Origin of the sequence: Sphaerisporangium corydalis, assembly GCF_025506355.1 — a bacterium.
GTDB lineage: Bacteria > Actinomycetota > Actinomycetes > Streptosporangiales > Streptosporangiaceae > Sphaerisporangium > Sphaerisporangium corydalis.
In genome coordinates, this window is sequence record NZ_JANZYP010000071.1 from 1 (window position 1) to 53302 (window position 53302).

The 53302-nt window shown below is 68.4% G+C and carries 43 protein-coding genes, 1 pseudogene and 2 CRISPR repeat arrays; of the genes and pseudogenes, 10 read left to right on the forward strand and 34 right to left on the reverse strand.

Annotated elements, in window-relative coordinates; translation table 11 throughout:
* Positions 1-21: 21 nt before the first annotated feature.
* Entirely contained in the window at positions 22-3018 is a 2997-nt protein-coding gene (locus NYZ98_RS34470) for a DUF11 domain-containing protein (RefSeq protein ID WP_262848151.1), read from the reverse strand.
* Between the two features lie 433 nt (positions 3019-3451).
* Between NYZ98_RS34470 and NYZ98_RS34475 the strand changes: the two genes are divergently transcribed.
* On the forward strand, positions 3452-3724 hold the full coding sequence (locus NYZ98_RS34475; RefSeq protein WP_262848153.1) for a hypothetical protein: 273 nt from the start codon (positions 3452-3454) through the stop codon (positions 3722-3724).
* A gap of 162 nt (positions 3725-3886) precedes the next feature.
* Here the strand turns inward: NYZ98_RS34475 and NYZ98_RS34480 are convergent, their stop codons facing one another.
* Positions 3887-4366 (reverse strand): hypothetical protein, encoded by a 480-nt coding sequence (locus tag NYZ98_RS34480; protein WP_262848155.1) that lies wholly within the window; start codon positions 4364-4366, stop codon positions 3887-3889.
* 414 nt (positions 4367-4780) lie between these two features.
* Here NYZ98_RS34480 and NYZ98_RS34485 point away from each other — a divergent pair, with 414 nt between their 5' ends.
* A complete protein-coding gene (locus NYZ98_RS34485; RefSeq protein ID WP_262848157.1) occupies positions 4781-5107 on the forward strand; it encodes a hypothetical protein in 327 nt (108 codons plus the stop codon).
* A gap of 485 nt (positions 5108-5592) precedes the next feature.
* On the opposite strand, the gene NYZ98_RS34490 is transcribed toward NYZ98_RS34485, so the two are convergent.
* Positions 5593-6123, reverse strand: coding sequence for a hypothetical protein (locus NYZ98_RS34490; RefSeq protein WP_262848159.1), 531 nt, complete (start codon positions 6121-6123; stop codon positions 5593-5595).
* Between the two features lie 505 nt (positions 6124-6628).
* Positions 6629-7309: a DUF2637 domain-containing protein gene (locus tag NYZ98_RS34495; protein WP_262848161.1), complete on the reverse strand. Its 681-nt coding sequence runs from the start codon at positions 7307-7309 to the stop codon at positions 6629-6631.
* Between the two features lie 1704 nt (positions 7310-9013).
* On the opposite strand from NYZ98_RS34495, the gene NYZ98_RS34500 reads away from it, so the two are divergent.
* Complete coding sequence (locus NYZ98_RS34500; RefSeq protein ID WP_262848163.1) at positions 9014-10801, forward strand: heavy metal translocating P-type ATPase; 1788 nt, start codon at positions 9014-9016, stop codon at positions 10799-10801.
* Between the two features lie 126 nt (positions 10802-10927).
* On the opposite strand, the gene NYZ98_RS34505 is transcribed toward NYZ98_RS34500, so the two are convergent.
* From NYZ98_RS34505 to NYZ98_RS34550, 10 genes are all read right to left on the reverse strand, one after another.
* Entirely contained in the window at positions 10928-11509 is a 582-nt protein-coding gene (locus NYZ98_RS34505) for a sigma-70 family RNA polymerase sigma factor (RefSeq protein WP_262848165.1), read from the reverse strand.
* A 94-nt stretch (positions 11510-11603) separates the two neighbouring features.
* Positions 11604-12083, reverse strand: a complete 480-nt coding sequence (locus tag NYZ98_RS34510; RefSeq protein ID WP_262848167.1) for an MFS transporter — start codon at positions 12081-12083, stop codon at positions 11604-11606.
* Positions 12084-12386: 303 nt separating this feature from the next.
* On the reverse strand, positions 12387-12899 hold the full coding sequence (locus tag NYZ98_RS34515) for a hypothetical protein (protein WP_262848169.1): 513 nt from the start codon (positions 12897-12899) through the stop codon (positions 12387-12389).
* Between the two features lie 410 nt (positions 12900-13309).
* Positions 13310-14386, reverse strand: coding sequence for a GNAT family N-acetyltransferase (locus NYZ98_RS34520; RefSeq protein ID WP_262848171.1), 1077 nt, complete (start codon positions 14384-14386; stop codon positions 13310-13312).
* Positions 14383-14796 carry a Fur family transcriptional regulator gene (locus NYZ98_RS34525; protein WP_262848173.1) on the reverse strand — a complete coding sequence of 138 codons (414 nt, stop codon included), beginning with the start codon at positions 14794-14796 and terminating at the stop codon, positions 14383-14385. Before NYZ98_RS34525 ends, NYZ98_RS34520 begins: the two co-directional genes overlap by 4 nt.
* Entirely contained in the window at positions 14793-15272 is a 480-nt protein-coding gene (locus NYZ98_RS34530) for an energy-coupling factor ABC transporter ATP-binding protein (RefSeq protein WP_262848175.1), read from the reverse strand. The genes NYZ98_RS34525 and NYZ98_RS34530 overlap by 4 nt, the downstream gene beginning before the upstream one ends.
* 25 nt (positions 15273-15297) lie before the next feature.
* The gene (locus tag NYZ98_RS34535; RefSeq protein WP_262848177.1) at positions 15298-16446 is read right to left on the reverse strand and encodes an acyl-CoA dehydrogenase family protein; all 1149 of its coding nucleotides are present in this window, start codon (positions 16444-16446) and stop codon (positions 15298-15300) included.
* Positions 16447-16451: 5 nt separating this feature from the next.
* Complete coding sequence (locus NYZ98_RS34540; RefSeq protein WP_262848179.1) at positions 16452-17672, reverse strand: MFS transporter; 1221 nt, start codon at positions 17670-17672, stop codon at positions 16452-16454.
* Positions 17669-18406, reverse strand: a complete 738-nt coding sequence (locus NYZ98_RS34545) for a class I SAM-dependent methyltransferase (RefSeq protein ID WP_262848181.1) — start codon at positions 18404-18406, stop codon at positions 17669-17671. Before NYZ98_RS34545 ends, NYZ98_RS34540 begins: the two co-directional genes overlap by 4 nt.
* Before the next feature lie 85 nt (positions 18407-18491).
* Entirely contained in the window at positions 18492-19526 is a 1035-nt protein-coding gene (locus tag NYZ98_RS34550) for an enolase C-terminal domain-like protein (protein WP_262848183.1), read from the reverse strand.
* Between the two features lie 96 nt (positions 19527-19622).
* Between NYZ98_RS34550 and NYZ98_RS34555 the strand changes: the two genes are divergently transcribed.
* Positions 19623-20372, forward strand: coding sequence for a class I SAM-dependent methyltransferase (locus NYZ98_RS34555; RefSeq protein WP_262848185.1), 750 nt, complete (start codon positions 19623-19625; stop codon positions 20370-20372).
* On the opposite strand, the gene NYZ98_RS34560 is transcribed toward NYZ98_RS34555, so the two are convergent.
* The 5 genes from NYZ98_RS34560 to NYZ98_RS34580 all read right to left on the reverse strand — a co-directional run bounded on the left by NYZ98_RS34560 (position 20369) and on the right by NYZ98_RS34580 (position 27011).
* Positions 20369-21592, reverse strand: coding sequence for an ATP-grasp domain-containing protein (locus tag NYZ98_RS34560; protein WP_262848187.1), 1224 nt, complete (start codon positions 21590-21592; stop codon positions 20369-20371). The genes NYZ98_RS34555 and NYZ98_RS34560 overlap by 4 nt on opposite strands.
* A gap of 85 nt (positions 21593-21677) precedes the next feature.
* Positions 21678-22469: an ATP-binding cassette domain-containing protein gene (locus tag NYZ98_RS34565; protein ID WP_262848189.1), complete on the reverse strand. Its 792-nt coding sequence runs from the start codon at positions 22467-22469 to the stop codon at positions 21678-21680.
* Positions 22463-24436 carry a dipeptide/oligopeptide/nickel ABC transporter permease/ATP-binding protein gene (locus NYZ98_RS34570; RefSeq protein ID WP_262848192.1) on the reverse strand — a complete coding sequence of 658 codons (1974 nt, stop codon included), beginning with the start codon at positions 24434-24436 and terminating at the stop codon, positions 22463-22465. The genes NYZ98_RS34565 and NYZ98_RS34570 overlap by 7 nt, the downstream gene beginning before the upstream one ends.
* Complete coding sequence (locus NYZ98_RS34575; protein WP_262848197.1) at positions 24433-25458, reverse strand: ABC transporter permease; 1026 nt, start codon at positions 25456-25458, stop codon at positions 24433-24435. The genes NYZ98_RS34570 and NYZ98_RS34575 overlap by 4 nt, the downstream gene beginning before the upstream one ends.
* Positions 25455-27011 carry an ABC transporter substrate-binding protein gene (locus tag NYZ98_RS34580; protein WP_262848202.1) on the reverse strand — a complete coding sequence of 519 codons (1557 nt, stop codon included), beginning with the start codon at positions 27009-27011 and terminating at the stop codon, positions 25455-25457. The genes NYZ98_RS34575 and NYZ98_RS34580 overlap by 4 nt, the downstream gene beginning before the upstream one ends.
* A 278-nt stretch (positions 27012-27289) precedes the next feature.
* Between NYZ98_RS34580 and NYZ98_RS34585 the strand changes: the two genes are divergently transcribed.
* Both NYZ98_RS34585 and NYZ98_RS34590 read left to right on the forward strand, forming a co-directional pair.
* A complete protein-coding gene (locus tag NYZ98_RS34585; RefSeq protein ID WP_262848206.1) occupies positions 27290-28351 on the forward strand; it encodes a pyridoxal-phosphate dependent enzyme in 1062 nt (353 codons plus the stop codon).
* Between the two features lie 167 nt (positions 28352-28518).
* The gene (locus NYZ98_RS34590) at positions 28519-29559 is read left to right on the forward strand and encodes a hypothetical protein (RefSeq protein WP_262848208.1); all 1041 of its coding nucleotides are present in this window, start codon (positions 28519-28521) and stop codon (positions 29557-29559) included.
* Between the two features lie 561 nt (positions 29560-30120).
* Here NYZ98_RS34590 and NYZ98_RS41615 read toward each other — a convergent pair.
* The 13 genes and pseudogenes from NYZ98_RS41615 to NYZ98_RS34645 form a co-directional block, all read right to left on the reverse strand.
* Positions 30121-30231: pseudogene (locus tag NYZ98_RS41615) on the reverse strand (hypothetical protein); the annotation flags it as partial.
* Positions 30219-30401: a hypothetical protein gene (locus NYZ98_RS34595; RefSeq protein WP_262848210.1), complete on the reverse strand. Its 183-nt coding sequence runs from the start codon at positions 30399-30401 to the stop codon at positions 30219-30221. The pseudogene NYZ98_RS41615 and the gene NYZ98_RS34595, both read right to left, overlap by 13 nt.
* 98 nt (positions 30402-30499) lie before the next feature.
* On the reverse strand, positions 30500-30805 hold the full coding sequence (locus tag NYZ98_RS41620; RefSeq protein ID WP_407696439.1) for a transposase family protein: 306 nt from the start codon (positions 30803-30805) through the stop codon (positions 30500-30502).
* 100 nt (positions 30806-30905) lie between these two features.
* A CRISPR array of direct repeats spans positions 30906-32131; the repeat unit is 30 nt; unit sequence GTTGTTATCCCTCCAGGGGTGATCAGCGGC.
* 100 nt (positions 32132-32231) lie between these two features.
* Positions 32232-32495 (reverse strand): CRISPR-associated endonuclease Cas2, encoded by a 264-nt coding sequence (gene cas2, locus NYZ98_RS34600; RefSeq protein WP_262848212.1) that lies wholly within the window; start codon positions 32493-32495, stop codon positions 32232-32234.
* A gap of 3 nt (positions 32496-32498) precedes the next feature.
* The gene (gene cas1b / locus NYZ98_RS34605) at positions 32499-33479 is read right to left on the reverse strand and encodes a type I-B CRISPR-associated endonuclease Cas1b (RefSeq protein ID WP_262848214.1); all 981 of its coding nucleotides are present in this window, start codon (positions 33477-33479) and stop codon (positions 32499-32501) included.
* Positions 33479-33991: a CRISPR-associated protein Cas4 gene (locus tag NYZ98_RS34610; protein ID WP_262848217.1), complete on the reverse strand. Its 513-nt coding sequence runs from the start codon at positions 33989-33991 to the stop codon at positions 33479-33481. The genes cas1b and NYZ98_RS34610 overlap by 1 nt, the downstream gene beginning before the upstream one ends.
* Positions 33988-37014 carry a CRISPR-associated helicase Cas3' gene (cas3, locus tag NYZ98_RS34615; RefSeq protein ID WP_262848219.1) on the reverse strand — a complete coding sequence of 1009 codons (3027 nt, stop codon included), beginning with the start codon at positions 37012-37014 and terminating at the stop codon, positions 33988-33990. The genes NYZ98_RS34610 and cas3 overlap by 4 nt, the downstream gene beginning before the upstream one ends.
* 6 nt (positions 37015-37020) lie before the next feature.
* Positions 37021-38085 carry a type I-B CRISPR-associated protein Cas7/Cst2/DevR gene (gene cas7i, locus NYZ98_RS34620; protein ID WP_262848221.1) on the reverse strand — a complete coding sequence of 355 codons (1065 nt, stop codon included), beginning with the start codon at positions 38083-38085 and terminating at the stop codon, positions 37021-37023.
* On the reverse strand, positions 38085-39434 hold the full coding sequence (locus NYZ98_RS34625) for a hypothetical protein (RefSeq protein WP_262848223.1): 1350 nt from the start codon (positions 39432-39434) through the stop codon (positions 38085-38087). The genes cas7i and NYZ98_RS34625 overlap by 1 nt, the downstream gene beginning before the upstream one ends.
* Positions 39435-39553: 119 nt before the next feature.
* The gene (gene cas6 / locus NYZ98_RS34630; protein WP_262848225.1) at positions 39554-40246 is read right to left on the reverse strand and encodes a CRISPR-associated endoribonuclease Cas6; all 693 of its coding nucleotides are present in this window, start codon (positions 40244-40246) and stop codon (positions 39554-39556) included.
* 1051 nt (positions 40247-41297) lie between these two features.
* Positions 41298-41989: direct repeats of the CRISPR family, unit length 31 nt; unit sequence GGTCGCTGATCATCCCTGGAGGGATAGCAAC.
* Positions 41990-42662: 673 nt separating this feature from the next.
* The gene (locus tag NYZ98_RS34635) at positions 42663-42980 is read right to left on the reverse strand and encodes a DUF2637 domain-containing protein (RefSeq protein ID WP_262848227.1); all 318 of its coding nucleotides are present in this window, start codon (positions 42978-42980) and stop codon (positions 42663-42665) included.
* A 331-nt stretch (positions 42981-43311) separates the two neighbouring features.
* A complete protein-coding gene (locus tag NYZ98_RS34640) occupies positions 43312-44538 on the reverse strand; it encodes an acyl-CoA dehydrogenase family protein (RefSeq protein WP_262848229.1) in 1227 nt (408 codons plus the stop codon).
* A 410-nt stretch (positions 44539-44948) separates the two neighbouring features.
* Positions 44949-46364, reverse strand: a complete 1416-nt coding sequence (locus tag NYZ98_RS34645; RefSeq protein WP_380707715.1) for an LVIVD repeat-containing protein — start codon at positions 46362-46364, stop codon at positions 44949-44951.
* Between the two features lie 181 nt (positions 46365-46545).
* Here NYZ98_RS34645 and NYZ98_RS34650 point away from each other — a divergent pair, with 181 nt between their 5' ends.
* Positions 46546-47184: a DUF305 domain-containing protein gene (locus tag NYZ98_RS34650; protein ID WP_262848231.1), complete on the forward strand. Its 639-nt coding sequence runs from the start codon at positions 46546-46548 to the stop codon at positions 47182-47184.
* Positions 47185-47239: 55 nt separating this feature from the next.
* Here the strand turns inward: NYZ98_RS34650 and NYZ98_RS34655 are convergent, their stop codons facing one another.
* Both NYZ98_RS34655 and NYZ98_RS34660 read right to left on the reverse strand, forming a co-directional pair.
* Positions 47240-49066: a vWA domain-containing protein gene (locus NYZ98_RS34655; protein WP_262848233.1), complete on the reverse strand. Its 1827-nt coding sequence runs from the start codon at positions 49064-49066 to the stop codon at positions 47240-47242.
* 96 nt (positions 49067-49162) lie between these two features.
* Positions 49163-50224 (reverse strand): ATP-binding protein, encoded by a 1062-nt coding sequence (locus NYZ98_RS34660; protein ID WP_262848235.1) that lies wholly within the window; start codon positions 50222-50224, stop codon positions 49163-49165.
* A 212-nt stretch (positions 50225-50436) separates the two neighbouring features.
* On the opposite strand from NYZ98_RS34660, the gene NYZ98_RS34665 reads away from it, so the two are divergent.
* From NYZ98_RS34665 to NYZ98_RS34675, 3 genes are all read left to right on the forward strand, one after another.
* Positions 50437-51483 carry an RNA polymerase subunit sigma-70 gene (locus tag NYZ98_RS34665; protein ID WP_262848237.1) on the forward strand — a complete coding sequence of 349 codons (1047 nt, stop codon included), beginning with the start codon at positions 50437-50439 and terminating at the stop codon, positions 51481-51483.
* Positions 51480-51794 carry a hypothetical protein gene (locus NYZ98_RS34670; protein WP_262848239.1) on the forward strand — a complete coding sequence of 105 codons (315 nt, stop codon included), beginning with the start codon at positions 51480-51482 and terminating at the stop codon, positions 51792-51794. The genes NYZ98_RS34665 and NYZ98_RS34670 overlap by 4 nt, the downstream gene beginning before the upstream one ends.
* A gap of 153 nt (positions 51795-51947) precedes the next feature.
* Positions 51948-53180, forward strand: coding sequence for a serine hydrolase domain-containing protein (locus tag NYZ98_RS34675; RefSeq protein ID WP_262848241.1), 1233 nt, complete (start codon positions 51948-51950; stop codon positions 53178-53180).
* Positions 53181-53302: the final 122 nt, after the last annotated feature.

The following is a 53302-nucleotide window of genomic DNA, read 5'->3' on the forward strand; positions in this document are numbered from 1 at the left end:
CCGCCCGCCACCTCCTCGTAATCAGTAGCGCTCCGCCAGACCGGAGTTGATCTCGACGAGTACCAGGGTGGCGTCGGTGTAGGCGACCACGTTGCTCAAAGGTGGCAACCCCAGCGTGGACTGGGCGTGCCGGGCGGCGTCGCCCACTGTACGAAGGCCGAGGCGCTCGATGGTGAGGGTGCGTACGGCCGTCGCCGCGTTGATGCGCCGGTCGGCCAGGTTGAGGTAGGTGGTCAGCAGCTCCGCCCTCAGCGTGCGTGGCTGCAGGAGCGGCAGGCTGAAGGTGCCGGAGGCCTCCTCCTGGGTGAGCCGTCCGTCGGATGGGTCGGTGTCGAAGCGGGTGTCGGTGGCCTGGACCCGGGCCAGTAGTTCGGCGGTGCGCATCCCGGAGAAGGTTCCCCAGATGGTGGAGATCTGCGGGTTGCGGCTCGGCGCGGTCTCGGTGACCGTGGAGGTCGTCGAGGCGGTCACCGGAGCGTAGGTGCAGCCGTTGGCGTTGGCGTACTGGATCTTCGCCTGCCCCGTCAGCTCGGTGCCCCCGACGGTGAGGAGGCTGGAGCGGGTGGTGAACCGCACGGCCTTGACGGCGCCCCCGTCCACCGAACCGAGGTTCCAGGTGAGGGTGCGGCCGGCGGCGTTCGTCGGCCGTGGCCCCTGGCCCTGGTCGAGGGCGGTGCTGTAGTAGACGCCTTCGGGAAGGGTGTATTCCAGGGTGACGTTGGTGGCGGTGGCGCTACCGGTGTTGGTGGCGGTCAGCGTCGTGGTCACCGCCTCGGCAGCGTTCGCGGCCGGGGTCGAGGTGGCCGCGAGCGTCATGCGGGGCGCCTTGACCTTGGTGGAGGCCGTGCCGGCGTTGTTGCCGGTGTTCGTCTCCGGCTCCTCGGCGAGGTTCTCGGCCGTGACGGTGGCGCGGTTGGTGAGTTCCGCGCCGTCGGCCGTGGCACAGGGCACCAGGTGGGTGAAGGTCTCGGTGTGCGAGCCCTTCGGAGCCAGGCCGGGGAGCTGACGCATCGCCGTCGTGCCGTCGGGGAAGGTGTCGGTGAGCGCCACCGCCGCCGCCCTGCCCTTGCCGACGTTGTCGACCTTCACCTGGTAGGTGAGGGTGTCGCCGGGAAGCGCCGTCGCCTTGTCGACCTTCTTGGCCGCGGTGACGTCGGGCTCGTAGAAGTTACGCTGTGCCAGTTCACCGCGGGCGACCTCACGGAAGGTGATCTCAGGGCCCGAGCTCGGCGCGGCTGACCCCGAGCCCGTCCGAGCGGCCCCCTTGTACTGCAGGTTCGCCCAGTCGTCGTTCCCGGTGAGTATCGTGGCCCGCCCGGTGTCATCGCCCGCCGGCATGGATTCGCAGGTGCCGTTCGCGGCCACCAGGATGGTGTCGCCCACCTGGACGTCGGCGGGGTTCACGGTCGTGTCGAGCGTGTTGTCGGGTCCGGGCAGGACGCACACGTCGTCATCGGCGTTGATGTCCACGTTGATCGTGGGCGGGTCGATGATGGGCTGACCGGCGGGGGTGAAGTTCATGTTCCAGTTGAGCGGGCCGGTGCCGGGACCGAACTGCACCGTGCCGGCGGGGTCGGTCCATCGGGTGTGGTCGGTGCCGTCCTTGATGCCGTCCTGTTCGACGAGCCGGGTCCGGTCCAGGTCGGGCAGGTCCTCGCGGGAGTAGTCCAGGCGGCGGGCCGGATTGCGGCCGGGGCTGATCGCGACGCCACCCGGGTCGAAGGAGTAGTTCATCACGCTGAGGTAGTTGGGCTTGAAGTTGGTCTGGTCGGTGCCGCCATGGCCGAGTCCCAGCGCGTGTCCCAGTTCGTGCATGATCGAGCCGGACTGATCCCGCACCGTGCCCACTCTCGCGTCGGCCTTGCCCGTGCCGACAGGCAGGAACTGCTCGTCGTCACCGCTCTGGGTGGTCTCGCAGTCGCCGTTGGTCCCGACGTTGATCTCGTTGCCGATCACGGTGTCGTCGCCGGCGGGGGTGGAGTTCAGCGTGCCGTCGGCGCCGGGCGCGATGCAGAGCGTCCGCCACGATCCCAGCGTGACGAGGAAGTCCTTGTCGGCGTCGCAGCAGACGCCGGAGCTGGAACCCGCGTTCGACCGGTCGTGCCCGAAGATCGCGTAATGGGCGTAGGGCCGCAGGAGGGGGTTGAGGCCGGCGTTGCGGAACCTGCGGAAGTCGGCGTCCAAGGCGATCGTCGCCTGTTCCGCGATGGCGTTGCCCTCGATGTAGATGAAGTCGACGCCGACCGGCGTTGGAACGCCCGCGTAACGGCACGGTCGCTGGGGATCGACGGGTGCGGCGTTGAACGCGTCCCTGACCTCCTTGATCGCGTCAAGTTTGGGCTTGTGGTTCTCCGCCGGGCTCGTCATGTAGTCGATGGTCAAGACGATGGACTTGCGGCAGGGGTTGGCGCCCATGGCTCTGAGGTCGTACACCATGCTCCCGGCCGCGTCCCGGATGCCGAACCGCTCGATCACGTCGTAGATGCCGTCGCCGTCGGTGTCGGGAAGCGTGCTGTCGAGCGTGATGTCGATGCCGATGGTGGCCGCGACACCGTCGTTGGTGTCGGGGAAGTTGGGGTCGTTGTCGCCGGTGATCCGCGCCTGGCCAGGGGTGATCCCGTCGCTTTCTCCCCGCCACGTGCGCGTGCCGAGGTCGTATTCGAGGTTGAGCTCGACGTTCTGGTTGGCCGGGCTGATGTCCATCAGGTCGTCGCCGAGGTTGGTGCCGTCGTCGTAGTCCCACAGCCGGACCACGACAGGCACGGTGAACTTGTCGTCGGCCACCGACACCGTGTGGGTGAACTTCCACGGGTCGGGGAAGGTGCTCGGGTTGAAGACGTCGTCCTGGACGTACGGCTTGGTCAGGAACGTGTCCGCCGGGCCGTCGCCGATCCGCACCTCCGGGAAGTAGTCACCGTCCCCGCCGTCGTCGTCGGGATTCTCGTGTTGCTGGACCCAGTTGACGGTCAGCGTGAGAGTGACGTCCGTCGCCGCGTGCGCGGGGGCGACGAGCACCATGTTGACAGCGATGAGTGAGAGTACGACCAGTGGGATGACCACCAGTCGGCCAGCTAATGGATGCCGCATACCGCCCAGAATCTGGATGATCCCCGACTAACACATGAGTAGCCCCCTACTTAACCGAAGATCTCGACATTCTGAAATGCCGCCATATAAGGGTCTAACACTGCCCATGCCATGCCCTGTGACGGCCGCCCACGGGCAGAGCCCGCCAGCCGGCCGCGCCTTCCCCGCTTCAGCGAGGCTGATGGCCGAGTGGCTGATCCCTGGTGAGGTCTGTCAGCGACTGCGAGTCTTCATTCAACGATCATTTCCTGAAGGCCCCGGCCGACAAGCCTTCAGAGGCGCGAGGAGCCTTCAAAAACTCGTTCAACAACTCGGGTATTCGCGGTGTTCGCCGGCCGCGAGTCTGCGCTGGAGCGGGTGACTCATGCCCTGGCCGGTGGAGGAGGCCGCCGCATGGGCGATGAGCTGGCAGAGCACCCACGCCGAGTGGCTGCTCATCTTCGACAACGTCGAACAGGCTGCAGACCTTCACTCGTATCTGGGCCGGCTGGCCAGGGGGAGCGTGCTGATCACCACTCGCCGCGATATCGGCTGGCAGGCTATGGGCTGCACCTCTGTCCATCTGGACGTCTTAGACCCGCAGGCGGCGACCGCGGTACTGGCGACCCTGACCGAGTCGGCCGACCCGGGCGATTGACCCCCCGCCCTCCCACCAGGACACCGACTGCACCGGGCGCTCCACACACAGCCCAAGCCACCGGTGTTCCCTCATACAGCTGCATGGCTCCGAAGCCGAGACGGCCGACGGCGGGTCCGTCGCCGAGCGGGAGGAGGCCGCCGGGAGCGGCGTGGTCGCTGATCATGTGTGATCTCCCTTTACGGGGTCCGGTGCGCGGGTGGCGAGCCGGACGCGGATGGAGGCGACGGTGATGCCGGGAGGATGCCGTTCGAGCTTGCCGCGGTTGGCCAGGTCGTGAACGCCCTGGCGGGTGATGCCGAGCATGCCCGCGGCCACGGACACGGAGACGGCGACGGCGCTGGGATGCCCCGCCCGCCGGATCACGGCCTGGCCGAAGGGAGTGCCCCACCACCCGGCCGGTGGGTCGAACGGGGCGTCGCCGGGATACAGGGCGCTCACCAGGCGGATCGCGGTGTGCGTCGCGGCCTGGTCGTCCTGGCCCAGCAGCGTCTCGGCCCAGGCGCGGGCCTTCGCCGTCAGCCGGTCTCGCATCAGGTCCGCCGTGCCGAAGAGGATGTCGAGCGGATCGAGCAGCCGGCTGCCGACGACCCTCTCCAGATCGTTCGCGAGCGCGTCGCGTGCCTCCGTCCAGGTGTTCATGCTTCCTCCCCTACTTGATGTCGGACGTCAAGCATTGGTGATCAGGAGGTAGCACCCTGCCCCCAGGCCCGCTGACCCAAGGGTGGGATGACGGCGTACGGGACGACCAGGCAAGTGCCTACAGGTGAACGATCAGATAGCCGCGCAAGTGCAAGTTCTCCGTATTCACCCCCGGCGGCCGGACAAAATGCCGCTTGACCTGCGGAAAGATGGACCGAAATTTGGCCCGTGCGTGGCCCGCGAACAGTGAGCTCGGGCGAGTAACTCGCCGTAAAGCGGTCAGCGCAGGTCCCCCGCGTTCAGCGGCGGCCTTACGCGCGCGCCCGTACTCAGGACCTGTACGGGTGCCGGCCTCTGACCTCGGTTCCGAGGCGTCTCACGCTAGAGGAGGGGGCCGAAACGCCTCGGGTGAGCGTGCCGAATGATTCGGCCCTGCGCGCCGTGTACGAGATGAGCAGGCGACGGCTCGCCCGCCAGGGCGGCGACCTCGCGCAGCACGATCACCAGTCTCGAACGCGAGAGCGCCACCCGCGCCGGCCCCTGCCGTCGTCCCTCGCCCTGGATCCCGACGAGCACCTCCGCGTCCTGGAGTTGCTCGTCATGGCGGCCGGCCCTTCGCTGCGCGCCGAGACCCTTACTCGAACCGCCGCCAGCGGCTCATGGAGGCGGTCCTCGCGGGCGCTCTCCCCGTCCCGGCCGCGCGCCATGGCGTTGCACCAGCGCCGAGGCCCGGGAGGCTGATGGGATCCTCGCCCGCCCTGGTGTTCTGCACGACGCCCAGGCGCTCGCAAGGTTCAACGATCTGTCGGCCGAGTTTGACGAGGTCCGCCGCGCGGCTGTCCCGTCTCATGACGCGTGGCGTGCCACGAGGCGCTGACCTGCGGCACGCCAAGACCTGCGAGACGGCCGGCCGCTTTCGTCTCATCAGAGATGGCGCCCGTGGCCGTCGGTCTCATCCGATCCGGCGCGTGATCCATGAATCGGGCTTACCTGCTCGTGCAGGTCCTTGACCGAGTTCGGGTGCTGTCGAGTGCGAGTTGCGCTATGTACGCTAGATCGATCAATGAAGTGCCATCTTTAGCGAGAACGCGCCGAATCTGGTGAGACGGACATCAACTCCCGGCACCCCGGCCGCAGCGCACCGCCCCGACCCGTCCCTATCAACCACCGCCAGGCATCCGCGCGGCGGCCCCGGCCTGAGCCGGTGGGCCGATCCATCGGTACGGTCAGGTCGATCGGCCGTACCGGCCGGCGGTCCAGACGATGTGCTTGAACTGCGCCGGGGTCAACGGCTGCCCGGGTGCGATGCCGGCGGGTTGTTCCCCCGCCTGGAAGTACACGATGGCGCACCTGTAGCAGTACCAGCCCCGTCGCCAGATCGCTTCCGCGGCGGGCCTGCCCGCCTCGATCTTCTGCCGGCGGGCCCGAGCCGGGAGCAGCAGGAGAATGAAAAACACCGACAACAACCCGGCGGCAGCGCCGACCGCCAGCAGCACGCTATCCCCGCTGCGGTGTTCGGTCGCGAGTTGATAGATGGTGAGGGCTCCCACTGTGACCACACCGAAGAGGACGCCGCCACACCCAAGAGCCGGGACGTAGCTGGTAGGTGCCATCGCCAGCTCATCGGCGGGAACAATGGGCAGTGCCGAGTCGAGGGCCGCTCTGGCCGCGCGCCGCCTCGCCAGCGATGCCTCGTCGTCGCGGACCACATGCGCTGCCGTCTCGGTGGAGCGCGCGGCGGCGTAGGCGGCGGGCACGCTCAGGACACCGTCGCTGTACCCGCACCGGGAACACGGCGTGAGCCGACCGTCGTGACCTTTGGCAACCAACAGATCCCACCCCACCGGTCGTCGGGTCCGTACGTCGTGGCGGCTCGCACGCACCGGGCACGCGACGGCTGCGCCGATCCCATAGTCGTCGCTTACGGTGAGTTTCCACTAGCGCGCCAAGTGTGTGAGACATAACCATGAATAGCGCCAACTTGCGGAGACTGCGCCAAATCTAGTGAGACGGGACAGCGGCCGGGCCGTCGTTCACTTGCGCATCGGCGGTCACACTTCCTTGCCCCAGATAACTTTCGGGAATACCCAAGAAGCCCGTTGCCGCCCGCTGTTGATGCGCACGTCGCGCCAGGGTAGCGATTGCTTCATCCCTCTGCGGGGGCGGCGGCAGTCCTGGAAACCGCATGGCATTGCCGCCGTCGTCATAAAGACTTCCCCGGTCAGGAGGCCCCGATGTGTCCGGGCGGGCCGTTGATCCACGTCAACCGAGTTCGCCGGCGATCCCGGCCTTCTTGACCAGGCGGCCCCAACGCGGGCTGCGGGCGAATGCTCGAGCGATGGCAACGCCGCTGGGCAGATCGCCGTCTGCCGGATGGTTCTGCTGTGCCCACCGCCAAGCCTCTCTCTGCAGTGCCCGACTGTTTCCATCCTCAACGGGCACACCAGGATCTTCTGTCTGATCGACCTGGTCCTCCGCAGGGTCAGCGTCTGAATCGGCAGCAGGTTCTGCTTTGGGGATTGGCACGCTTTGTACCTCTACCCGTCCTCCTGTGGACCGACGGAGCTGAGCCAACAGGAGCTCGCAGCTGCCGATCAGGGCTGCACTTGGCCAGGCCGCGATGATTCGACCGATCAGACTGGGATCGGCCACCGCGACGTTGGCGCCGAGGCTGGCCAGGCTGCCGATGATGAGCAGGCTCCATGCCAGAATTCCGCCACGGGAGCCGTAGCGGTTCGCCAGGAGGATGGACATCGAGGCGACGACGATCAGCCCGTCGACGGCGAGCGGGATGAGCACTGCGGCCACATGATCCTCAGCATGACGTTGGCAGAACTCGTGCATGTGACGGAACGAGACGACCGCCGCGATCAGCGCCAGTAGCGCAACGCCAGAAATCGTCGCACACTGGATGCGGCGAACCGCTCGGACACTGGGTTCCACCTCCGCTCACCCCTCGCGAGCTGGGAGAACAAGCCAGCGGACGCCGCGAACGGCATGTACGTATCGAGCGTGCCCCCCCAGGGGTGATCAGCGGCTCGCGGACCACACCGAGAAACTGGTGAGGCTCGCGTTGCTATCCCTCCAGGGGTGATCAGCGGCGACATCGCCGACATCAAAGCCGCCAACCCGGAGGTGTTTCTCGACGACGGCTGAAGACTATTCGCGCGTCGTCGACACTCGTCGATGACCGGGTTCATCTGCTGAAGCGCGTCCCAGAACTCACCAGTGTCCCGTGACTCAACCGCCCGAGGAATCTGGCGCCGAATCTGCTCCAGGTGGTTGGCCAGCGCTGCACGAAGATCTGCCATGACTGTCTCCCAAGGAAATCGAGCGACCACGCCATCTCTGGGCTGGCGATGCACCTCAGATCATCAAGGGCAGGCATTGCGCCCGCTGTGACCCAGTCCGGTCGAAGGCCTGTAAAGGAACTTCGCTGCGGCCAGGCTTTCGGATCAAGCTCAGGGTGGAGGCCGCGGTCAGGTCGTAAGTGGGCCGGGCAGGGCTCCACCAGGCGGATCAAGTGTGAGTGGCCAGCGTTATCGCGGCAGGGTACGACTGCAACGAGCGCGCCGCCTTGGGTTCGGATCTTGGTCGACTGCTGTCATACCGGGAGTCTCATTCATGCCGACCCGCCCCCCTGTGCGTCACTCTGACGACCTGCACAGTCAGATTTGAATGCTTCAGTGATCAGGCCGGCGTCGAGATCCGAACGTTCTGATCCTCCTCTAGCGTCATGTTTGGTCACGCACAGGGCGTGTACCGCCCAGGTTTACCCGCGATCTCAACCCAGCGTGGGATTACTTTAATTGTCCATGTTCGTAGGCTCGAGTGGACCACAGGACCGATCATTCTTTCTCAGCACATGTTTCATCGCCTGCGAAAGATGACGTCCTGACCCTTCATCGATTCCACTCTTACCGTCTCGCAATGAAAGGAAACTGGCGAAATGCGAGTATCTCTCGTACGTAAAATCGTATTTGGGTTGACTTTAGGGCTGGCCATTCTGGTCGGCGCGCCGGCACAGGCGAGCGCCCCTCACCCATCGATTCCGGCGGGCGCCAAGTCAGGTCCCATCGTAAATCCAGATGCCGCGACCGCGAAGGCCGATACAGGTGTCTATACCTACGCGTGGGAGAACGGTGAGTACGTTTACACCGGCGCGTACCCGTGCACGCCATACGTATGGACCTATCCCATTACGCCACTCTCGGCAATCTACAATGACTGCCATAATCGCCTCTGGGTCCACCAGTACGCCAGTGGCAAAGGCGGCTGGGTCTATTGCGTTCCTCCGGAATACACCTATTACGTACCTCAAAGCCACTGGTACCCCGGGAACCTTCAGGTAGGTGCCAACGCCAACTGTTAAGCCTTGAGAGGACTCCCTACGCCAACCTGATCGCGCCGATCAAATGACCGTTCACCACTGCGGGAACCCGGCGCCGGCGTGGGCAGCGACGCGCACGCGGGCAGGGCGCATCGGCGGCACGCCGTGCTACCCCAGTCGCCGTCCTGCCCCAGCGCACCGACTGACCCGCCGTACACTGCCACCCGCTGTAAGGACGCCACCGCAGCCCCTCGCCGATCGTCTTTTACGGTGGCTGGGCTTTTCATCGGACCGCTTGGGCCAACCTCAAGCAGGGCATGGCCACCATGGACACACTGGTGTCGCTGGGCACGCTGGTTGCATTCGGTTGGTCGATCTGGGAGTTGGTGTCGGCCGCGCAACGCACCGCGCAGCCCTTGGTGTCGGCGGGCCACGCCGGGGAGCATTCCGTGGCAGCGACCAGTCTGCACACCGCGGGTCATCCCGTCGTGTATTTCGAGGTGGCGGCAGGGGTCATGGTGTTCATCCTGGCCGGAAGATATCTGGAGGCCAGGGCCAAACGCCGTGCGGGCGCGGCGGTGCGCGCCTTGGTGGATCTCGGTGCCAAAGAGGTCACCTTGCTCCGGGACGGCGACGAGATCCGCGCGTCCGCTGATCGCGTCAGCGTGGGGGACGTCTTCGTCGTACGCCCCGGAGAGAAGATCGCCGCCGACGGGATCGTGGTCGAGGGCGTCTCCGCCGTCGACGCAAGCCTGCTCACGGGCGAGTCCATGCCCGTCGAGGTCGGCGTGGGAGATCGGGTCGTCGGTGCCACGGTCAACGCGGGCGGGCGCTTGGTGGTGCGGGCCACCCAGGTCGGCGAGGACACCCGGCTGGCGCAGATCGCCGGCCTCGTGCAGGCGGCGCAGTCGGGCAAGGCCGACGTGCAGCGGCTGGCGGACCGGGTGTCAGCGGTCTTCGTGCCGGTGGTCCTCGCGATCGCCGTCGCCACCATGTCGGTGTGGTTGCTTCTGGACTCGGACACGTCGGATGCGATACGAGCGGCGGTCACCGTTCTGATCATCGCGTGTCCCTGTGCCCTGGGGCTCGCCACACCCACGGCCCTGCTGGTCGGGACCGGCCGCGGAGCCCAGCTCGGTATCCTGATCAGGGGCCCGGAGGCGCTGGAACGGACCCGCACGGTAGACACCGTCGTTCTGGACAAGACCGGTACCGTGACCGAGGGGCGGATGACCCTCACCGATGTGGTCGTCGCCGACGGTGAGGACCGTGCGGAGGTTCTCCTCTTGACGGGTGCGGTGGAGCGGGCATCAGAGCATCCCATCGGCCGGGCGATCGCTGATGCCGGCCGATCGGCACTTCCCGTCGAGGAGTTCTCGGCCCTGCCAGGGCTCGGTGTCCAGGGGCGGGTGGCCGGGAAGACGGTCGTGGCCGGACGTCCCTCTCTGGTGGTCGAGCGGTGGGGCCACCTGACCCCTGTGCTGGAGAGGGCCCTTGCCGAAGCGGGGTCGATCGGTGCCACTGCCGTGGTGGGGGGCTGGGAAGGCATGGCACGCGGCGTGCTCGTGGTCACTGACACGGTCAAACCCTCCTCGGCGCAGGCGGTGCGGGACCTGAAGGCTCTGGGACTGTCGCCGATCCTGCTGACCGGCGATCACCCGTCCGTGGGCGAGGCCGTCGCCGCGGAGGTCGGCATCGACTCGGTCATCGCCGGAGTGCTACCTGAGGGCAAGGTGGACGTGATCCGCGATCTCCAGCGCCGTGGCCGGGTGGTCGCCATGGTTGGAGACGGTGTCAACGACGCGGCGGCGCTGGCTCAGGCCGATCTCGGTATCTCGATGGGAACAGGCAGCGACGCGGCGATCGAGGCGTCCGACCTGACGCTGGTCCGTGGGGACTTGTGCGGCGCGGCGGACGCGATCCGGCTGTCTCGGTGCACACTTAGCATCATCAAGGGCAATCTGTTCTGGGCCTTCGCCTACAACGTCGCGGCGCTCCCGCTGGCCGCCGCAGGCCTGCTCCATCCCATGATCGCCGGAGCGGCGATGGCGCTGTCGAGCTTCTTTGTCGTCTCCAACAGCCTGCGGCTGCGACGCTTCCGATAGGAGCGATCGCCGTCGGCCGCTCGCCGGGGAAACAGCCGGCCGAACTGGTCCACGAGCCGGCATTACCTGTGTGGGTGGTGACGCCACCTGGCGGGGCCCGCGATGCGTGGGCCCCGCCGAGGAGATTCAGGCAGCGCGGTCGGCTTCGTACAGGGACACGACCAGTTGGCCTCGTGCCCGGGCGACGCGGGAGCGAACCGTGCCCACTGGGCAGCCGAGCAAAGTGGCGGCCTCGGCGTAGGGCAGGCCCATGAGCTGAGTGAGCACGAAGGCCTCGCGGCGCTCACGCGGAACCTCGGCGAGCAACCCGGTCAGCGCTACTCCGTCCTCCGCTCCGGGCAGGCCACGCGGCTGACAACGTTCGGCGGCGGACTGCCAGTCGGACAGATCGGCGATGGCAGGCCGGGCGGACGCCGATCGGAACCCGTCGACGACCACTCTGCGCGCGATCGACAGCAGCCACGTCCGTGCCGAGGAACGGCCGGCGAACCTGGGCAGGCTGCCCAGGACGCGCACGAAGGTCTCCTGGGTGAGGTCTTCCGCCGACTGCGTGTCCGTCAGATACGCGAGGAACCGCCGCACGTCCGCGTATACCGCGCGGATGAAGGCTTCGACCTCCGCGGGCGCTCCTTCGCGCGCGGCTAAGGCGAGTACGGTCAGCCGCTCGTCGTCCTCGGCCGTTCGATGAGAGATGGTGCCAGCACTCATGTTGATCGTTCCTTTGGAGAAGGCGCACGACGACTGCCGGGCGGAGAGTCTCCGTCCGGTAGAGCAAGGTGTGAGGACCGGTCCGCCTTGGAGGTCAGCCGGTGGGGAGGGATGTCGTCGGCGGGGCGCGCCCGCTGATCACGTGCCTCAGGAGCACGGACCGAAGGACCGCCAGCGCGGGAGATTCCACGCGGCGCCTCACACGGGCGGGGCAGTCCGGCCCTGGAGAGGTCAGCAGCAGAACAAGCCGGGCTGCGAGACGTCGCAGGGTGGCCCACAGCATGGCCTCGCCGCGCGAGAGCCACAAAGCCGTGAGGCTTGCGGCCCAGCCGTGCGTCAGGAGCATTCCGATGCCGGGAACCAGGCCGGAGTGCTCGTGCGCACCGGTGACGGCCAAGGGCGGGAGGTGTGGCGCTGTGGAGAACAGTAAGTGCAACGCCACCTGCGCGGCCCCGAGCAGCAGCATGATCGCACCCAGGCCGCGCTCGCGGCTGGTGGCAGGCAGTGCCGCGAGGAACGCGACCGCCAGCCCGCACGCCATCGCACGCTCGGAGACGGCGCCTCCTCCTGCCACGTGCGCCAGAATGCTCAGCCCGGTGCACGCCATGGCGAAAGCCACGGCGCGGGCGAGGCGGAACGTCAGTCCGGCAGGCATGGCTCAGACGGCTAAGGAGGCCGGAGCGTGGGCGATGACGATGGGGACTCCTGGTTGCGGCGTGCCGGGCATGAGGTGACAACGGTGGGTGCGCACGAAACGCGGCACTGCTGCCGGCTCAACTCAGCACAACGGTCCTGGACAGGCCGGGGACATGACCGGAAAGCGCGTCCACAGCCTGCGGAGCGACTGATCAACCGGGCGCCGACCGGCCAGACCTGCTCAGCCGGCGGCGAGGGCCACGGGCGGACCGCGCCGGTGAATCGCTCCCGTGATCCGCCGGCCGAGGTGGATTTCAGGTTCGGCGGCCGGTATGGCCGGCCGAACCGCCGGCAGATCGCACTCACCGGCTTTCAGGAGCCGCCGAAGTGCCGAAAGCGGGCCCACCGCCCATAGGCGAAGCATCAGCCACACCGCGCGCTCGCCCCGGTACAGCCACCATCCCGTCAGCACCGCCACCACGACATGGACCATCACCATGCCCAGATGGTGGCCGTGTTCGGTGTAGACCGTGGGAACCGGAGCCGACCAGGCGAACAACTGGTGCAGGATGACCTGCGCGATGATCGTCGCCGAGAGCACGCCCTCGGGACCACGCTCGCGATCGCTGAGCAGGTAAGCCATGGCGAGTACCCCTGCCGCGCCGACGGCCATCACCGCAAGAGGAACGGCTCTGCCGCCGGCGAAGGCGTGTCCACCGGCGGAGACCACCACACAGACCACTGCGAAAACCACGGCTCGCACCAAGCGCAGGGTCGGCTCCCGGGGGGACACAGCTAACATCATTTCAGCGATGAAGTCCGGTGAGAAGGCCGGATCCGGTAAGCCGCACGACCACATCGGCCCGCTGTCGCGGCCGTTCGCTCATGAGCAGGTTCGTTCCGCCGCAACGGAGCAGCTGGCGAGCCCGACGACGAGAAGGACGGGCAGGGTGCCGATGAAGATGAACGGCGCGTCGGGCCCGTGCTGCATGCTCTGTGATGCGATGCGAGCCAGCAGCGGCCACGTTTCGGCAGAAGAAACGCATGCTTTTGCGGGTGTGGACCACGAACGTGACCCCGGGGAATGCGGAGGGGTACCAGGTGTTCGCCCATGAGGTGTCGACACCGATGTTCGCGGCCATCCGTGCCTCGTGGGGCATGGTTCTAGGGGTGGTCGTGGCGCATGATCAGGCGGGTGTGGCCGTGGGCGTGATGGAGTGCGGCGGCGTGCCATCCTCTGGTGCGGTACAGGGCGATCGCGGCGGTGGCGGCGGGGTGGGTGGCCAGCCATCGGGGTCCGTCGGGGGCGGCGGACAGCAGGGCGTCGTGCAGGGCGGCGCCGATACCGTGGCCACGGTGGGCGGGGTGGACGCCGAGTTCTTTGAGGGTGAAGTCCTGGCGGGGCGGGCGGCGGGCGAGGGTCGCCAGGTGGGAGCAAGTGTGGCCGTAGGCGAAGCCGAGGACGTGCTTGTCGTCGGCGGCCAGGGCGAGTACGAACCCGGGGTGGCGGGTGTCGGCGAGCATTCGCGCGGCGACCAGGCGGGCCTGGGCGGGGGTCTCGTGCCAGGGCGGCAGGGTGAACACGTGCTCGCCGGTCTCGGCCAGGGCCCGCGCGTGGCGGGTCGCGTCGCGGGGGCCGAGGAGGCGGAGCAGGGGGTTGCGGCGCCCGGTGATCCGGGTGGACACCGTTGCAAGGAAGCCCGGAGGCCGGGCGCCGCGGTCATTGGGGGTCAGGCGCCGGTGGCGGCGGTGTAGCGGGCGATGACGTCGTTCCAGTTTGATCAGGGACCACAGCTTCTCGACGTAGTCGGGGCGCACGTTGCGGTACTGCAGGTAGTAGGCGTGCTCCCATGCGTCGAAGACCAGCAGGGGTGTGGTGTTCATTCCGATGTTGCCGTGGTGGTCGTAGACCTGCTCGACCACCAGGCGGCGGCCCAGCGGCTCGAAGGCCAGGATGCCCCAGCCGGAGCCCTGAACGGTGGCGGTGGCGGTGGTGAGCTGCTTTTTGAAGGCGTCGAAGGAGCCGAAGTCCTCGTCGATCGCGGCGCCCAGGTCGCCGTCGGGGCGGTCGCCACCGTCCGGGGACAGGTTCTGCCAGAAGATCGAGTGCAGGACGTGGCCCGACAGGTTGAAGGCGAAGGTCTTCTCCAGCCCGACCAGCCCACCGAACTGCTCCTTGTCGCGGGCCTCGGCCAGCTTCTCCAGGGTGTCGTTGGCGCCCTTAGGGAGGGGGCGGTTCATCCCGGGTCGCCGCACAGGCCGCAGAGTCCATGCAGGAGCTGGGCCGAGGCGGTGAGCGCGAACCCGTCCGGCAGGATGAGCGACTTCAGCGCCTGGCCGACACGGCCGGCCGGCAGCTCGGCGATTCGCCCGCAGCGGTCGCAGACCAGGTGGTCATGGGGGGTGTGGGCGAGGCCGAAGCGCGTCTCCCCATCGTGGTCGAAGTGATGCAGCAGACCGTGACCGCTGAGGATGACGACATTGCGGTAGATCGTGCTGGCACTGAGCGTTGGCCGTTCGGCCGCCAGACGCCTGTGCAGGTCGGTGACGCTGAGATGGGTGCGGGTCTCACGGAGAATCCCCACGATCAGTTCGCGCCGCGCGGTGTGCCGCAGACCGCAGCGTCGCAGGGGGTTCCCCGTCTCGGTCATCGGCCGGTGGTGGAGGTCCAGGTCCCGGGTAAGGGGGTGTGCTCGTGGATGAGGTTGACGTCCAGGAGCAGGTCGCGCCGGTCGAGGATCTCGGCCGGTGATCCTTCGGCGACCAGGCGGTGGTCCTTGGAGAAGACCAGGCAGCGGTCGGCGATGCGGGTGAGGGCCTCCAGGTCGTGGGTGGCGTGCACGATCGTCTTCCCGGCGGCGCCGAGTTGCTCGATGAGTTCCAGCAGCCACTGCTGGGTGCGGGGGTCCAGGGCGGCGGTCGGCTCGTCGAAGAGCAGGACGTCGGGGTTGGTGACCAGGACCGTGGCGATGGCGACCTTCTTCTTCTGCCCGCCCGACAGCTGAAAGGGGGCGCGTGCGGCCAGGTCGGCGATGCCGAGCATGCCCAGCACATCGTCCACCCGGGTGCTGGTCTCCTCGCGGGTCATGCCCATCTGCAGCGGTGCGGGGGACGTGACGTGGACCACCGGAGCCGGAGGACGGCCTTCGATCTCAGCTGTAGGCCGTGATCGGGGGGAGCTCGTCGGTGAGCAGGTGGGCGCCGAGTTCGCGGGCTTTGTACACGACGGGGTCGTGCAGGGTGAGGGTGCGGGCGTCGCGCCAGAATCGGTCGAGGCCGGTCGATCGGGTCGTCGCACGGGCGCCGGTGAACTCGAAGATCCGGCCTGTCACCTCCATCACCATCCGGCTGGACACGACCTTGGCGGCGGAGATCGCCAGGGCGGTGCGACCGCGTTCGTCCGAGGTCAGTGAGAGGCCTCTGGCATCGGCTGCCACGAGGGCGCGGGTCGCGTCCCTGGCCAGGAGGCGTGCCGCGTGGAGTTGACCGACGAGTTCTCCGTAGCCGGCGAGAATGTGCGGGTCGTCGGCGGCGTGTTCGAGACCGCTCGCCGGCCAAGGGCGTGACCGCTCCCGCGTGTACCGGGCCGCCTCGCCGAGCGCGCCTTCGGCGATGCCGACGATCACCTGCGTGAGCACCGCCTGGAAGGCGAGCGCGACGAGCGACAGGCGTAGCCGGCGTGGGCTCGAGTCGTCCTCGCCGGCCGGGAAGGTGCCGAGCACATCACCGTGGCCCACCCGGACATCCTTGAATACAATGCCCCCGCTCGCTGTCAGGCGCTGGCCCAGGTTGTCCCAGTCCGACGGGTGCGAGACCCCGTCGGCGCCACCACGCACGATCACGACGACACTCGTCGCGTCGTCGTCCCGGGTCGCGCTCACGAACAAGCGGTCCGCGACCGCGCAGCCGGTGGCGAACGCACCTCGGCCGGACACAGAGAGCGCGTCCCCGGCCGCGCCGGCCGTCACGCTCCCGCGAGGGTTGCTGACCCCTGCCACGAACAGCCGGCCGGTGACGACCTCCTGGCGCAGTGAGCGCGACAGCTCGACATTGTCGTACAGCGAGGCCCGCCACAGGTGCAGGTAGTGATAGCCCAGCAGGTGACCGATGGAGGCATCAGCCGCCGAAACGATCCGGGTGACGGCGTGCGTGGCCTGATGGTCGTCGGGATCGACGGCGAGCAGGCCGCTGTCGCGGAGCAGCGCGATCTCCTTCAGAGGCGGCCGGTTGGCCTGATCCCGTTCGACGGCATCGTCGCGGAGCCGCTCGGCCACGGCGCGGGCGGCGGTGAGCGCGTCCACCGAGTTCACCACGGACCCGCCGGTCCGGACACGGGGCGCCGCGGCCGGCGACCAACGACAAACACGATCGCCGGCAACAGCAGGCACTGAGCGGCGATGGCCAGCCAGAAACCCGGAAGGTTACCGGCGGTCTCGAACAGGCGGTAGACGCCCCCGCCGACGATGCCGCTCAAGAACGCGCCGACGCCTTCGGCCAGCCGCTGGTGGCCGAAGACGACCGTCGGCGACCGCTTGGCACGGGCGAGCGCCTCAAGAACGTTCTTGAGGAAGAGCACTGAATTGCCCGCGCCGATGGCGAGGATCCCGGCGGCGATCGTGATCTCGCCCCCGCCGGTGAACGCGATCATGCCGACGGCGAGGCCGCCGAAGCCGAGCGCCATCGCGTGTGCGTACCGCATCCGCTCGACCCGCCGCGCGAGCAGTGGCTGCATCACGGCAAGTACCAGCGAATATCCCATCATGGCTGATCCGAAGAACACAGCGGACACCCTGCCCTCGGCGTAGGACGACAGATATTGGTAGAAGTGCATGTGCAGATAGATGGTCAGGGCGGTCACGACGAACGGCAGGACCGCCAGGCCGCGGAGTGCCCGGTGCAACGGTTCGATCACCTCAAGGTCGTCGCGCCGGTCCCGGGGCAGGAAGGCGTGCCCGATCGCCATCGCCGCGTGCAGCACCGTGGCGGCGGCGAACATCCCGCCCGGGTCGTGGATGAACAGCGCCCCCGCCATCGGTCCGACCGCGATGCCGACGTTGCCCGTGGCATAACTCGCGGACACCAGCCGCGGTCGTTCGTCCGGGCTCGCACCGTGCACCATGTAACCGCGGACGCTGGGCGAGTAGAGCGCGGTGGCCGCCGACCGCAGGAACAGCGCCGCGACCGTCACCGCCGGCCAGGTCCCGCCGGCGAGGAACCCCACCGATCCGATGGTCTGCGCGACCATCGCGATCACCAGGCACCGCCGGAGGCCGATCCGCTCGGCGAGGGCCGCGCCGGGCAGCCCTCCGGCGAACTGCACGAACGTCGCCAGCCCGAGGACGACGCCCACCTGATCCATGCCGAGGGACATCCGGTCGCGGAGCAGGACCGCCAGGTAGGGGTACACGGAGAAGCTGATGAGATTGACGAGGAACCCGCTCCCGAGCAGTGCGTACTGCGCGCCGGTGAACGAGCGGACGCCGGAGCGCGCAAGGACGCCCGGCAACCCCCGGTCGGTGGGTGTCACGCCTTGGTTCCCCGGACGATCAGGCGGGTGGCCGCGCCATCGTACGGGCGCCCGTCCAGGTCGCCGAAGCACTCGATCTCCTCGAACCCCGCCAGCTCGAACATGGACCGCAGCTCCGCGGCGCTGTAGACGTAGCACGTGAGCGAGGCATGCTCGGCCACGTTCCCCCGCACCAGGGTCCAGTCGGTCCGGTACCGGGCCCAGTCGTCCAGGATCCGGTCACGCATCACCACCATGCCACCGGGCACGTCGACGATCTTCGGGGTGCCGGCCCAGGACGCGTACATCTCCTTGCTCAGCAGGTCGACGATCAGCCGGCCGCCCGGAGCGAGGGAACGGTGGGCGTTACGCAGGACCTGGAGGTTGTCGTCGTGGTCCTCGAAGTACCCGAACGAGGTGTACATGTTCACCACCACGTCGAACGCGCCCGGGGAGACGTGCTCGCGCACGTCCGCCCGTACGAACGTCGCCTTCACCCCTGCCTCTTCACACACGGCAGCGGCTTGTTCGAGCAGTTCGGGATGGAGATCCACACCGGTCACCTGGTAGCCGTGGCAGGCCAGGGGCGCCGTGTACACGCCGACACCGCAGCACTGGTCGAGCACACGGCTTCCCGGCGCGAACGCGAACAGGGGCGAGGTGGCCACGACGCCGGCGGCGAGCCGCGCCCGCTCGGGCGTGAAGAGCACCTCGGCGAAGCCGGACCACAGGTTCAGGTCTTCGTACCAGCTCATCGTTTCCTCCCGTCGTGCGATGCACCCGCATCCCCCAGACATGTCGCACCGGGAACGGGGATAGTTCCTGCGGCCGGCACGGACGTCACCTCGTGGGCGCCACCCCCAGGCCGGGGGCTTCGCCCAAGATGATCCGTCCATCCTCGAGGCCGAGTCCGTGGAACGGTGGTTCGCTCAGGTAGAGATGACCATCGAGGTCGATGTGGTCGGCCAGGGGCGCGAGCTGCGCGGCCTGGCTGATGGCGAGCTCCGACTCGCACATGCAGCTGAGCATGACCTCCAGCCCGGCCTGCCGGCCGGCCTCCATCACCCGCCGGGCGCCGCGGATCCCGCCGGCCTTGCACAGCTTGACGACGACGCCGTCGGCGTAGGCCCGCGCGGCGAGGACGCTCGCCGCATCGGTGCATCCCTCATCGAGGAAGACCGGGAGCCGGTCGGGGACCTCCCGGTAGCGGTGATAGTCGTCGACGGCCGTGGTGGGGAACGGCTGCTCGATCAGCTGGATGCCGAGCCGGCGCAGGCGGGGGGTGAGGGCGCGGGCGGTGTCGAGGTCCCACGCCTCGTTGGCGTCGATGCGCACCGGCAGCGCGGTCACCTTCCTGATGGCTTCGAGTGCCTCGATGTCGTCAGGGCCGCCGACCTTCACCTTGAAGGCACCCACCGCCGGCGCGTTCCGGACCGCGTTCGCGGCCTCATCCGGGACCGCGATGCCGATCGTGTACACGGTGGGTCCCAGCGCCCGGGGCATCCCGAGCAGCTTCCAGGTCGGCCGCCGGGCGGCCTTGCCAATCCAGTCGTGCACCGCGCCGTCGAGCGCCATCCGCGCGCCCGCCGGCGCGTCCCATCGCTCGATGCGGTCGAGGACGCGTTCCGGATCCCGCAGATCCCGGCCGATCAATGCCGCGCCGTGGGCTTCGACCGCCCCCACGACGTCGTCCACGGTGACTCCGTCGTACCCGGTCGGCGTGCCCTCGCCGTAGGCGACGACTCCATCGTGGGCGATGGAGATCATGCAGGTGTCGACGGAGTCGATCTCACCTCGGGAACTTCTCACCGTCTCGACGAGCCGCAGAGCCTCACGGCGAACGGACAGCTCGATCCCACCGGAACCCAGATCCACGGAAAGGCCTCCCGATCTTTTGGCCGCCGGAACCAATCGGGCCCCGAGGGCGACTTTCTTACGCAGCGGACATCAGATGCGACGGATGGGACAGCGATGGAGTGGTTCGAAGACGAGACGTTGTGGGCTGACTTCTCGGACGTGTTGTTCTCGGCCGAGCGCGCCGAGGAGGCCGAGGCGAGGGTCGCCTCGTCGCCGCTGTTGCGCGTACCGGCGGGCGCCGCGGTGCTCGATCTGGGCTGCGGACCGGGGACGTACGCGGTTCCGCTGGCCCGTCGGGGAGCGGCGGTCACCGGTGTGGACCTCAGCGCTGCCTTGCTCGACCGCGCCGCGGTGGCCGCGTCCGCTGCCGGCGTCGAGATCCGGCTCGTACGTGCGGACATGCGTGAGTTCGTCGAACCCGACCGGTTCGACCTGGTCATCAGCATGTACACGTCCTTTGGGCTGTTCGCCGACCACGACCAGAACATGCGGGTACTCCGCAACGTGCGGGCGAGCCTCGCGCCCGGCGGCCGGCTCATGATCGACCTGTACGGGAAGGAGATCCTTGCCCGCGACGGCGGCCAGCCGAAGATCATCGACGTCGAGGGGGGCACGCTGATCGTGCGCGGCACGGTCCTCGACGAATGGACCCGCTTCCGGGACGATTTCGTCCTGGTACAGGGGGACCGGGCGCGCAGGGGTCACGTCGTGCACAACCTCTACAGCGCCGTCGAGCTCAAGGCGATGCTCGGCGAGGCCGGGTTCGCCGACATCGAGTGCTTCGGCGGCTTCGATGCCGAACCTTTCGACAACCACGCCCGGCGACTGATCGTGAGAGGCGTTCGCACGCTGGGTGACGCCTAACACGAAGACCGCGTACAGACGTGTACGGCACCCGCCGCGGCGACCGCCCGGTGTGTGGCGATCTCCGCGGTCGGCCCCTCGGCGAGCACGATGCCGGCGTAACCGCGCCCATCGGTGACGTGCTCGATGTGCGTGCCGATCGCCTTGGTCGGATACCACGTGGGCCGTCCCGGATAGCGGCCGATGTCGTCGATGCCGTGCACGGCGACGAGCTCACCGGCCCGGTCGGGATACGCCAGGACGAACGCCACGGCGGGCCCGCCGGGCAGGGGCGCGTCGAGCAGTCGTGGGCGGCGGCCGAGGGCCAGGTCGACGAGGCCGGTGTAGACGTTGACGCCGAGCGCACGGCACATCGACTCGCCGACCAGCGCCCCGCCGATGCGGGGATTCACCTCGATCAGCTGCGGCCCGTCGACGGTCATGGCCAGCTCGATATGGGCGAACCGGTCGGTGTAGCCGAGGACCGTCAGTACCGCGCCGAGCCACTCCTCGATCTCGCGGAACTCGCCGGGTGGCAGCGCCACCGGAAACGCCGTCACGTCCTCCCGGAACAAGGGCTGCGGCGACATGAGCCGGCTCGACAGGCCCAGCAGCCGGGTGTGCCCGGCCCAGGTCACGGTCTCGGCGCTGTACACCGGCCCGGCGAGGAAGGGCTCGGCGAACAGCCGCCCGTACAAAGCCGCCCGGCCGGCCTCGTGACGGAAACGGGTGAGATCCTCGGCGTCACGTACGAGCCACACGTTCTGGCTGCTGGTGCCGGAGGTGTCCTTGACGACGGCGGGCAGCCCGACGGCCGCGGCGAGCCGTTCGAGGTCCATCGTGGCCACGTCGTCCACCGCGAGAGGCGCGAACGTACTGAGGCCTTCCCGGTGGAGCAGGTCACGGACGTGCGCCTTGTCGCGTACCAGCCGGATGACCGCCGGGTCGATGCCGGGCAGGCCGAACTCGGCGGCGAGCTCGGCGCCGGTCACCCCCCAGGTGTCGGTCGAGCTGATGAGTCCCCGGAGGTCCTCGATCGAGCTCAGCGCTTCGGCGACCGCCCGCCGGTCACTTGTGTCGACCGATAGGACATCGATCGACCCCGGCGGCAGCGTGGCGAGTTCGTGAAGGTAGAGCCACTCGACACCGGTCAGCAGTACCAGACGCTCGCCCGACTCGCGAGCGGCACGGGCGAGGTGGGCGAGGCCGAAGGAGAGCATCTCCAGACATGCGACGGTCACAAGCAACATGTCGGCCAGACGACCCGGAAGGTTCCCGTCACGTGGGAATCCGATGGTCAGGAACACTCGGAGGCGCCGGCGACGATCAGTCCCGCGGGTCGGCGGCGCTGATTCCGGTGTCCATGATGGGGGTGGCCGCGAGCAGCGCGCGGGTGTAGGGATGGACAGGGTGGGCCGTGATGTCCCTGGTCGGGCCCTGCTCGACGATCCGGCCACACCGCATGACGGCGATCCGGTCCGCGAGCTGCGACACGACGGCGAGGTCGTGGGTGATGAACAGGCAGCCGAACTCGAGTCGGTCACGCAGATCGCAGAGCAGGTTGAGCACCTTCGCCTGGACCGACACGTCGAGCGCGGTGACCGGTTCGTCGCAGATCAGCAGACGTGGCTCCAGAGCCAGCGCCCGAGCGATCGCCACGCGCTGCCGCTGCCCTCCGGACAGTCGCGCCGGACGGCGTTCACCCACCTGAGGGTCGAGCCCGACGAGGTCCAGCAGCTCGCGCACCCGCGCCGATCGGGACCGGGCATCGCCGACCCGGTGGATGCGCAACGGCTCGGCGAGTGCCTGTCGCACCGTCTGCCGCGGACTGAGCGTGAGGTAGGGGTCCTGGAACACCATCTGGATCTGCCGCCGATGCGCCCGCAGATCCCGGCCCCGGAGCGCATGCACGTCCACCCCGGCGACGCGCACCACTCCGGCGCTGGGCCGGTGCAGCCCGGTCACGACCCGCGCCAGCGTCGTCTTGCCGCACCCCGACTCGCCGACCAGCCCGACGATCTCGCCCGCGGCCACGCGTATTGTGACGTCCTCGATCACCGGCGTGACGTCCCGGCCGCCACCACCGTGGCCGGCGGTCACCCCTACGATCTCTAGCATGAGTCGGCCCCCCTCCCACCTGCGGCCGCCGGACGGCCGGGGTGGTGTAGGCAGGCCGATCGGTGCGCGGCCCGAACCAGCGTCTCCAAGGCCGGCGGCTCGTGCACGCAAGCCGCCGTCGCCAGCGGGCACCTGGGCGCGAACCCGCAACCCTCGGCGTCGTCCGGGCCGGTGCCCGCCTGGCCGGGCATGGTGCGGAACCGGGTGCCCGGCGCCGTCCCAGGACGCGGCACGGCGTCCAGCAGGCCACGGGTGTACGGGTGGTCGCAGTTGTTGATCACTGCGGCGAGCGGCCCCGACTCCACGATCCGGCCGGCGTACATGACGGCCACGCTGTCGGCCAGGCGCGCCACCACCGCCAGGTCATGGCTGACGATGACCATGGACATGGCCAGCTCGTCCCGCAGGCGCGCCAGCACCGCGAGCAACTGAGCCTGCACGGTCACATCGAGGGCCGAAGTGGGTTCGTCGGCGACGAGGAGCTCAGGCTCGCCGGCGAGGGCCATGGCGATCTGTGCCCGCTGGCGCATCCCGCCGGACAGCTGGTGCGGCGACGCGCGGGCGACCGCCGCAGGGTCCGGCAGACCGGCCAGGCGCAGCAACTCCTCGCTGACCCGGCGGGTCGCGGCGCGCCGGCCACCGCGGCCCGCGTTGCGGACCGCCTCGTCGACGTGCGCGCCGATCGTCCGCAACGGGTTGAGGACGGCGGCGCTGTCCTGGAAGACCACGCCCACCCGGCGCCCGTTGATCTGGCGCCGCTCGCCCGGAGCCGGCCCCACCAGTTGCCGGGCCCCAGGACCGGTGCCCAGCACCGCGGAGCCGGTGACCCTGGCGTCCGGGTCCAGCAGGCCGAACGGGGCCAGCGCGGCCGTGGTCTTGCCGCTTCCGGTCTCGCCGACCAGGGCGAGGATCTGCCCGGGCCGCACCTCGTAGGACATCCCGGCGACGACTCGACGGCGCTCTCCGCGGTCCGGATACGAGACGGACAGGTCCCGCACAAGCAGGACCGTTTGGTGCTCGGGAGAACCGTGCGCCGAGCCCGGCGGAATGGGTGCCGGAGGTTCCGCCGTGACGGCCGCGCGGGCGGGCTCTGGGGTCTGTCCCGAGCGTGCACGTCCCGGGCGGACCATGCGGAGCACCGATGGCCGTTCCTCGCCGGCCGCCAGCCGTTCGCCGAGCAGGTTACTGGCGAACACCACGGCCGTGATGGCGATGCCGGGCGGGTACGCCAACCACCAAGCGGAGGCCAGGAACGGCCGCCCCTCGATGAGCATCTGGCCCCACTCGGCGTGCGGCGGAGCGACACCGAGGCCGAGGAAACTCAGCGTGGCGACACCGAGGACGATCGTGCCGACGTCCGTGCTGGCGTAGACAAGGCAGGGTGCCAGCGCCGGCGGGAGCAGGTGCCGGCCGATGACGCGCCCGCGGCCCGCGCCGAGCAGGCGCAGGGCGTCCAGATGGGGGCTGCCGCGCATTCCGGCGACGCGGGCGCGTGCGATCCGGGCGTACGGCGCCCACGACCACAGTGAGAGCGCGAGGACGAGGTTCTCCACGCCGGGCCCCCGCACACCGATCACCGCGAGCGCCACCAGCATCCCGGGCAGCGAGACGACCACGTCGATCACCCGGGAGACGACCCGATCGGCCCATCCGCCCAGGTAACCGGCGACGGCGCCGATGGCCGCGCCGGCCGTCAGCGAGACCGCCAGCACGGCCGAGGTGACCGCGAGCGAGATCTGCGCGCCGTACAGGAGCCTGCTGAGCTGGTCGCGGCCGAGCTGGTCGGTGCCGAGCACGTGCTCCGGCGACGGCGGCAGCAGCCCGGCCGCCAGGTCGTTCGCGGTCGGATCGGCCGGAGCGAGGACCGGCGCCAGCACCCCCACGATCGCGAACAGGATCAGGGGCATCGCGACCAGCACCGCGCGCACCCAAACACGGCCGGCCGGGTCGCGCGGCCCGCCGGTCACGTCGCCCCCCGCCGCAGCCGGGCGGTGAACCCGCCGGAGGGCGCGCGACGCGGGCGAGTGTCCCAACCCCGCCGGGAGCGAGGGTCGATGAGCCCCTGCAGGACGTCGGCGCAGCGGTTGGCCAGGATGAACCCGCCCCCCATGACGAGCGTGGCGGCCTGCAGCGCCGGAACGTCCCGGGCCCCGGCCGCATGCACGAAGTAGGCCCCGAGACCTGGCCAGCCGAAGATCTGCTCCACCACGACGGCCCCCACCAGGAGGCTGCCGATGCCGAACCCGGCGACGGAAAGGATCGGCCCGGCCGCGTTTGGCAGACCGTCCCGCAGCACGATCGACAACGGCCCGCTGCCCCTGGCCTGCGCCGCACGCACGTACGGCCGATCCAGGGCCTCGCGCAGCGTGACGGCCACGACCCGGCTGAGCACACCGGCGGCCGGCAGACCGAGTACCGCCATCGGCATCACCCACGTCGACAGACCCGCCATCCCCGATGTCGGCACCAGCCGAAGGCGCAGGGCCAGGATCAGGACCATAAGGTAGCTGAGCCAGAATGCCGGCACCGAGGTGGCGAGCAGCGCCGCGGTGCGGAGGGTTCCGCGCAGCACGCCACGCTGGAGCACCGCCCCGGTGACGCCTACGCTCACCCCGACCACGAGGGCGACCGCGGTGGAGCCGGCCACCAGCGCCAGCGTGACGCCCAGCCGGTCCGCGACCTCAGGCCCGACGGGCGTGTTCGTCCGCAACGACAGCCCGAAGTCGCCGGTGCACGCGTGGGCGAGCCACCTCAGGTACCGCACCGGAGCGGGATCACCGAGGCCGAGTTCGACACGGACGGCCTCGATCTGCTCAGGCGTGGCAGGCCGTCCGGCCCGGGTCGCCGCCAGCACCGCCGCGGGGTCGCCGCGCGCGAGCAGGACCAGCGCGAAGGTGCCGAGCGACATCGCCAGCAGCACGCCGGCGGTGTCGACGGCCCACCGCGTGACGTACCCGCCCGCGGTGGCGAGCCGGCCCGTCGACCTCATTCGACGGTGACTCCGGTGAGTTCCAGGTCGACATCGGTGGGCGGCACCACGAAACCCTTCACCGCGTCACGGACGACCCACATCCGCGGCCGGTAGGCCAGCGGCACGAACCCGGCGTCGGCGGCCACCGCGGTGTAAAGACCTTGGTAGGCCGCCGCACGGGTGGCGTCGTCGCGGGCGAACAACGCCTTGTCGACCAGCTTCTCGGTGGCCGGCGTCACCCAGAGCGGGCCGCGCGCGCCGGAGGTGAACATGGACACGATCGAACTGGAGGGGTCGTACGGTGCGCCGAGCGTCTCGAAGAAGGTGATGTCGTACGTGCCCTCCGCCCGCTCGTCGTAGTACGCGGCGGCGTCTACAGGGGAGATCTCGACGGTGATACCGATCTCCTTGAGGGCGGCGGCGATCGCTTCGGCCATCGTGCGGGGGTCGAGCTGGCCCTCGGCCGGTTTGGCGGGGACGAGCAGCTTGAGGGTCAGCTTCTTGCCGTCCTTGACCCGGGTGTCGCCGTTGAGCTTGTACCCGGCGGCGTCCAGCGTGCTGCGGGCGCCGGCCTGGTCGAAGTACAGCGGCAGGTCGGCACCGGAGTCGGGCACGTCCGGGGGGAACACCCGCTGGGCCGGCTTGGCGTAACCCAGGAACAACGCGTTGGTCAGGGATGTGGTGTCGATGGCCTTGCGCACCGCCTCGCGGACGGCGCGGTCACCGGCCGGGCCGTCGGGGTTGAACCCGAGCATGATCGAGACATCCGGTGCGCCGGTGAGCAACGCGACGTCGCCGCGCTCGCTCAGCGATCTGGCCTCCACCGGCGTGATCGGGGCCAGGTACGAGCCGCCGATGAGGTCGATCTCGCCGTTGGCGAGCGCGTCGACGCGCGCCTGGGAGTCCGGGATGACCTTGAAGTCGAGCCGTTCCAGCTGAGGCCTGGTCCCCCAATAGCCGTCGTTGCGGGCCAGCGTCGCACCGGTGGCGGAGTTGGACAACAGCTTCCACGGCCCGGTGCCGACGGGGTTTCGGAACTCGCCGCCGGCGGTCGCGGACTTCGGGCTGAGCAGCCGCACCGGCCGCACGATCGAGAGCTCCTGCAGCAACGGCTCGTACGGCTCGGACAGCGTCAGACGTACGGTGTCCGCGTCCGGGGTGTCCACGGCGGAGATGACCTGCGAGGCCCGGAAGAAGGAGAACTTCTTGTCGCCCACCCAACGGTCGAAGTTCCACTTGACGGCGGCGGAGTCGAGCGGCGTCCCGTCGGTGAAACGGACGCCGTCCCGCAGGTCGAAGGTGACCTGCCGGCCGCCCTTGGCGACGGTCCACGACTCCGCGAGCCCCGGCTTCAGCCTGCCGCCCTCGGTGTAGGTGACAAGCGGCTCGTAGATCGCGTCGAGCAGCAGGAAGTTGCCGGTGAAGGCGTGCGGATCCAGGGCGCCGGACTCCTCGCTCAGGCCGACGCGCAGCACCGGGGTGGCGGTGGCCTTGTTCTCGATCTCGGGGGCGCACGCGCTGACCACCAGGGTCGAGGCCAAGAGGGTGGCGAGGGGGCGTAGTCGTGACACGGATACTCCTGGCGGGCGATGGCCGTCGGCACGGTGGGCGATCTCCCACCTCACCTGTAGTCGGCGGCATCACGTGGCTGGTTCCCGCGGCGACCACCAATCTTTCGCGTGCGTGAGGTACGGCCGCCTCCCTCGGTCCGCGCGGAACTAACGCGGCCACACAAGCGACTGTCTGTCGACGAAGGTAACCGAACCCTGCTCGACCGCCGCATCCGCTTGCCGCATGCTGCCGTCCGCCTCCGGCGGCACGACACGAGGGACGACCGCCCATGCCATCCATGGTCCCACCTGCTGTCTTCGCGCCCGTCCATGACCACGTCACCGACGCCACCAGGGCCCCCAGCTTCATCCGCCTAGCGGACAACATGGTGCTCGTCCGGTTCGAGACACTGAAGATCTATGCCGCCCTCGGCGCCGTTCAGGCCCTGCTGTCCAAGGGCACCGTGCGGCCGGGAGACACCCTCGTCGACAGCTCGAGCGGCATCTACGCGCTGGCTCTGGCGATGGCCTGTCACCGCTACGGCCTCCGCTGCCACATCGTCGCCTCGACCACGGTGACGCAGACCATCCGGGCACAACTGGAAATCCTTGGCGCGACGGTGGACCAGATGCCGGCCGAGACGAACCTGCGCCTCGACCAGGATCGCCGGGTCGAACGGGTACGCCAGCTGCTGCGCACCCACCCGGGGATGCACTGGATGCGCCAGTACCACGACCCGGTGCATTGCCTCGGGTACGCGGAGCTGGCCGACCTGGTGCGCCTCGCGCTTCCCGCGAGGCGGCTGGCGGTGGTGGCCAGCGTCGGCACGGGCGCGTCGAGTGCGGGACTGATCCAGCCCCTGCGGCGGCACGATCCGTCGACCCGGCTGGTCGCCGTCCAGCCGTTCGGCAGCGTCAGCTTCGGCAGCGAACGGTTCCAGGATCCGGAGGCCATCATCGCCGGCATCGGCAGTGCCATCCCGTTCGACAACGTCCGACCCGATCTGTACGACCAGGTGCACTGGCTGACCTTCCAGTACGCCATGGCCGGCACGATCGGGCTGATGCGTTCGCATGCCGTCTTCGCCGGCCTGTCCACCGGCGCGGCCTACCTGGCGGCGGCATGGGAGGCGCGGCGCCATCCCGGGCGCACGCACCTCATCGTCGGCGCCGACACTGGACACCGGTACGTCGAGAAGGTCTTCGCCCGGCACAGGGACGCCCTGGAGCCGGCCACGCTCAAACCCGCCGAGATCGGCTCCCTCAATGATCTGGCACCACCCTGGTCGACCATGCCCTGGGCGCGACGCCACCACCCGGAACGCGCCCAACCCGGCCTGGCACACGCGTCCGGCTCATAGTGGCGACCCGGCCTGCAACTCAACGTATCGCCATGTCACGGGACCCTTCGAGCAACCGACCGGTCTGTTTGGCCGACAGTCGCCGCCGATCTCCTGCGTGCCATGGACGCCGTACCCACCAGCCGAGGCGGGGGATCCCGGAAACCCGGATGACACGTGTCCGCTTGATGTGGTTCAACAAGAGGATGGCATCAACCGATCACCTTGCCGTCGAGTTCCGTACGGTATTCACCCATCCTGGGTTCGCCGTGGCGAAAGAGCGCGAGCCATCAGTGTTCGACATCCCCCTCGCGGAAGGGACGATGACGGTGAACGTGCACGGTGGCGATAACGACGACCCGGACCGAGGGCCTGCGCTGTGCACGGTCGTGGTTCGCCGCCGAATCGCGGGCAAGCCGGCCCAAGCTCTTCAAGACTGCTGGAAAAAACAGTCACCAACCGAAGACGCGCTAGGCGGCGCGGTGGTGATTTCGCAGCTGCCGCGATATCTCAGTGATCCGCTGACGGAGGTGGCCAAGGCATCCGAAGAAGCGGTACGGCGTTTGCTGTGGCTGTACCGCTGGCGTTGGGGTCTTGATCCCCACCGGCAGCCGCAGGTCAAAATGATCAGCTCTGATTACTCGATCACTGACGGCCAATGGCGGCCGACGCCAGAGCCGGATCAGCGGTGGAGCGTGGGCCGTCCCTACTTGAACCAGATCTCCCTGCGTCATCAGGAGAGCATCGCCCACCTCATCGATGGGGGCCTGCAGACTCCGCTTGGCCATGAGTTGCTGGCTGAGGCCGAGGAACTGATCTATGTGGCTCCGCGCAGTTGTCTGCTGATCAGCGTGGCCGCGGTCGAGGTGGGTTTCAAAGAACTGGTGAGCAGGTTGGTTCCCGATGCCGCGTGGCTGATGAAGGAGACTCAAAGCCCGCCCTTGATCAAGTTCTTGAAGGACTACCTTCCGCTGCTCCCTCGACAAGGGCGGCTGTCCGACAACGGTGACGACGAGACCATCTCCGAATCCACCATCAAGCAGGTGCAGCGTGCGGTGAAGATGCGCAATGATCTTGCCCACCGGGGCCATACCCCGATCGATTCCGAGTGGTTGAGGAAATGGCTGTACGTAAGCGCTGACTTGCTGTATTTGTTCGAGCTTTATGCGGGGCACGAGTGGGCTGAGATTCATCTTCTGAACGCAATCCACGACGGACTGCTGCAGTGATGCTGCGCCAGAGGAGGGGCCCGCGCACCCGCGACCAATACTTGACTCGGCTGGATGCGGCCAGCAGCGAAACGTCCAGAGCGGCACCCCAATCCGCCAGCGCCCGGTCGCAGGCGGCCGTAGCTCGCTCTGCGGGTGCGCGAGTTTCACCAGCATCGAGGTGGTGGTGGAGCCTTGCTGCCATCGCGTGTGGAGGTAGGGCTTGTAGGGGTCCAGGATGCTGGGGCGGCCGCTCCACCGGCCGGCCAGCAGTTGGTCGGCTGTGGCGGCGTGGGCCAGGCCGCGCACGGTGTTGCGGGCCAGGCCGAGTTCGCGGGCGATCGGCCGCAGGCCCATTCCGCTGGTGGGCAAGGCGTGGACGGCTGCGTGCTGGCGGAGGACCCGGTCTGACAGCCGGCCGGTGCTGCGTGGTTGTGGTGCCGGATTGTTCGGTAGGCGGGTGGTGTCCAGCGGTGCCGGCTCGGCCGTGGGGTCTTCATGCTGCGGCTCGGCCGGCAGTGCACGGTGGCCGGTGACGGTTTTTTCCACGGCTTGGACCAGGTTCCAGCGGTCGGCGACATGAACCGCCTGAGGTGCCCCAAGACGCCCGGCTTCTGCATATGCCTGGGAGCGGTCCCGGCAGATCACCTGGATCTCGGGACGGTTGGCCGGCCAGGCGGTCACCGTCGCCACGGCCCGGTCGGGCAGCAGATCGACCGGGCGGCGGTTTCGATGTCCACCAGGATGGTGGCGTAGATGTGTCCCCTGCGCAGGGCGAACTCATTGATGCCGAGTACGCGGGGTGTGCTGGTCTGCGGGTCGGGCATGGCGCGGATCAACCGAAGCAGGGTGGAGCGGCTCACGCCGGCCGCCAGTGCTGCGGTCAGGCGGGCTCCTGCCCGGCCGGCGGCACCACCGCCGTCTTTTGCAGCACCGCGTGCAGATCACGGCTGCGCCGCCCTTATCGGAAGGTCAGCCCCTCCACTTGCTCGGTGAACGTCGCGCGTGGACACTCGGTTGTCGAGCAGCGGAAACGCTGGACGCGTAACTTCGGCACGGTCGGGCGGCCGCCGATCGCCGCCTCGGCGAGCCGACGTACATAACGACTATGGACACGGTGCGAGGCCACCCCGCACGCCGGACAGTTGGCTGCAGAGCCGGTGACCCGCGCCTGAACCACGACACGCTCAGGACTTACCACCACCTTGCCGACCACAACGCTCTCGGTCTTGGGGAACCATACGTCCCGGGCAACTTGATCATCCACAGCCGTTCATGATCGTGGTCGTGGTGACCCTCCGTGTCCCCTGCACGGAAAGTGATCCAGAACCAGGATTCACGCGTCGTCGACAAGTATCGCCGCCTTCGTTGTTATCCCTCCAGGGGCGATCAGCGGATGGGGCGGCCCCACCTCGTACGACGAGGGTCGGCCGTGTTGTTATCCCTCCAGGGGTGATCAGCGGCGTGCTCATGAAGGGCCTGGAGTCGGCGATGGACGCGTTGTTATCCCTCCAGGGGTGATCAGCGGCCTCCCCCCGCTGTCGGTGGTACGGGGGGAGGCGGCGTTGTTATCCCTCCAGGGGTGATCAGCGGCGTCGCCAGCAAGACCGGCTCGCCGACGCGCGTCCGGGTTGTTATCACTCCAGGGGTGATCAGCGGCCCATCCGCGACGTCTACATCACCAGCGGAAACATGTTGTTACCCCTCCAGGGGTGATCAGCGGCTCGTGCTCGCGCCCGGCCCGCCCCGGGGCTTGGCCGAGTTGTTATCCTTCCAGGGGTGATCAGCGGCCCGAGAGGCGTGGCCGCCTGCCGGGGAGCGCAGCAAGTTGTTATCCCTCCAGGGGTGATCAGCGGCCTTCGGTGGTGATCAGGCGGGGTGGGCTCATCACGTTGTTATCCCTCCAGGGGTGATCAGCGGCCAGATAGGGGATCGCTTCGCGTGTATGCCATCGATGCGTTGTTATCCCTCCAGGGGTGATCAGCGGCTGCAGCGGGGGGAGCTCGTCGAGCTCGACGGCCACCGGGTGTTGTTATCCCTCCAGGGGTGATCAGCGGCGAGGAACGGGCAGGCCGCGCTGGTGGTGGCGCTGGACAGGTTGTTATCCCTCCAGGGGTGATCAGCGGCGACGGCGCACCGCCCTTCCACGACCGCCGACCGGTTGTTATCCCTCCAGGGGTGATCAGCGGCCCGCCCGTGCCAAGACGCGGTCCACTCCTCGTACGCGCGAGTTGTTATCCCTCCAGGGGTGATCAGCGGCGTGGGCCTCCGCCACACCGACCGCCCCGCAGAACGGGTTGTTATCCCTCCAGGGGTGATCAGCGGCCTGAGCACGGCCTGCCGGCGTGGGACCTGGTGATCGCGTTGTTATCCCTCCAGGGGTGATCAGCGGCCCTGACCATCGCGCTGCGCACACTGCTGACCCCCGGGTTGTTATCCCTCCAGGGGTGATCAGCGGCTCCAGCATGTCTCCGGACCACTCGGGAGCGGTCATGTTGTTATCCCTCCAGGGGTGATCAGCGGCCGCCCGGCTCGGATCCCACGCCAACGACACGCTGGCGAAGTTGTTATCCCTCCAGGGGTGATCAGCGGCCCGACAGTAAAGTCGCAGGTCAGTACTATGCTCGGCGGTGGCGTCAGGGCAATTTCTGCAGCGGTCCGGCGGTAGTGCATCGGTGCAGGTGGGAGCTTGATCAAAGGACGGGGCTGGTGTTGCCGAGGTTCTGGCCGATGGTTTCGGTTTCGACGAGCGTGGGGGTTTGGATGCGGTAGATCAGGACGCTGTCGTAGGTGGGGTCGATGACTTTGCGGATGGCGGTGGTGAAGTTGCGGTGCTGGGCGGTGGACAGTTCGCCTTGGAAAACGCTGCGTTGGACCCAGTGCAGGTAGCGACGGCAGGTTTTCAGCACTTGGGGGTTGCGTTCGGCGAGGGTGTCGTACACGACGATGACGAACACTGCTCACCACCATGGCCGGAAAGGCTTGTAGGGCTCGTTCTCCAGGCATAGCCGGACGAGTTTCAGGGCCTTTAGGTGGATGAGTTCTTCGTAGGAGACTTTGCGGCGGAGTTTGCGGTGGTACACCGTCGCGGCGAGTTCGGTGCGGATCAGCTCGGCGATTTTCTTGCGTCCGCCCCGGCTCAGGGAGGCATACCCCACGCCGCTTTCGAAATCGCTCTCGCGGAGGGTTTTCTGGGCGGCGGCTCTGCGCAGGATCCGTTCGGCGAACAACGGTTTGAACGGTTCGGCCAGGTCCAGGGCGAGGGTGTTGCGGCGGCGGTCGGTGTCGGCGTGCAGGAAACCGAGGGCGGGGTGTAGCGGGGTGCAGCGCAGGGCGGTGAGGACGCGCGCGTAGGTGATGGCACTCATGTAGGAGATGAACGCGTTGCCGGCGTTGGTGGGCGGGCGGCGGGTGCGCCCTTCCAGGCGTAACCATGGTGGCAGCATCGTGTCCAGGACGCCCCACGCGGTGCGCCGGAAGTTGCCCTCCACTCCCATGAGCTGCCCGGATGATTCACAGGCCGCGAGCTGGTCGTCCAGCCGGGAGAGAGGTTCGTCGAGAAGGTGGGTTTCCAGTGACCAGCGGATGTTGTGCGCGGTCGTGGCGACCAGGGTGCGCCCGACGGTGAGCTTTGTTTGCTCGTCGGCGGTCAGGGCTACCTGGCAGCGCAGGACATGGGCTGAGGAGTTTTCTTCTGCCGGGGTGAGTGCACCGGCGTAGTTGCCGTAGTGGTCCAGGACATGCACGATGACACCGTGTCTGCTCAGTACGGACACCACCGAGGTGTTGATGTCCACGTGGTCGAACAGGACCAGGTCGCGGATGTCGGTGATGGGGATGCGTACCGGGGTGGTGTCGGCGCGTTCAATGCGGATGCTGCCGTCTTCCCGGCGGACCCGGCATGGCTCGGTCAGCCAGTAGGTGCGTGAGGCGGCGCTCATCAGCCACTCCAGCAGTAGTCGAGATAGGAGCATCCCCGGCATCTGGCCCGATCCAGCCGGGCAGGCGCCGCCGGTGATGCGATGACCTGGTGAGCGCGGGCTTCGGTTTCCTCGGCGAGTGTTCGCGCGGTGCGATCCCAGGTGACCTCGACGGTGCGGCGGATCAGTGGGTAGTGCACGACGCCTCCGCGTACGTTGACGCCGCGGCGTTCCAGCAGCAGGCAGTAATGCCGGACCTGGGCGTCGTGCTGGTCGGAGGGTGCACGGGAGGACTTGGTCTCGTGGATTATCGCCCCGGTGGTGACCCAGTCGATTTTGGCCTCACCCAGGTCGAGGTCGCGGCGGCGCGTGTAAGTGGTCTCATCGACGGCCTCGCCATACTGCACCTGGGTGTTGCGCCGTTCGGGGCGATAGCCGCGCATATAGAGCCATAGCTGGCGGGGACAGTGCATCAGATACTTGATGTGGACGCCGCCCAGTCCGCTGACGTCATCTTCGTCGAGGGAGTTCAAAAGATCGTCTCCGAAGGCGCGGACGCGGGTGCCCGTTCCTTGGCTGTGGTGAGCAGTAGGCCTTGATCGGGCGTGTAGGGCACTGCGGTCACAAAGAGGCGTAGTTGCCGGTTGTAGGTGCCATGACGGTGCGCTTGGCCGTATCGCATGGGGATGAGCAGCCGGTGGGCCAGCAGCGGATCTTCGGCGGCCAGTTCGTGGTACCGGCGAAGGTCCTGCTCCAGTAGGGCGTCGGCGCTGTCGAGTTCCCTGGCCAGCCGGTCGGCGAATTCGGCACGGTCGTGGAAGGGGGTGGTGAAGGTGAGGAAGGAGGCACTGAACGCGTCGCGGCTCTGTCTGGCCCTGTCCTCCCAGTCTCGGCCCCATTCGGTGGCGTAGGCCGTCTTCAGCCATGCTGAGACGGTCTCCTCAGATATGAGCGGGCCCGGGTGTTCCCGGAGTGCGAGGTGTGCCGCCTCCAATGCAGCTTTCTCGTAGGGCCATGATTTTTTGGTCAGGTGGACGCGGAATTCGACGGCTCCGTCGGGGTGCCGGCCGCGCCGGTTGACGCGGCCGGCGCGCTGGGCGATCGCTTCGACCGGTGCCAGTTCGCTGACGCCGCGGTCGAAGTCCAGGCACAGTGACACCTCCAGCGCCTGGGTGGCGACCACCAGTCCACCGCGCCGTTCGTGTTCTCCTTTTTCCCGTTCGGGGTAGCGGCGCCGGATGCGTCTTTCAATCGCGTCGCGGTCTATGTGGCGGAAGCGTGAGTGCAGCAGGATCGCCGCGTCGGGGTCACCTGGGTAGGCGGCGAGGGCAGCGGATGCCAGGTGCTGGTACATCTGCTGGGCGCGGGCCACGGTGTTGGCCACCACCAGCACGCCGTGCCCCTCGGCCAGCCACCGGCGGATGCGTGCCAGACTTTCTGGGTTCTCGATCGGGTCCTCATCCAGCACCAGGTGGTGCCGGTCCGGCGCGATGCCCTGGGGCGCGTCGACGATTCTCACCGGAGCCGGCTTCAGGGAGTCGGACACCAGGTCGATCATGGGCTGGGCCAGTGTCGCCGACAACACGCAGACGCGGCTGCCCAATTGGGTCCATAGGCGCATCGCGGCGCAGATCCGCCCGAAAATCACCGGGTCGTAGGCGTGCAGTTCGTCCAGCACCATGAGTGCGTTGGCCTGCTCGATCAGGCCGCTTGAGTAGCGGGGGCCGGCGATCGCCGCCCGCAGCAGTTGATGCGGGGTGGCGATACGAACCCGCTGGGCGAACAGCCGCATCGCCGCGCGCTGGGCTTTGGCTTTTCGTGCCTGGGCCGGGCCTGCGTGCTGATCGTCGCCGGTGCATTCTGCGAGCAGACTCTGAGCTGCGGTGGCGTGCAAGATCGCGATGTCCTCTGGCCCAGCCTTGAGGTCCTGGAGGAAGCGGCTCCGTGCGGCGTCGATGGACGCGCGGTAGGGCAGCTGCCAGACCAGCCGGGGGCGTCCGGGCATGCTGTCCAGTTGGCGAGAGGCCCATGCCAGGCCTGCTTCGGTCTTGCCGGTGCCAGTGGGGGCACGCACGATGAGGTGCCCATCATGGCCACCCGCCTCCACCTGATGTGCGTACGGCGCCGCCATGCCGTTCAGATAGTTTGACCGAAGCGGCATGTGCGTGTGCAAGGCGACGTGAGCCGAACCGGAGTGATCGGCCAGCGTCACCGCCCCCTGGAGTAGAACGACAAGCAACCCGTCCGCGGGCCTGACCTCCTTCGTCCACATGGCTTCGATGCGTCCGAAGGTGTCGCGGGCCAGCACCCACAGTTTGCTGGGATCCTGCGGCGCCGGCACGCCCAGCTCACGGGCGTACCAGGCCAGGGCCGCCGCCCGTCGGGACACCGAGACCTGGATCCGGGGCTGCCCGGGAAAAGCGTTCTTGTTGAACCCGAACTTCGCCGGCCAGTCCGCCTCAGGTGGATAGCGCTCCGCCAGGCAGCCCGCACCGATGAGCATCCGGTGATGGAACAGCACCCCCGTGGCGATCATCTGTCGGTCCTGCTCAGGCAGGTGCCGGGTCAGCAAATCGGCGAACGCCAGCGACAGCACTTCGTGACGTTCCCCCCAGCTCTCGCCTTTGGGGCGTAGCTGCTGCTGGAAGCTCTCGGCGACCTTTCCGGCATCGTGCACCAGCCCTGCGATGCGCACCCAGGACCAGAACTGGGGATGCCCGGCCAGCACACCTGCCGCGCCGATCCGGTCGGCCAGGTCATCGGCCGCCCGCCGTACCTGAAGGCTGTGCTCGGTCAGCAACTCGGGACGTCCCAGCGGGGAATGGCCGGCCGACTTGGCCAGCACCTGCATCAGTTCCGCGGACTCCCCGTCAGGGGAGTCCGCGGCATGCATCCAGACAGCCTGATCACCGTCACGGTAGGCGCCCTGTACCGCCTCCAAACCCGCGGGGTCGGCACACCACAGGTAGTCCCGGTACGTGGTACTCATCCTGTCCAAGCTCACCTGACCGGCCAGCCGCATCACACTGGCACGGGGCGAGGTGTGTCCGCCTAGCGGAGCCAGCGCGTGCCTGACCACCGCCTCCCCCGTGGGGTGCAGCGTGATCGAGGTGATGCCGCACACCTGCACCAGGTCCTGGGATCGACCAAGACGCAGCCCCCACACCGGGCGGCGCAACGCCTGCGCGATCCGCTGCCCGTCTGGAGCAGGGATCCACAGCGTCACCCGTACACCAACCAGGAAAGGGCGGTCCCGGATGGTCATGCCACCCTTGCCTTCCCGCACCCGGCCGCCGGCCGGGGGGTTGGAACCGTCGGCGGCGACCGGGTGATAGGTCTCGGCGTCCACGCCACGTCCGTCCGCGCAAGCCGCCATGGCGAACGTGACCGGCTCAGCCGGGTTCCCCGTGGCCGCCGCGAGCATGCCGCGCACCGTGGACGGTGGCGGCACCGCCAGGCAACGACTCACCCCGGGGAACATCGGATCCCGGAATGAGGCCACCGGGGCGTACAACTCGATGCGGACCGCCTCGATCGGCTCCCGCTGATCGTGCATGCCCGATCACCTGGCCGGGTCGTCGAACCAGGCGTCGTGCCTGCCATCACGGATCTGCCCGGCCAGGGCCAGCAGCATCGAACGGGGATGCTCGATGACGACCTTGCCCGCGTCCATCAGGTCCGCAGCGTCGGTCTCGAATTCCTTGCGCACCTGCTCGCGAAACCCTGGACGCCACCCCAGCCGCACCGGCGCCTCCCACTCACCGTCCCAGGCCGCGAGCTCGTCCCGCAGCGCCTGCGCACGTACCTGCAACCCGCTGTACTGTTCCTCGCCTCCGTCGATGACGAACCCCAAGGGGTTCACCCCACCCGCCATCGGGAGCATCGCGATCAGGGCCGGCACCCGATCGCCGTAGTGCAGCGCTTTCTTGGCCCCGCCGGTCAACTCCGCCAGCGCCTCCAGCAGCACGGCCACACGCTCCCGTCGCACCGGCAGCGGAAGCCGGAGCGCCGACTGGCCACGGAACACGCATGTGGTGGCCCCCATCTGCGCCGCAGCGGCGACCCCGAGTGCGGCCTGCTCGCTCAGGTAATTGGCCCGGCCCGAGCCGTTTTGGCCCGGCAGGGTGAAGGTGCCCACACGCGGCAGATCCAGCAAGAACGGCGCAGCCAGATCAGCGGTATAGAACTCGTGGGAGTGCAGCACCGGATTTTCCACGCCCCGGGCCATCACCCCGAAGTCGCTCGTCGGATAACCGGGCTCCACCGAAAGGAACGTTCCCACCATCAGCGGGCTGTCACGGACCGTCGTCCCGCCCTCCTTGTCCTTGGAGGTCTTCATGTACCCGAACAGGTCATCATCGGCATACAGGATCGGGGCGCCCTGCGTGGTCGCCTTCTGCGCCTTGCCTTCTGCCTTGCCCACACGCACCACCGGGGACGGCTCAGCCCCCGACGCGGCCATAGTGTCCCGCCACCACCGGCGAAACGCCTGCGCCGACACATACGGGTAGGTCTTGCCACGGATCACCGTCTTCTTCACCGGCGTCTCGGTGGTCTGCTGCCCCTTGCCGTTGTTGGGCGCACCCGCGACCACCGACAACACGATCTTGCCTGCGAGGTAACTCATCAGCCGTACTCCTCTTCCTCTGCCTCGCCCCGCTCGGGATCGAACTCGACCGACTCGTCATCGTCCTGGTCATCGGTGTCGTCGTCGCTCTTGCCGACCCGGACACCACTCTTGATCAGCTCACTGAGCACAACGGTGTAGAGGCCGGCCCGCCCACGCCATTCGCCCTGCTCGAACAGCGACGAAACGAGCTTGGCATCCAACCCGTCGCGAACACTGGCAGGAACGCTGCCGTCCAGAAACAGCCGCGCGGACGCATTCACGAAAAGCCGATGCAGCTGCCACCCAGAACCCAACGCCGACCGGAACTCGTTGAACCGGCCACGCGTGGAGTCCTGGCCGATCCACCTCACGAAGATGTCCGCGACCGGCGCATACCTAGTGACGTCCATCTCATGCATCACCTCCAGATATAGACGAGACAACACGCACCATCGCCGTATCACGAGCTGTGGTAGCTCATCGGGGGTACGCAACCGGCGATATAGCTCGCCCAGCAGGCGGTCCGCCGGATACCTATCGGGATCGAACAACAGCCGGGCCACCGCGGTGTGTCCATCCAGTTGCACCGCACCGGAACGGTCACGTCGCACCAGCACGGTCCGCAACTGCCGAAACCCTTCTCGCGCGTCGGAGGCAGCCTGCATCATCCGCAGGAACCTGCCGACACCGACCCGGGTACTGCTCACCCGCAGCCACGGCTCCTGATTGTCATTCTTGAACATCCACAACGTGGCGGCGGCCGCCGGCCCAGCCCGGCCGCCGCTCGGCGCCGCGTCACCGCGCCGAGAATGATCCCGCAGTGCCTCCACCACCACGGCCTCAGGCCCGGCACCCGCCGGCAGGGAAGCGAAACCCGTCTGCACAATTCGCACCGCCCGGCTGACGTTCTCCCGCACGAATTCCCACTCGATCAGCGGGTCATCACATGTCAGCACCGTCGCCGACCCCGCCGTCAGCCACGCCCCGTACGGCAGCGCCCACAACGACACCCGGCATGCCCAGCACACCGGCCACCCCGCCACCCCTGGCGGCAACGTGTTCAGCGCCCGGACCGTATCGAACATCGGCATCAACGACTTGGCCCACAGAATCGACGACGCCAAGCCACAGAACACACACGGCCGCATCTCACCGACGCCTGTATCCCGGGCCAGCAACTTGACCATCTCCGCCCGGATCAACTCGCGATCACGCTGCCGCTTCGCATGCGTCGGCGGCGAATTCGGATACAGCGCGAAAAGCACCTTCCACCAGTCGTACTCCGCCATCCCCTGAGCAGCCACAGCCGCCCGCGCAACATCGCTGGCGATCCGCGCGGCCACCGCATCCAACACCTCTGCGGTCACCTCAACAGGCTCCTCGACACCCGGCCCACCGCTCCGAGCGACAGTCGCTGCAGAAAGCGCAGCTACGGCCCAAGCACCGCAACGCTGCAGCGGATGCCCGGTGAACACCAACGCCCCGCTCACCGCAGCCACCCAAACCCCTGCACGCAGTTGAGACCGATCCCACCCTCGTAGAAGCTCTGCAGCAACTCCGGCGCGGCCCGGACACGAAGCTTCGCCGTCGCCCCGATCCGCATCTTCCCTTGCACCTCATCCCGCCGCCGCGGCCCCGCCTCCAGCACCTCGACCTCGACGCCGTTAGGCAGTCCAAGCGCATCGGCCCGATGCCGCAGGTTGTGAGTAAGCCGCTCCAGATAGTCCGCGTCGTCCGGCAGGAGAAACCGCCCCTCGCGCTTCACCAAGATCGGAGACCGCGCGGAGAACTCGGCCGTACCGGACTCAAAACCCGCCGGCGGCGCCTCCAACCGCACTCCCCGCACCGTCAGCCGTGTCGACCCCCACCTGATCTCCGAACGCCCCGCAAGCCCCGCCAGCAAACATCCCGCGATCTGCGGCACCGGCGACCCCAACCACACCGACCCAGCCCCTGACGCCCCCCACACCCCCTGACGCCGCGTCACACCCTGGAAAAACGGCGGCGACACCCCCACCGGCTTGATCGGCGTACCCGCCCACCCCTTGTCATGCAACTCACCGGCCAGCACCGCATCCTGACTCCGCAGCAGGTCGTACACGATCCCGCGGGCAGGGCCATACACATCAGGCCAGGCAATCTGCGCTGTATCCGCAGAAACATCCACTCGAAAACGCACAGCGACATCCCGATCACGCGACACAGAGCGAACGACTGACCACTTATAGCAGTCGTCACCGACAAATACCCCGGCTTCCCGAACCCGCTATCCAGCCACGGCCGCGACCGGACCTCCACCGCATCTCAGCGAAGCGGCTGTCCGTTACTGTGACCTGGATCGATGATCCCTGGAGGGATCGCAACGGCTTATGCGTGAGAAGAAGCCAGCGTCTCGATCATCCCTGGAGGGAGTGCCTGGGGGCCTCACGGCCCCAGGCCCAACCAGCCAACCGGGCAGTTAGCTCAGTGACAGCGAGACAGAGACCCGGAGCCTCCGCGTCACACTCCTCAGTACAACCCCGATGGCTATCCCGCTCCCCAACCAAACTGCGGGGTCCAAAGCCTCGAACATCTGTCATCACCTCCTCATCGCCGCAACACCGAGTGGTCTTGCGGTTACAGCGAGGAGTCTAGGACGGTGAGACGTGATCGACAACCACCGGAAGATTTTCTCCGATAAGCCCGATTTGATCTTACGCAAAAGCCTGACGCTCCTCTGGTTGCCTTACGGATAAGCCCGATGCTTCCTCGTGGCCGTCGAGTCAAAAGGATGCCAGCCGTGAGAGCGTCGAGGACGGCGGCGATACCGGAGCCAGCGTTACCACGCCGAACGGCCTCATCACTCCCGAGGCTCAGCGATCACGCGGTTGACCCTGCCCCGCACAGCCAGGTGCGGGCTCACCTGGCCCGCCCAAGCCGAGCCACCGACTCGGCCACCCGCTACCACCAGGTCCAGGTGGGCCAGCCCTCAGCCGAGAACGGCAGGCCGGCCGAGCCCGCGGACATCGGCAAGATCACGAAGTCCGCTTGGTTGACTTCATGTCGGTTAACGGGTTGGGTAAAGCACCGTCAACGAGCTAACACACGCCACAAGGCCCCTGTGACGGCACAGGAAGCTGCACGATTTTGATCATGCTCTCACCTGCAGCGTTGCACTACCGCCGGACCGCTGCAAAATCTGGCGCGACGTTGCGATCAAATAATGCACTGACCTGCGACTTTACTATCGTGGTCGCTGATCATCCCTGGAGGGATAGCAACCCGGGGCGGAGGCTTGCCGCATGAGACTCATCAGGGTCGCTGATCATCCCTGGAGGGATAGCAACTTCCTTAGGGGGTCTGGTCGAGCACGTAGGCGGCCGGTCGCTGATCATCCCTGGAGGGATAGCAACGTGGCCTCGGACAGCCGTGTGATCAGGGACGGGTGGGGTCGCTGATCATCCCTGGAGGGATAGCAACCTGGGTGTGGTGGTTGACGCGGCACTGGTGAAGGGGGTCGCTGATCATCCCTGGAGGGATAGCAACACGCCGGGCGCCACGGTCCAGACGTGGGCGGACGGGGTCGCTGATCATCCCTGGAGGGATAGCAACGCGGCCTTCGCCGCCCTGCCGGACGGCGAGGCAGCGGGGTCGCTGATCATCCCTGGAGGGATAGCAACACCTGGGAACGGGGCTCCCGACCTCCCCCACCGTGGAGGGTCGCTAATCATCCCTGGAGGGATAGCAACACGCCGGGCGCCACAGCGAGTTGTAGTAGTCGATGGTCGCTGATCATCCCTGGAGGGATAGCAACACGTCCTCGATGTCGAGGCCGTCAAGGAGCACCAGTCGCTGATCATCCCTGGAGAGATAGCAACCGCGGATGCCCATCCCGGACTGCGTGACCGTCCAGGTTGCTGATCATCCCTGGAGGGATAGCAATAGGATATACACGCAGTTCAGTTGCTCCTGTTCCTGCTCAGTCGACAGGCGCCTGATGCTCGAACAGGTACCCAGCCTTTTCGGAATCGGCAGAATGTAGTGGTCTACCGACCCGGATTAGATATTGCTCGACATTGTGATCAGGTCGCTATGGAACTTCGGTGCGAGCGCCGTCGCGCGGTTTGCGGCCCTGCGCAACGTGACCAAGCGAGCTGACCGAGGCCGCCATGATCAACGGCGGGGTACCTTGGCCCGTTCCGGCAGATCGCCCTGCCTATGACCAATGCTGCGTTCAGAGCGCAGGCGGGCACAATCTCAGCTCGGTGGTCATGTCACCGCTTGAACTACGGTGAACACCGGCACGGCGTGCCATCAACCTAGATCACCTTCCAGGACCGCACGTTTGATCCCAGCGGCCCCATCTGGCACTACGGGCGAACTGGTGGGCGATGACCGTCCCTGATGGAAGAGCGCCGTCAGGAGTCCGGTTGGCCTGCGCCCAGCGCCACGCGGTTCGGTGCAGACTCGCGATTTGCTGATCACGGAGACGAACGCGCACTGTCACTGCCGAAGGATTACCGGCATTCTCTGCTCGGTCGGTGAGTTCAGGTCTGGAGTCGCAGTCCTCGCTGGAGATCGCGACGGGCCCGTCGTTTGTCGCGATGCGGCGGATCTCAGACATCAGAAGTTCGTACGACCCGATCAGGGCAGCCGATGGCCACGCGGCGATGATTTGCCGTCACCGTTGGCTCGGCCACGGCGATGTTCGCCCCCGGACTCGCCGAACTGCCCGCGACGAGCATGATCCAGGCCAGGGCACTACCACGGGAACCGTACCGGCTGGCCAGAAGGATGCTCATCGACGCGACCACGATCGCGCCATCGACAGCCGGCGGGATCAGCACCGCCGCCAAGCGATCCTCACCATGACGAAGGCACAACTCGTGCATGTGACGGAAGGAAACGACAGCGGCCAGCAGCGAGACACCCACGATCGTCGTACGCTGAATACGAACCCCCGCGCGAATGGCGAATGCTGGAGTCCACGGCTGATCAGCTCTTTTGCCCAAAAAGTACGAGCCGGGTGGATGCCCTGAAAGGTATGTACGTATCGAGGCTGTCGCCCCTCCGACACGAACCCCGTCCAGGATGAGTGGATATGGGCTGGGGGTCAACCGGGTCAGCATCGCGTTGGGAAACGGTGGGGACGAACGAGGGATCACGGGCAAATGGGTGTCTGAACTGGAGCGCGGTTCGGGGGGCGGCTGGGGTGTCGAAGGGGGGCGGGCGAGGGTTGTGTTAGGGCGTTGGTGTGCGGGGGTGTTACTGGACGGGGAGGCCGGTTACGGCGCGGCCGATGAGGAGTCTTTGGATTTCGCTGGTGCCTTCGAAGATGGTGTAGATCTTGGCGTCGCGGTGGAAGCGTTCTACGGGGTGGTCGCGGGTGTAGCCGGCGCCGCCGAGGATTTGGATGGCCTGTTCGGTTACCCATACGGCCGTCTCGCCCGCCACCAGTTTGGACATCGAGCCTTCGGCCTGGTTGAAGGCGCGGCCGTTGCGGGCCATCCAGGCGGCGCGCCAGGTCATCAGGCGGGCGATGTCGACCTTGGTCGCCATGTCGGCGAGCAGGAACGCGATCGCTTGGTTCTCGCCGATCTTGCGGCCGAACTGCTCGCGCTCGCGGGCGTAGTCGCGGGCGTACTCGTAGGCCGCCCGGGCGATGCCCACCGCCATGGAGGCGACGGTGGGGCGGGTCGTCTCGAATGTGCGCATGGCCGACTGTTCGCCGCTCTTGCCGCCCTCGCGTACGCGGGCCAGGCGGGCGTCCAGTTTGTCCTTGCCGCCGAGGAGGCAGCGGCCGGGGACCCGGACGTCGTCGAGGACGACCTCGGCGGTGTGGGAGGCGCGGATGCCGTGCTTCCTGAACTTCTGGCCCTGCGAGAGGCCCGGCGTGTTCGGCGGGATGACGAACGACGCCTGCCCTCGGCTGCGCAGCGTGGGGTCGACCGAGGCGACGACGACGTGCACGTTGGCGATGCCGCCGTTGGTGGCCCAGGTCTTGACGCCGTTGAGCACCCATTCGTCCGTCGCCTCGTCGTAGGAGGCGCGGGTGCGGATCGAGCCGACGTCGGAGCCGGCGTCGGGCTCGGAGGCGCAGAAAGCGCCGAGGCGGACGTCGTCGACGGTGCCGAACATCTCCGGCAGCCACTCCCCCATCTGCTCGGGGGTGCCGTTGGAGGACAGGGCGGCGGCGGCGAGACCGGTGCCCACGATCGACAGGCCGATGCCGGCGTCGCCCCAGAAGATCTCCTCGAAGGCGACGGGGATGCCGAGGCCGCTCTTCTCGAACCACTGCTGGGCGAAGAAGTCGAGCGAGTACAGCCCGATCTTGGCGGCCTCCTGGATGACGGGCCAGGGGGTCTCCTCGCGCTCGTCCCATTCGGCGCCGGCCGGGCGGATCACGGTGGCGGCGAAGTCGTGCACCCAGTCGCGTACCTCGCGGAGGTCGTCGGTGATCTCCGGGTGGAAGTCGTTCGCGCTCTCCGCCATGTCGCTCTCCTCAAGGGGGCCGGCGCCGGTGCGGCCCCGCCCTCGATCATGCTCGCCCAACCAGGCGTTACCTAAGGTAACACCATCGCCATAGAACCTTACCGGCAAGTAGGTACGGACGCGCAACGGCCATGGGAACCTGACTGCGCTACTCCGTTGTTCTCGCTGCTTCGTTGTTCTGGCCCCCTCCTTGTTCTGAGCTCTCCCGTGTCCTGAGCTCTCCTTGCGAGGAGGACTCCTTGCGAGGAGGACTCCTTGTTACGTGGCAGGACGGCCCGGTGGGTGTTCGGGTACCGGGCCGTCCTTGTGGGGGTCGTGCGTCGTTTTCAGATGGGGCAGGTCATTTCGGGAGGATGGGGGACGTCAGCCCTCCCGAGACGGGAGGGCGTCGGTCTTCCCGGGCGGGCGTGTCAGTCCTCGTCGCTCCAGATCCAGTGGTCGTGGCCGCGGTCGCGGTACGAGCCCTGGGTCTGGACGTTCAGGCGGTTGACGTTGACCTTCTTAGCCGGGTCCGTCCGCCTGTCGTTGATCTTGATGACGTCGAGGCCCCTGTTGAAGTCGCTCGCGAAGATGTAGCCGTTGTAGTAGTACGCGGACCAGAAGCCACCGGACCCCTCGGCGGCCGGGCCGCGTTCGAAGTAGCCGATCTCCTGGGGGTGCGCCGAGTCGGTGAAGTCCCAGATCGAGGCCCCGCCCTGGTACCAGGCCTGGACCATGATGTCGCGCCCCTTGACCGGGAGCAGCGAGCCGTTGTGGGCGACGCAGTTCTCCGAGTCGGCCTGGTAGCGCGGGATCTTGTAGTAGTTCTTGAACACGAGCTGGCCGTTGACGATGTCGTAGATCGCGTCGGCGCCGCGGTTGGGCCCGGTGGCCTCGTTGCAGGTGGCCGCGCCGCCGCCGCCGAGCTCGTCAGTGAAGACGACCTTCGTGCCGGCGTTGTTGAAGGTGGCCGAGTGCCAGAAGGCGAAGTTCGGGTCCGTGGTCCGGGCCGTCACCTTCGGGGCCTCGGGGTTCCTGATGTCGAACAGCACGCCGTCGCCCATGCAGGCGCCGGCCGCGATGCCCTTCTCGGCGTAGACGGTGATGTCGTGGCAGCCGCTGGTCGGCACCAGCAGGCCGGGCTGGGTCTCGTTGCCGCCGTCGGGGAACACGACCGGCGTGGCCACCACCGCGGCCGACGTCGGGTCGCGGAGCGGCACCTTGATGATCGAGATCTTGTCGTGCGGCGGCTGGCAGTCGGGGAAGGTCGCGTTCGGCGAGTACGAGGAGACGTACAGGTAGACGTTCCCGTGCCTCTTGTCAGGCAGCAGCGTGTGGGTGTGGGACCCACAGTTGGTCTCGACCGACTTGATGTACTTCGGGTTCGCCTTGTCGCTCACGTCGAAGATGCGGACGCCCTCCCAGGACTCCTTCACCGACGCGGGTTGCGAGGTGCTGGCACAGGAGTCGTCGTTGCGGGAGGAGTCGACCGAGGCGAACAGCAGGTTGCCGTACACCGACAGGTCCATCTGGGATCCGGGGCAGACGACCGAGCTGACCACGGTCGTCTTCTTCGGATTCCTGATGTCATAGATGGAGAAGCCACCGTAGTTGCCGACGAAGGCGTAACCGCCCTGGAAGGCCATGTCAGTGTTGATCGTGGCCGCGATGCTGGGCGGCTTCGGTACGTTCGCCACATGTTGCACGTTCGGGCTCATCACGATCTGGTCGGTGCCCGGGATGTCCGCCGCTTGGGCGGGCATCGCCGACAGCACCAAGGCCGCGGCCGTACCCACCAGAGCGAGGAACCGGCTTACTGAGCCGCCTCTGCGGGGGATGGACGACACTCAGGGACCCTCCTTGGTACTTTATTCCGCAAGAGAACATAGACGGGCAGATTTTCTCCCAAACCGGGACCTTTGACCATAGGACAGAGTGTCAGCAAAACATTCCGACATGATCTCTTTACGGGAAATGACCATGCAAGTTAGGGTGCTCCCGCACAACCACGAACTTCGAGGAGGCCGGGTGCGCCCAGCGCTCGTCATCGCCGCCGGTACGGTCGCGCTCGCCCTGGCGGGGTGTTCCGGCGCTTCCGCCACCCCGGCCCCCGGCGCCACCGCCCCCGTCATCGCCCCAGGTAGACCAGGTGAGACGGCCCGTACGCTGAGCCCCACCGAGGCGGTCACCGCCGTCCCCTCCCCCACGGCCAACGCGGCCGACGTGGTCTTCGTCCAGGACATGATCGTCCATCACCGGCAGGCGCTCGACATGAGCGCCGGCGCGGACGCCCACGCCCGCTCCGGCGACGTCAAGCGCATCGCCGCGCGCATCGCGGACACGCAGGGACCCGAGATCAACGCGATGATCAGGTGGCTGCGCCAGCAGGGCCAGCGCGTGCCCGAGCACCACGCCGGGCACGCCGCCATGCCGGGTATGGCGACCGCTGAGCAGCTCGCGGACCTGAAGGCCGCCACCGGTGCCGCCTTCGACCGCCTCTACCTGCGGCTGATGATCGCCCACCACCTCGGCGCGATCACGATGGCGGACGGGGAGGTGGAGAAGGGCGCCCACATCACCGTCCAGGAGCTGGCGCAGGACATCTCGGTGTCGCAGACGACGGAAATCAACCGGATGCGCCGGATCCAGGCCGGTCAGGACGGGTGACGCTGACGCGAAGCGCAGCCGAAGCCGGGAGCGCACGAAACCGGGAACGCGCCGGCTAGGACATGCGGAAGACCGGGCCGTGAGCGCGGAACGGGAGGGTGGCGCCCTCGGGGATCAGGAAGGCGTGCTCCCGCCGGATCCGCACCACGTCGCACCACCCGTCGGTGATCACCAGGATCGGGCCCTCGCGAGGGAAGTCGTCCGCGCGTTCCAGCAGGTCGATCCCGGGCTGCAGGACCGTGCCGCCCCGGCCGCGCACCCGTACCCGCCCGCTGATCTCCTCGACCGGGACGTACCCCGCGTCGTAGGCGAAGGCATCGCAGAACACCACCCGGGCGCGCGGCACGTCGCGGGCCGTCGCGTAGGACGCGATCGCCCCGAGGGCCTTGCCCAGCAGCCTCCCGTCCATCGATCCCGAGGTGTCCAGGACGACGCCGAAGGTCGCGCGCCGCACGACCTCCTCGGGCCGCACCCACCCGGGGCGCGGGATGTTCGGCGTGGCGGACTGGCGGCGGGACGGGCGGGCGTACGAGCGGCGCCGTTCCACCGTGGGGACGTGCTCCTCGAACCAGCGCGCCAGCGCCGCGTCCCACGGCAGGGGCGGCTGGTCCAGCGCCCTGATCTCCTCCTCGAGCCCCAGCGGGACGAACCCCCGGCCCGCGTCCTGGTGGTAGGCGAGCCCGGTGCAGAGCGCGCGCCGGTAGTACTCGTCCAGGTCGAGGTGGCGGCCGGGCGAACCCGGATGGGGCACGGGACGGTCGAGCACGTCGCCGAGGCCGCGCCCGCGCAGGGTGGCGAGCTTGCGCAGCCGCCGCAGGTCGACGGTGACGCGGTCGTACACGGCGTCGACGGAGGACCCCGCCAGCGACTGGTCGTACAGCAGCCCCTCGGGCATGGTGCCGACGCCCATCTCCACCAGCCAGCCGTTGATCACGTAGTCGGCGGCGACGTTCCAGAAGTACGGGTCCCGGCCGCCGGCCCGCTCGCCGTGCCGGAGCGCGGCGTGCAGCATCTCGTGGGCCAGGACGAACCGCCACTCCTCGGGCTGGAGTCTGATGAGCGGGTTCACGTAGATCTCGGCGGCCTCGGCGTTGACGGCCGCGACCGAGATGTCCCATCCGCGGGCCACGTCGGCGTTCGCGACGATCGTCATCCCGGCGGCGAGCGCGCCGAGCAGGGGGTAGGAGGAGACGAACCAGGCCAGGGCCGCGTCCCAGGGGCCGGCCACCTGGTCCTTGACCGAGCTGCGGGGGCTGCCGGCCGCCTCCAGCGCCTGGGTGGCCGCCTCGGCGATGCCGGCGGCGAGGAAGGCCGGGAAGTCCTCGTGCTTCGCGGTGTCCTCGTCGCCGACCAGGAAGTCGGGGGACCCCGCGGGGGTGAACTCGGGCGGCAGGCCGAGCATGCGCCAGTGGCCGGTCAGCGTGGCCTCGTCCTCGTGCGGCAGCTCCTCCGGCAGCGGCGCCGGGCATCGGCCGATCTTCAGCGTGCGGAGGAAGCGGTCGACGACCAGGCAGCACGCGGCCCGGTAGGCGGTCTCGGGCAGCCGCCGTACCGTGTGCCGGTCCCCGATGTTCACGCCGATGTCGGCGCCGATGTCGCGCGGCTGGGCGTTACGCGGGTCGGTGTGGCCGAACCCGAGGTGGAGCAGCAGGTGGGCGAACACCCACGCCCACTCCTCCGGCTCCGCCCGCCGCGTCGGGTGGTGCATGACGCGGCCGTCCGGGGTGACCAGCGCCCAGCTGTGCGTGCCGTACCACTCCGGTTCTCCCGGCCAGATACCGGGACGAAGCGAGCGCAGCATCGGGTGGTCGTTCGCCAGACCCCAGCCCTTGTGGACGGCCGCGCGCCACGGGTCGGCCTTCTTCTTCCTGGGCGCGGCCATGGGATCAGCTCCGTCTCGTCCGGGTCATCCGTCTCGTCCGGGTCGTCCGGGTCATCCGGGTCGTGGGGTCGTTCGTCCTGGGTGCGGCCACGCGGGTCAGTTTCGCGCGGCGACCAGGCGGGGCAGGTCGCGGCCCACCTCGACCAGGAACCAGGTCGGCAGGACGGGCACGCCGTCCACGTCGGAGGCGATGACGAGCTGCGCGCACTCCAGGGAGATCTCGGCCAGCTCGACCAGGAGCGCCTTGGCGCGGAACGCCAGCTCGCGGCCCCGGGTGGAGACGCCCCGCCGGTCGGCCGGCAGCTCCTTGATCAGGCGGGCGCGGAACGTCTCGGACAGAAAGTACAGCAGGTCGCGGTCCTCGGGCCGGCGCGGCCAGGGGGCGTCCCCCTTCAGGACCGCGTCCAGGTCGTAGGCGTGGCGCACGGTCTTCACGTACGCGCGGAACGCCGACGCGTGGGCCCCCGTCAGGGTCCCGTACGCCAGCAGGCCGAGGGTCTCCTCGTCGAGCGACTCGCCGTAGGAGTGCATGACGTCGGACAGCATGTGCCAGGCGCGCGGGGTGGAGAACGGCTCCTCTGTCTTGGGCGGCGCGCTCCACAGGTGGTCGGGGCGCTGGACCAGGTAGTCGACGACCCAGGGGTGGATGCCGTTGTTGGCGGCCCAGACGAGCCAGTCGGTCGAGGACGCGCGCAGGTGTACGTGGACCAGGCGGTTGACCAGCGCGGACGCCATCGGGCGGGCGAGCGCGTTGTCGGTCGCGCGGTTGCCCGCGCCGATCACCACCGAGCCCTCGGGCAGCTCGTAGGTCCCGAGTCGGCGGTCGAGGATCAGCGAGTAGAACGCCTTCTGCACCTCGGGCGCCGAGGCGTTGAGCTCATCGAGGAACAGGCAGTACGGCTCGGTGCGGGCGATCGACTCCGGCGGGGCGAAACGGCTGCGGCCGCCGACCAGTTCGGGTACGCCGATCAGGTCTTCGGGGGCGAGCTGCGTGCCGAGTAGAGTGACGCATTCGAGGCCGAGTGAATCGGCGAAGTCGCGGACTAGCGAGCTTTTCCCGATGCCGGGCGCGCCCCACAGGAACACCGGGCGCACGACCGTGACGTGCAGGAGCACGCCCGGGAGCTGCGCCGGGGTAATGGTGAGGGTGGCCTGCATGAGGTCAAGAATGGCAATTTCCACGGTGATCCGCACCAGGTTTTCACCAACCGACAAAACCCGAAATATCGGTTTATAAGTGGTATTGGGCCCGTGGGCTGGGCCGCTCTGGCGGGCCGGGTCCCCGATGAGCGATGCTTTTTCCCCCTTCCGGTCGTCACACATGCGACAGGGCCGTCAGAAGGACGCCATGCCAGAGCGGAGGGTGCCTCATGAGCGGGATCGAAGTGCGGGCGGACCGTACCGAGGGGGACGCGGTCGTGGCCGCGGCGCGCGCGGGCGACGAGTCGGCGTTCGGGGTACTCGTCGGCAGGCACCGGCGGGAGCTCCACGTGCACTGCTACCGGATGCTCGGCTCGTTCGAGGACGCCGAGGACATGGTCCAGGAGACGTTCCTGCGCGCCTGGCGCGGGCGCGCGACCTTCGAGGGGCGCTCCACGTTCCGGGCGTGGCTGTACCGGATCGCCACGAACGCCTGCCTGGACCATCTGGACCGCCACCCGCGCCACCCGGTCGCGCGCGAGCAGCCGGTGCTGGCCGATCCGGACGCGGCGCGCCCCCGCGCGACCGAGGTGCTGTGGCTGCAGCCCTACCCTGACCGGCTGCTGGAGCCGGTCGCGGGCCGGGACGCCGAGCCGGACTCCACCGTCGTCGCCAAGGAGACGATCGAGCTGGCGTTCATGGCCGCGATCCAGCACCTGCCGCCCCGGCAGCGGGCGGTGCTGATCCTGCGCGACGTCCTCGGCTGGTCGGCCAAGGAGACCTCGGAACTACTGGACATGAGCGTCGCCGCGGTGAAGAGCGCGCTCCAGCGGGCGCGGCCGGCGCTGAAGGAACACCTGCCGGCCCGGCGGTCGGAGTGGGCGCCGTCCGCCGACCCGACGCGGGAGGAACGTGCGGTGCTCCAGCGGTACATCGACGCCGTCGAACAGGGCGATCCGGCGATCCTGGCGGCGGCGCTACGCGCGGACGCGTGGCAGACGATGCCGCCACGGCCGATGTGGATCATGGGCGGCTCCGCGATCGTCGATGCCTGGCGGGACGCCATGGTCGGCCCCGACGCGTGGGGCGAATGGCGCGTACTGCCCACGTGGGCGAACCGGCAGCCGGTGGCCGCGGCGTACCTGAAGCGGCCGGGCGACACCGAGTACCGGGCGTCGTGGCTCGGCGTGCTGCGGGTCGAGGACGGGCTGATCGCCCAGATCACCACCTACGGCGAGGACCTGTTCCCGATCTTCGACCTGGCCCCCACGTTGTGACGGGCGACGACCAGGCGCCGCTGTCCTTCCTCGACCTGCGGATCCCCCCGTCGTTCGAGCTCAGAGGCGTGATCATCGAACCGGGGCGGGCGCGGGTGTACGACGAGTCCGAGTGGCGGGGGGCGATCGTCATGGTCGAGCAGGGGCGCGTCGAGCTCCTGTGCGCCGGCGGCGACCGCCTCGGTTTCGGGCGGGGGGACGCGCTGTGGCTGCACGGGCTCCCGGTGCAGGTCGTGTACAACCCGGGCACCGAGCCCGCCGTACTGGTCGCGATCTCCCGCCGGGACACCGGGCCGGGCGCGGGTGGGTGAGCCCGGGCGGATGAGGGCCGGCGGGTCAGGGCCGGCGGGTCAGGGCCGGCGGGTCAGGGGCGGGGGCGATTCCTTTTTCGCCGGGGCGCCGTCTCAACGTCCAGCACTTCACGAACGGGGTGCCACCCTGACCGAGAACCGAAGGAAGAGATCATGACTGAGGCGCAGAAGCGGGTCCAGACCGCGATCGAGGAGCTGGTCGAGTCCGGTGCCGAGACGGGCGTGCAGGTGGCGGTGTACCTGAGGGGCGAGCTCGTCGTGGACGCCGTGGCGGGCGTCGCCGACTCCGCCACCGGGCGCCCTCTGACCTCCGGCACGCCGATCTACAGCACGTCGACCGGCAAGGGGGTGACTGCGGCCGTCGTGCACGTGCTCGCCGAGCGCGGCGTCCTCGACTACGACACGCCGATCGCCGAGCTGTGGCCGGAGTTCGGCGCCCACGGCAAGCAGGCCGCGACCCTGCGGCACGCGCTCACCCACTCGATCGGCATCCCCGGGGTGCCGGTGGACACGACGCCGGAGGACCTGTGCGACTGGGACAAGATGTGCGCGGCGCTCGCCGCCGCTGAGCCGTGGTGGGAGCCGGGCACCAAGACCGGCTACCACCCGCAGTCGTTCGGGTACATCATCGGTGAGGTCGTCCGGCGGGCGACCGGGGAGCGCATCTCGCAGGTCCTGCGGGAGGAGATCGCCGTGCCGCTGGGGGTGGCCGACGAGCTGTACTTCGGCGTCCCGGCCACCGACCTAGGGCGCCTGGCCCGGCTGGAGGAGGCGGGCCCCAGCATGGAGATGCCGCCCGAGATGCTGCTGGAGATCCCGTTCTTCCGGGTCGTGAACGGGTACACGGCGGCACCGATGGCGGCCATGCCCGACGCCGCGTTCGGCAACCGGGCCGACGTCCTGTCGTCCGACATCCCAGCCGGCGGCACCTTCTCCGCCCGGGCGGTGGCCCGCGTGTACGCCGCGCTGCTGGGCGAGGTGAACGGCGTGCGCCTGATCTCACCGGAACGGCTGCGCGAGGTCACCGCCGTGTCGATGACCGGGATGGACGAGATCGCCGGAATGCCCGCCACCCTGGGCCTGGGCTACAACCTCAGCCCTTCCCCACACCACACGTCCAACGCGTCCGCTATGTCCGGTACATCCAGTGCCGTCGGCGCTTCCGGTACATCCGGTACATCGAGTAAGTCCGTTAGGTCCGCTGCCTCCGGTACGTCCGGTGACCCGACCCGGTTCGGGATGTCCGGCAGTGGCGGCAGCACCGCCTGGGCCGACACTGCCACCGGCCTCGCCTTCGCCCTCACCAAGAACCTGGTCTCCCCCGGCGTCTTCACGACCGCCGACCACATCACCGAGATCGTCATCACCTCCCTCTCCGACCACTAATGGGAGCTACCGGGTCGGCTGTTCGGGCAGACTCGGTGCCTGTAGCCGCTGGTGGGTGAGCACTCTCGTCCACCGGACCTAGGAGTCCTGGGGTCAGATCGTGCCCTCACCGGTGGCCAGGG

Excerpts from the sequence above, each read along its gene's own strand:
- NYZ98_RS34470 (WP_262848151.1), bottom strand. The coding sequence starts at position 3,018 with ATGGTGCTCGTCGCCCCCGCGCACGCGGCGACGGACGTCACTCTCACG.
- NYZ98_RS34475 (WP_262848153.1), top strand. The coding sequence starts at position 3,452 with ATGCCCTGGCCGGTGGAGGAGGCCGCCGCATGGGCGATGAGCTGGCAG.
- NYZ98_RS34480 (WP_262848155.1), bottom strand. The coding sequence starts at position 4,366 with ATGAACACCTGGACGGAGGCACGCGACGCGCTCGCGAACGATCTGGAG.
- NYZ98_RS34500 (WP_262848163.1), top strand. The coding sequence starts at position 9,014 with ATGGCCACCATGGACACACTGGTGTCGCTGGGCACGCTGGTTGCATTC.
- NYZ98_RS34505 (WP_262848165.1), bottom strand. The coding sequence starts at position 11,509 with ATGAGTGCTGGCACCATCTCTCATCGAACGGCCGAGGACGACGAGCGG.
- NYZ98_RS34520 (WP_262848171.1), bottom strand. The coding sequence starts at position 14,386 with ATGAACCGCCCCCTCCCTAAGGGCGCCAACGACACCCTGGAGAAGCTG.
- NYZ98_RS34525 (WP_262848173.1), bottom strand. The coding sequence starts at position 14,796 with ATGACCGAGACGGGGAACCCCCTGCGACGCTGCGGTCTGCGGCACACC.
- NYZ98_RS34545 (WP_262848181.1), bottom strand. The coding sequence starts at position 18,406 with ATGAGCTGGTACGAAGACCTGAACCTGTGGTCCGGCTTCGCCGAGGTG.
- NYZ98_RS34555 (WP_262848185.1), top strand. The coding sequence starts at position 19,623 with ATGGAGTGGTTCGAAGACGAGACGTTGTGGGCTGACTTCTCGGACGTG.
- NYZ98_RS34565 (WP_262848189.1), bottom strand. The coding sequence starts at position 22,469 with ATGCTAGAGATCGTAGGGGTGACCGCCGGCCACGGTGGTGGCGGCCGG.
- NYZ98_RS34575 (WP_262848197.1), bottom strand. The coding sequence starts at position 25,458 with ATGAGGTCGACGGGCCGGCTCGCCACCGCGGGCGGGTACGTCACGCGG.
- NYZ98_RS34585 (WP_262848206.1), top strand. The coding sequence starts at position 27,290 with ATGGTCCCACCTGCTGTCTTCGCGCCCGTCCATGACCACGTCACCGAC.
- NYZ98_RS34590 (WP_262848208.1), top strand. The coding sequence starts at position 28,519 with ATGTGGTTCAACAAGAGGATGGCATCAACCGATCACCTTGCCGTCGAG.
- cas1b (WP_262848214.1), bottom strand. The coding sequence starts at position 33,479 with ATGAGCGCCGCCTCACGCACCTACTGGCTGACCGAGCCATGCCGGGTC.
- cas3 (WP_262848219.1), bottom strand. The coding sequence starts at position 37,014 with ATGCACGATCAGCGGGAGCCGATCGAGGCGGTCCGCATCGAGTTGTAC.
- cas7i (WP_262848221.1), bottom strand. The coding sequence starts at position 38,085 with ATGAGTTACCTCGCAGGCAAGATCGTGTTGTCGGTGGTCGCGGGTGCG.
- NYZ98_RS34640 (WP_262848229.1), bottom strand. The coding sequence starts at position 44,538 with ATGGCGGAGAGCGCGAACGACTTCCACCCGGAGATCACCGACGACCTC.
- NYZ98_RS34655 (WP_262848233.1), bottom strand. The coding sequence starts at position 49,066 with ATGGCCGCGCCCAGGAAGAAGAAGGCCGACCCGTGGCGCGCGGCCGTC.
- NYZ98_RS34660 (WP_262848235.1), bottom strand. The coding sequence starts at position 50,224 with ATGCAGGCCACCCTCACCATTACCCCGGCGCAGCTCCCGGGCGTGCTC.
- NYZ98_RS34665 (WP_262848237.1), top strand. The coding sequence starts at position 50,437 with ATGAGCGGGATCGAAGTGCGGGCGGACCGTACCGAGGGGGACGCGGTC.
- NYZ98_RS34675 (WP_262848241.1), top strand. The coding sequence starts at position 51,948 with ATGACTGAGGCGCAGAAGCGGGTCCAGACCGCGATCGAGGAGCTGGTC.